Here is a 57,671-nt window from a genome sequence, read left to right on the forward strand (position 1 = left end):
GGAAAAATTAAATATGAATGAAACGGCATTAACGATACTCTGCGAAGAAATGAAGGAAATAAAAATTCAGATTGAACTGATTCAGGATGAACAGGAAAATTTCGGACTCAAGCTTCAAGCCCTTAGAAAAGATGAGTTCGAAGCGAGAGAAACGCTTAAGGACCTGACCAAGAAAGTAGGCGAAACAATTCGCTTGGTTTCCAAAAGTAATATTCCTGGGTTACCAGAAGATTATCAGTACTTATATGAAGATACCAATGAGAGTATTCAAAATGTAAGGCAGCAGCTTCAAGAAAAGCCGCTTAACGTTTCAGCACTAAATCAATATTTAGAAATTGCGGTTTTAACAGTTGATAAATTGTCTAATACGACATTCGAATTGATTGAAAATGTTGTGCTTGCTGAAAAAGCAATTCAATATGGAAACAGATACCGAAGTCAATATCCATCGGTTGCCAAAGGACTAAATGATGCAGAACAGGCATTTAGACAGTTTGAGTACCAGGAAGCCTTAGAGCAGGCAGCAGCCTCCCTTGAATCTATTGACCCAGGGGCATTAAAGAAAATTAAAGCTACAGCAGGCAAGTAATGTATAACGTACAAAACCGATTCATCCAATTATGGTGAATCGGTTTTTTAATAAACACAAACCTTTTTCAATTGAATAAGTTTGTGGTAAGATTTAGTCCTGCAAAGGTGAGGTGTTAAAGTTATGATTTATTTTGATAATAGTGCGACTACAAAGCCATATAAAGAAGTGTTAGATTCTTTTGTAAAGGTTTCAAGTGATTTTTTTGGCAATCCATCTTCCCTTCATGGATTAGGGGTTCAAGCTGAGAAACTTCTTACACAAGCACGTACACAAATTGCAAATCTCCTGGGTGTTAAAACATCTGAAATTTACTTTACCTCTGGTGGTACAGAAAGTAATAACCTGGCAATTAAAGGGAGTGCAATTTTAAATAAAAATAGAGGCAGACACTTGATTTTGTCTAGTGTTGAGCACCCCTCAGTCCGAGGTGCAATGGAACAGCTGGGAAAGTTGGGTTTTGACATTACCTATTTGCCGGCTGACCAGCATGGAAGAGTGAATGTAGAGGATGTAAAGGCGTCTATTCAAAAAAATACAATATTGGTTTCGGTTATGCACGTTAATAACGAGGTCGGAACCATACAGCCGATTTCAGAGATTGGCGGCCTATTGAGTCAATATCCAAACATATTATTTCATGTAGATGCTGTACAAGCTGTTGGTAAAGTTCCCCTAAACCTATTGGAAAATCATGTGGATTTATGTTCATTTTCAGCACATAAGTTTCATGGGTTGAAGGGCACTGGTGCACTCTTTATTAGAGAGGGTGTTAGACTGGATCCTCTTCTTTCGGGCGGAAACCAGGAATGGAAAGTTAGAAGTGGTACGGAAAATGTAGCAGGTGCAGTAGCAATGGCGAAGGCTTTAAGGATGACCACAGAAAACAGCTTATCGGGATTAGAAAGAATGAAAGGTGTTCAATCACTTTTGAGAAAAGGTCTAAGCAAAATCGACGGACTTACCATTAATACGCCGCTTGAACATGCTGCACCCCATATTTTAAACTTTTCAATCAAGGGGGTTAAAGCGGAAGTTTTAATCCATACGTTAGAGCAAAAGGGAATTTATTTATCGACAACAAGTGCCTGTTCTTCTAAGAAACAATTGCCAAGTCAAACACTCTTAGCAATGGGAGTTCCAGACGATTTGGCCGACAGTGCGTTTAGAATCAGCTTGTCCTATGATAATACGGTGGATGAGGCAAATAAGGTCATTGTGGCAATTGAAGAAGCTGCAAAACAACTAAGAAAGGTTATGAGTTAATATGAATTATGATCGTATACTGATTCGCTATGGTGAAATTTCCACCAAAGGCAGAAATCGGAAGAAATTTGTAGACAAGTTAAGAAAGAGTGTCCGAATTGCCTTGGCTCCCTTTCCGAATATAAAAATCCGGGCTGAGCGTGACAGGATGTATGTCCTTGTCAATGGTGAAAATGTTCAACAAATAATCGAATCATTAAAAAATATCTTTGGTATTCAATCCCTTAGTCCGGCTGTAAGGGCGGAAAAAGACCTTGAACAGATGAAAGACGCAGCACTTTCCTTAGTAAAAAGCCTGTACAAGGAAGGACAAACCTTTAAAATTTCTCCTAAACGATCTGATAAATCGTTTGAGCTCGACACAGCCGGTATCAATCATACATTTGGCGGGCATATTCTTCAAAATATACCGGGTATAAAGGTTGATGTGAAAAATCCCGATATTAATTTGAAAATTGAAGTACTTGCTGAGGCTGTCTACATGTCTTGTGAGACTATATTAGGCGCCGGCGGACTCCCAGTTGGCTCCAGCGGCAAAGCAATGTTGATGCTGTCAGGAGGAATTGATAGTCCAGTTGCAGGTTATTTGACCATGAAACGAGGGGTAGAAATTGAGGCTGTCCATTTTTTCAGTCCCCCGTATACAAGTGAAAGATCCAAGGAGAAAGTGGTCGATCTTGCAAAAAAACTAGCTGAAATATTTGGGTCAATGAAACTTCATATTGTCCCTTTCACTTCTATTCAACAAACCATAAAAGAACAAATTCCTGAAAATTACTCGATGACCACAACAAGAAGGTTCATGCTGAGGATTACGGATGAAATTAGAAAAAAACAGGAAGGTCTAGCGATCATTACTGGAGATAACCTTGGTCAGGTTGCCAGTCAAACATTGGAAAGCATGTATGCCATTAACGAGGTAACAAATACCCCAATTCTAAGGCCGCTGTTGACCATGGATAAAAATGATATTATAAAAATTGCCAAAGATATTGATACCTATGATATCTCAATTAGACCCTTTGAGGATTGCTGTACAATATTCGTCCCGTCCTCGCCAAAAACAAAACCAAAAAGAGAAAAAGTCATGCACTACGAAAGCTTCTATGACTACGACACCCTAATCCAAGAAGCCGTACAAAAAACAGAAACACTAACCATCAAACCAGACAGCAAGCAACAAGTATCAGAATTTGAGGATTTATTTTAAATAAATTATGATACAGAAAATTTAATATTAGCACGTTGATTGGAACGGAAGGCACGAAGACTCCTCGAAAATGCTAACGCATTTCCTTCGTGCGTGGGCGGATTCGAGGAGGTAATTCAAAGTCCTGCAGGAGTACGGAGCAGGTGAGACCCCACAGGCGCTTTAGCACCGAGGAGGCTCGCCGCAACGCCTGCGGAAAGCGAAGTGCCTGGAGTTCCAATCAACACCCTATGAACAGCTTCATGAAAAATGTGAAATATTTGTGAACAATTACCAATTAAAAAAAAGAATACAGCCATGTGATTCTACACATTCTATACTCACAAGGAGGTGATATCACATGGCTAGTAACAACAACTCAAATCAATTACTTGTACCTGGTGTAGAGCAAGCTCTTCAACAAATGAAATACGAAATTGCTTCTGAATTTGGCGTAAATCTTGGTGCAGACACTACTTCACGTGCTAACGGTTCTGTTGGTGGTGAAATCACTAAGCGTTTAGTCGCTATGGCTGAGTCTCAATTAGGCGGCGGATTTTCACGATAACAAATAAATAAGATGGCTACAGAGAGTGGGATTCTTCCCACTCTCTTTTTTGTATATCGTAAATTAGAATAACAATTTAAAATTTTAAAATAATTTTGTATAATAGAAATGGTGATGAAGCTTTTATTATAGGTGAGGGGGAGAAGCATGAACCGCGAAGAATTAATTGCTCCAGAAAAGTATAATCTTGTGTCGGAAGTTGAACGATTTGCCAAGGACCCAAAAAGGTTAGCGTTAAAGTGGGAAAATGAATTAGGGGAAACGAAACAGGTTACATATGAAGAGTTATTGAAAAGAGTAAATCAAGCGGGAAATGTTTTCACACAAAATGGTCTAAAAAAAGGGGATGTTGTGTTAGTTATAATCCCTAGACTTATCGAAGCCTATATTGTTTATTTGGCAGCTTTGAAGGCTGGACTGGTTGTCATTCCAAGTTCAGAGATGCTCCGTGAAAAAGACCTTCAATATCGGGTTACACATGGCGATGTAAAAGCAGTTATTAGCTATTATCCGTATGTCGATCAATTTAAAAACATCTCAAGTGCACAGCACCTAGTAAAGTTTTCGGTTGGTGAAAAAGAAGAGGGCTGGATTTATTTAGAGGAAGAAATGAATTCAGCATCACAAGATTTTGAATTTGCTGATACACTTCGTGACGACATGGCCTTCCTATCGTATACATCAGGAACAACGGGTAACCCAAAAGGGGTCGTTCATACCCATGGATGGGCATATGCGCATCTAAAAACGGCTGCGCCAAAATGGCTTTGTATTGAAGAAGGTGATACAGTTTGGGCAACCGCTGCGCCAGGCTGGCAAAAGTGGATTTGGAGTCCATTTTTATCCGTTCTAGGTTCAGGTGGGACAGGGCTTGTATATAACGGTAAGTTTGAACCGCAGAAATATTTAAGCCTTTTAGAGAAATATTCCGTTAATGTCCTATGCTGTACTCCTACGGAATATCGAATCATGGCTAAGGTCGAGAATCTGGGTGATTTCAAATTACCAAATCTGCACAGTGCTGTTTCTGCGGGTGAACCGCTTAATCGCGAGGTTATTGAAACGTTTAGAAGGCACTTTAATGTGGATGTCCGTGATGGGTATGGCCAAACAGAAAATACCCTATTAGTCGGTGTAACAAAAGGAATGGAGTTGAGATCCGGATCAATGGGGAAACCAACTCCAGGCAACAGGGTAGAAATTATTAATGAAGAAGGCGAAATTTGCCAAGTTGGCGAAGTTGGAGATATTGCTGTCCATATCGATACACCAGCTTTATTTAAAAACTATTATAAAGATCCTGAGAGAACGGCCATGCAATTCCGTGGTGACTATTATATTACGGGTGATAAGGCAAAGAAAGACGAGGACGGTTACTTTTGGTTTGAAGGACGCGGAGACGATATTATTATTAGCTCCGGCTACACCATTGGACCTTTTGAAGTAGAGGATGCGCTTGTAAAACATCCATTCGTAAAAGAATGTGCTGTCGTTGCAAGCCCAGATGAGATTCGCGGCTTTATTGTAAAGGCGTTTGTTGTGTTAAAAGATGATGTTGATGCCAATGACCCTGAGTTGACAAAAAATCTTCAGGAGCATGTTAAAACACTCACGGCACCTTATAAATATCCAAGAAAAATAGAGTACCTGTCGGAATTGCCAAAAACAACTTCAGGTAAGATTCGCCGAATTGAACTAAGGCAGCAAGAAATGCAATCGATTAAACAATGAGAACGAAAAAGAGGGCTGTCGAATTTTCCGACAGCCCTTTTACTATTCAATGTCGATTTTTGTGCACGGTTTGAGAATTAATAGGCGGAGAATTTCCGGCTAATGTTTGTAGAGGATGCTTAATATGCAGGTATAAGCGGAGATATTCCGGCTATCTGCTCTAAATAAGGCAAAATTCAAGGTTTTGGATAGAATAAGTGGAAAACCTCCGCTTATTTTTAACGAAATATGGGTATTTACCAGAATAAACGGAAAACCTCCGTCTATTTGCTAAATAAAACATATAACCTCCGCCTACACAGTGAAATCAGCATTCAGCTTTAACGAAATCTTATAAAAAAGTCCTTTTAACTTTTTCCCAGAAGGAATTGTTTTTTAACTTAAGTGTTTTAATCTTTTTATCACTAAGTCTAATTTGAATTTTATCTACATGGCGAATGCTTAATGCCTCGTTATCTAAGCCCATGGTAGGATGCTCATTGCCTTCGGAGATGATTTTCAGTGTTAGAGCTCGATTTCCCCCTATAACAAAAGGAGAGCCAAGGGTACGATACTTATTATTATTGATAGACGCTACCTCACTCACTTGCATGCATGGAATTAACGGATCCACTACTGCGCCATTAACGGATTTATTGTAAGCTGTACTTCCTGTTGGTGTTGCAACAATTAAACCATCTCCACGAAAGGTTTCAAAATGGAGTTCATCAATAAAAACATCTAATTCCAGTGTTTTAATGATGGAGGAGCGAATACTAAATTCATTGAGACATGGAAATATTCCTTGACCATCGACCATCACTTCGATAATTGGATAGCGTCGTACCTTTAAATCCTCATTGGATATCGTTTCAAGCTGAGAAACAGCCTCCACCATTTTTGAGGATTCATTAATTTTGAAATCACAATACATACTCAAACTATCCTTGGTTGTGATCCCGCAATAAAGTACATCATCACGAAACCCAGTTTTCCTTACAGCCTGTAAGAAAGTACCGTCATCACCAATGCTTGCAATAATATTCGCATCGCGGTGGTCACTTACAATCGTTAAATCAAACTGCTTTGCGGATTCATTTAAATTACCGACTTGTTCTAACATTGAATGATCTAAATGATGATAAAAGTAAATATTACGTCTATGTCCCATAGTATCCTCCATATTTTGGTTGTTAATTTGTAAAAATAGCCCATTAAACTTTTTATTTTTGTTAAACTAAGATAGTCTAAATTTATTTTAGCATTATCTTGAAACAATATTAAATTATGTAAGAAAAATATTTTATACGAGGAGGAATTCTGAACATGAATGGGAAACGTTGGGCAGCACTGGGAATTGCCGCTGCGTTATTTTTCGTATCAGTCATGATTAATTTTTTATCTGCATTTGCTTTTAAAGGTGTTGAAACAGATATAGGCGAGTTGTTAGCTGCAAGTGAACTTCCTTTTACGGAGGAAATAATTCAAGAAGGAAATGAGATGAAAAAGATAGCAGTTCTTGACGTAGATGGCGTCATTCAAGACACAAATGATGCTGAGTCCTTATTTCAAGCTGCAGGCTATAATCATCAAGGATTTATGAAAAAACTAGATTACATAAAAGATGATGGTAGTGTTAAAGGAATTATTTTAAAGGTTAACTCTCCAGGCGGCGGAGTCGTTGAAAGTGCTGAAATTCACGATAAATTAGTTGAAATTCAAAAAGAAACGAAGAAACCGGTGTATGTCTCAATGGGTTCAATGGCGGCTTCAGGCGGTTATTATATTGCGGCTCCTGCAAAAAAGATTTATGCAAGTGAAGAGACGCTTACCGGGTCTCTAGGGGTAATCATGCAAGGAATCAATTATGCAGGTTTAGCTGAAAAGTATGGCGTTGATTTTGTGACCATTAAAAGCGGCCAATTCAAAGATATTATGAGTCCTACTAGAGAAATGACAGAGGAAGAACGCCAAATTCTCCAGAATATGATTAACAATTCCTATGAGGGCTTTGTAAAGGTCATTTCAGAAGGAAGAAATATGTCCCCTGATCAAGTGAAGAAGATTGCAGATGGAAGAATTTATGATGGCAGACAGGCGAAGGAACTGAACTTAATTGATGGTTTTGGATACTTAGATGATGTAATTGAGCAAATGATGGAACAAGAGAAGCTAAAGGATGCAAAGGTTGTCCGCTATACGGATGCAATGGGCTTTGGTTCGTTGTTAAATTTTAAGGTTCAAAAATTTATTGGTGCTGATAGTGAGATGGATGGACTTATGGATATTTTATCAAGACCCAATTCTCCACGCCTAATGTATTTGTATGCAGAATAGGGGGGAACTGTAATGGAAAATGATATTCAAGAAAGCATAACTCAATCAGAACAAGATGAAAATCAAAATGTACCTATGGAGACTGCTCACAAACCTGAGCTTCTCTCTTATCGTTTTGCTGGGTTTTGGATGCGATTCTGGGCTTACCTGCTAGATTTGATTGTTGTAGGAAGTATAGAGCGCTTAATACTTAATCCGCTATTTCGAGCCCTAGAGATTCCATTAACTGAATTTAATTTGTTTGCCCCAATCTCAATCGCTTCAGCAGTCATATTTTATTTGTACTTCGTATTAATGACAAAGTATTTCAATCAGACTCTTGGAAAGATGGTATTTGGAATTAAAGTAATTGATTTAAAGAATGATCATTTATCATGGGGAACCATTCTTTTCCGCGAATGGATTGGCCGGTTTATCTCAGCAACGGTGGTAATAGGATATATCATTGTTGCATTCTTGCCTAAAAAACAAGGACTTCATGACCTCTTTACAGACACCTCGGTGATACATGTAGAACGATAATTTTTTGAGCCCGCTAACAACTGTTAGCGGGTTTATTTTTCCATCTTCAGGTGATACTAAAGGGCTGAAGGGAGTGAAAAAAATTGTTCTGGCTGTATATAGCTCTCACCGCTATTATTTTATTATTTCTATTAATTATTTTTTCAAAGCTGACTATTCATCTTAATTTTTATCACCATAATGATAATGATGAATTGAGTATAGTGCTTAGACTTTGGTTCGGATTAATCAAATATAAGATAAATGTCCCTCTAATAAAAATTGATGATAACTCACCGAGTATTGTTGTAAAGGGGAATACAAGTATGGGAGATTCAGATGAAAGTGAATCTTCAACTAAGGTACAACAGATTGAAAAGGATGATGTTATGACCAAATTGGCAAATGCAAAAGAAATCATCCAGCAAGTTGTGAACATGCAAGTTATTGTAAGTAAATTCTTGAAGAAAATCACCATTAAGCAGTTTGAATGGCATTCCTTAGTCGGTGTAGGTGATGCTGCACATACCGGCATAATTACGGGCGCACTTTGGACACTCAAAGGAAGTGTTGTGGGCATGCTCAGTAACTTTTTGAGACTGAAGGAAATGCCAGTTTTATCCGTTACCCCCCATTTTCAACTGGCGATTATCCAAACCCGGATTACATGTATTTTTCAGTTTCGTATCGGGTATGCTATTTTAGCAGGATTAAAACTAATTAAATTCTGGAAGGGCGGACGCCCAAATCTCAAAATGAATACAGCATATTCGAAGGAAAAAACTAAAACCGTGTAAAAGAGGAGGAAACAGCCATGTCTGAACATCCAATTCAAGGTTTAATGACAACTGCAATGGAAAGCTTAAAAGAAATGATTGACGTAAATACCATTATTGGTGATCCTGTTGAAACTCCAGACGGAAGTGTTATTCTCACTGTTTCAAAGGTAGGTTTTGGATTTGCTGCAGGAGGCAGTGAATTTAAACTTGATGGCGGCTCACAATCAAAAGGTCAAGATCAAGGTCAAGGTCAAGGGCAGCAAAAGCTTCCATTTGGAGGCGGTAGCGGCGGCGGAGTCTCCATTACTCCCATTGCATTTTTAATTGTCAATTCTCAAGGAGTAAAAATGCTTCACCTTGATGAAAGTACTCATCTTTATGAAAAGATTTTAGAATTAGCCCCTCAAGCAGTGGATAAGATTCAGCAAATGTTCTCAAAGAAAAATGAGCAGCAGGGATCGGGGCAAAATTCAGGACAATCGAAACAAAATGAGGCTCCTAAACAACAATTTGATATATAGGTTAAAAAGTTAATCTTCCCAATCATTTCGGGAGATTAACTTTTTTCGTGAATCAAGGAGCCTAAATCATTGCAAAAAAAATTCTGAAAAGATATATTTACACTGTACATAATTGAAATGAATGTGAAGATTATTTCCATTTGTTCGTACTAAAAGGAGGATGTTTAAATGGCAAACGTAACTTTTAAGGGGAACCCAGTAACATTGCTAGGCAACGAAGTGAAGGTAGGAGACAAAGCTCCTAATTTTAGCGTATTGGCAAATGATTTATCACCTGTGACACTAGAAAATACTAAAGGTCAGGTCCGTTTAATCAGTGCTGTTCCTTCTTTAGATACTGGCGTGTGTGATGCAGAAACCCGTCGTTTTAATGAAGAAGCAAATAGCTTAGGTGATGTTAAAGTCCTAACTGTCAGCGTAGACCTACCATTTGCACAAAAACGCTGGTGTGGAGCAAACGGCATTGAAAATGTTCAAACTCTGTCAGACCACCGTGACCTTTCTTTTGGAGAAGCATATGGGGTTGTAATTCAAGAACTAAGATTATTAGCTCGTGCTGTATTTGTTGTAGATTCTAGTGATACTGTTACCTATGTAGAATATGTTAGTGAGGCAACAAATCACCCGAATTATGAAGCAGCTCTTGAAGCAGCTAGAAACGCAAAGTAATTTTTGATGACAAAAGGCCTCGTCAAAGGATGAGGCCTTTTTATTGATTGCAGGAGGTGTAAAGTATGAAAATTTCTCCAGTGGAAGAGCTTTTTACATTATTCAATGAAACAGCTCTCGTTTTACAGGAAGAACTATCATGTACATATCTAGAAGCATTAGCCGAAACAGGTGAAAATTTATTTCATGGTTCTGTACTTCAGGAAGAAGTAAGTGAAATAACCGTAAAAAGACTTGAGAAACAATACAATGAAATTAATTTAGACAATTTTTCAAAAGAAGAAATCCGAAAAGCCTTTCAGCTCGTGATCTTAAAAGGAATGAAAGAAAATGTTCAGCCTAATCACCAAATGACCCCGGATAGCGTAGGCATGTTAATTAGCTATCTTGTCGATAAGTTTATGAAACAGCCAACCTTCCGATTATTAGACCCTGCAATCGGTACTGGTAATTTAGTATCAACCGTTCTAAATCAATTGCAGAAAAATGTACAATCCATCGGTATTGATATTGATGACTTGTTAATAAAGCTTGCCTATGTTAATGCCAATTTACAAGAACATCCAATTGAACTGTTTAATCAGGATAGTCTAGAACCTTTATTTATTGATCCTGTCGATGCAGTGATAGCGGATTTACCAGTGGGGTATTATCCCAATGATGTCCGTGCTCAAGATTACCAATTAAAAGCACCAGAGGGACACTCCTATGCACATCATTTATTTATCGAGCAAAGTGTAACCCATACTGCGCCATTAGGATATATATTTTTAATTATTCCAAATGGTCTTTTTGAAAGTGAGCAATCGCAGCAGCTTCGCGAATTCTTTAAAAAGGAAGTCATTGTTCAAGGTGTACTTCAACTGCCAGTCAGCATGTTTAATAATAAAAATGCTGCAAAAAGTATTCTAGTTCTTCAAAAGAAGGGCGAAGGAATTGTCGCACCCAAACAGGCTTTACTCGTCAATTTGCCAAGCTTATCTAATGCAGTGGAAATGGATAAGATATTGAAAAATATTAATAAATGGTTTGAAGAAAATAAACGATAAAGCCGGTTTTTGTCACGGTTTTATCGTTTTTTTAGTTTAAGAACAATTGGAATTATGTGAATACATTTACATTTAGCCGGTAACCGTTTCCATCCAATTTACTCCTTGAAATGTAATATATACAGTGATTAAATGAGGTATTGAGAGCAATAAACAATGTCAGTTTGAGCAAAATAACCTTGTACTAAAAAAAGGACTTTCTAGACCGATGTTGTTTTTATAAAAGGAGCGGTAAATGTAATGTCTAAAATAATTGCAATTAATGCGGGCAGTTCATCTTTAAAGTTTCAATTATTTGAGATGCCTAAAGAAGATGTCATCACCAAAGGAATTATTGAACGTATTGGCTTAAATGATTCTATTTTCACTATTTCTGTTAATGGAGAAAAGGTTACAGAAACAACGGACATTCCAGATCATGAAGTAGCGGTAAAAATGCTTCTAGACAAATTAACCACATTAGGGATTATTCAATCTTTAAATGAAATTGAAGGAATTGGTCACCGTGTGGTTCATGGCGGAGAAGAATTTGGTGATTCTGCCCTTATTACAGAAGAAGTTCTTAATAAGATTGAAGCATTATCAGAATTAGCTCCATTGCACAATCCTGCTAACGCTACAGGAATTAAGGCTTTCCAGGCTGTACTCCCTAACGTACCAGCAGTAGCTGTATTCGACACGGCTTTCCATCAAACAATGCCAGAAAGTTCATACTTATACAGCCTTCCATATGAGTACTATGAAAAATATGGTATTCGTAAATATGGCTTCCATGGTACGAGCCATAAATATGTTTCTCAGCGTGCAGCTGAATTATTAGGCCGTCCAGTTGAACAGCTTCGCTTGCTTTCTTGTCACTTAGGAAATGGGGCAAGTATTGCTGCTATCGAAGGCGGAAAATCCATTGACACATCTATGGGCTTTACGCCGCTTGCGGGTGTTACAATGGGAACTCGTTCAGGGAATATTGACCCTGCGTTAATTCCATTTATCATGGAAAAAACAAATAAAACAGCAGAAGAAGTACTTGACGTTCTAAACAAAGAAAGCGGAATGTTAGGGGTATCAGGTTTCTCAAGTGATCTGCGAGATATTGAAATTGAAGCTCGTAATGGAAATGAACGTGCTCAGCTTGCTTTAGATGTTTTTGCAAATCGTATCCATAAATATATCGGTTCCTATGCATCACGTATGTATGGAGTGGACGCGATTATATTTACAGCTGGTATCGGTGAAAACAGTGATGCAGTCCGTGAAAAGGTATTAAAGGGTCTTGAGTTTATGGGTGTTTATTGGGATCCTGCTTTAAATAAGGTAAGAGGTGAGGAAAGGTTTATTAACTATCCACACTCACCTGTAAAAGTTATCGTTATTCCTACAAATGAAGAAGTAATGATTGCACGCGACGTTGTACGTTTAGCACAATAAACTTTTAACTCTAAAGGCAGACTGTCCAAATATGACGGTTTGCCTTTTGGCGTTTTTTTAGAATATTTCTTTGTGATATACTGGGAGGAAAGGAAATATAAAGAAAGTGGAGAGGGATTGCCTATGCCATTAACCGAACGGGAAATTGAGGTATTGAATGAAATAAGAGCGTGGGAACAGCAATTATTGAATTACGACGCTAATGACCTTCAGCTTACGTATGAAAAATATTTAGAGCGTTCTTTTTCTTTATTACCTGATAATGTTCAACGCCAGTTTTTTTCTGTTATTGATACCTGGTTATTCCATCTGCACGGCATGATTCAAGGCTCTCAGATACAAATGGATGCTAAGGAAAGAATCCTATCTTCCGGCCGTGTGTTTAATAAGGATTTGCATCAAATTGAAGATTTAAGAAGATTGGATATTGATCAGTTAGAGTATATAGCTATGCAGCAAATTGCAAGGCACCGGCTATACTCCTTTGCACAGGGAGGTTTGGCAGGAACGGGAGGACCGCTGCTATTAGGTACAGACATTCCGGCAATGGCCGTTATTAATTTAAGGGTGGTACAGCTTATTGCTATGACCTATGGTTTTGAGGTAAATACACCATATGAGATGATGAGTTCGTTAAAGGTCTTTCATACAGCAACGCTGCCAGCTCGTCTGCAAAAAGAGGGCTGGTCGAGCTTAAGAAGTGAAATGAGCACAAGTGAAGACCATTATTTTTACGAAGGAAGTGAAGAAATCTCAGATGTTACCTGGCTGGAGCAGCCTATTGCACAATTACTAAAAGCAATGGTAATTACAATCTTCCGTAAACGGCTCATTCAGGGAATACCTATCGTAAGTATGGCCATTGGTGCAGGGGCAAATTATCAATTAACAAGAAAAGTTACGGAATTCGCCCATAACTATTACAAACTGAGATATTTAAATCAGAAAGAGGAAATATGAGATGAGTATTGCCGAACACAAACAGATAGCCCCGAAGATTGTAAATTGTAAAGTGATTACAGTAAGTGATACAAGGAATAAGGATACAGATAAAAGTGGCAGGGTTATGATGGAGATGCTCACTGAGGCTGGGCATGCTATTGTTGATTATGTAATTGTGAAGGATGAAGCAGAACCAATAAAAGAGGCCATTGTAAATGGGTGTGAACGGGAAGATATCGATGTTATCCTGACAAATGGCGGTACGGGGATTGCTAAACGTGATGTGACAATTGAAACGGTTCAGGGATTATTAGAAAAAGAAATCGTTGGATTTGGAGAATTGTTTAGGATGTTAAGCTACCAAGAGGACATCGGGTCAGCCGCTATTCTTTCACGTGCGATAGCGGGTGTGGTTAAGGATAAGGCCGTCTTTTCGACCCCAGGCTCTACAGGAGCAGTGAAACTTGCGATGAATAAGTTAATCCTTCCAGAGATTGGCCATGTAGTTCGAGAAATAAAAAAAGATATATAGCTAAAGAGCTCCCGCTATGGGAGCTCTTTAATTGTCCAGGTACAGGTGCATTTCTCTTTTTCTTATTAATTAATTATGCATTTTCTCTGAAACGGTCTGATTGGCTCTGTACCAAAGCCATAAATCATTAATGATGGAAGCAAGCTCAGCTATTTCACTGTTTAATTTACATGATACTTTAAAATCATTTTCGTTAGATAGTTGTGCTTGTTTATAATTAATTATATTTTCAAGTTCAGCGATTCGATCAGGAATGGACCCACGAATTTTTTCCCAATGAAACAGAATAGCTTGTTGTGTTTCATCGCTATAGAGTGCCCATTCCATATCTATATTGGGAACCGAAATGCCAAGCCGATGGTCAAAAGAAAAATATTCTTTCATGTGATAGCCTCCAAGACGAGTTATTCTTCTATTTTACAACACATCCAGAGAGCATTCACGGTTTTATTTTTGCGAACGGACAATGAGGACATCACATGGGGAATAACGGGTAATATGTTCAGACACACTGCCAATCAGGAACCTCTCCACTGCATTCATGCCGGTAGCTCCGCAAACAATTAAGTCAATATTGTGCTTTTTAGCTAATTCTTTTGGGATTTTAACTTTAGGAGAGCCGTATTCAATTTCAAATTGAACATGAGAAATGCCTGAATCGATTGCTTGGGTTTGGTATTTCTCCAGCATGTCTATTGCAAGTTTGTTTGCCCGATCAGCAATTTCTGGATCATATGAATCAATTAACAAAAATGACCTGGTGTCGATAACATGTGCTAATAATAGTTTGGAGTTATTCCTTTTAGCGATTTCAATCGATTTTTCCAGTGCCCACTCTGATTCCTTTGAGCCGTCAATAGCGACCAAAATATGGTCATAAGAATCTCCCATGTAAATCCCCTCCTCACCTAAATTATACAATATTTTCTAGGGATAAATGTTTCAATTTTTCGAAAAATAAAGGAGTAACTATCTAGGGAAAGGAGAATAAATTATCGTGAGACAGGACCCCAATAAATTTACCTTTGAGTTTGATGAAAATGGGACAAATGAGGTAAGCGAGCAAATCATGGACTCCTATAACAGTGGCTTTATTGGTCAGGAATTTGAAGCGAATAATGATAATACAGTACAAAGCACAACGGAATAGGGATTTAAAGCTCGCCAACAGGCGAGTTTTTCTATGTAAACGTCTATTAAATTTCTTTTGGCGGGGCATTTACCCAAGAATCTCATTTTAAACATGCATATTCTTTTAATGTGTATGTAATATAAATGAGGAGGAATACGAACATGCAAGAAATGCCTAATTATATGGGGGCAATTAACCCTAATGACCAAAGGTTTGGATTTGGATTCGGCAGACCAGGATTTGGTTTTGGCGGGTTTGGCCGCCGCAGGTTTGGATTCGGATTTGGATTTGGATTACCGTTCTTAGGCGGATTAGCGCTAGGCGCAGCACTAAGTCCAAGACCTTTTTATTATCCGTACCCGCCATATCCATACCCATATTATGGATATCCGTATTACCCGTGGTATTAAAATATTAATTCATAAAAAGAGCTTTGCTTTCGCAGAGCTCTTATTTTGGTATCATAAAAATATGTATTGAATAAAAGGTTGGGATTTTTAGATTTTTTTGGTAAAATGAAAGTGCTTTCATTTAAAGCTTTACTTATAGTATTGGTTATATTAAAATCGTTATGGTTCTTTTGCTAGCTAGATAATATTATTTGGGGGTAAGTACATGCGGATCGGCGTTCCAAGAGAGATAAAAAATAATGAAAATCGTGTTGCGATGACACCAGCTGGGGTCTTAAACCTTTCGAAATCTGGTCATGAGGTTTATATAGAAAAAGGAGCTGGGCTAGGTTCGGCTTTTACAGATGAGGATTATTTAGCGGCGGGTGCAAAAATAGTAGAAACAGCATCAGAAGCTTGGTCAATGGAAATGGTAATGAAGGTTAAAGAACCACTGCCAAGTGAATATCAATATTTTCGTGAAGGATTAATTCTATTTACATACTTACATTTAGCTCCGGAGCCAGAGCTGACAAAGGCATTAATTGATAATAAAGTAATTGGAATAGCATATGAGACAGTTCAGTTACCAAATAACTCATTGCCTTTATTAACCCCAATGAGTGAAGTAGCCGGAAGAATGGCTGCGCAAATTGGTGCTCAATTCCTTGAAAAAGTTCATGGTGGAAAAGGAATTCTCTTATCTGGCATTCCAGGTGTTCAAAGAGGAACAGTAACGATTATTGGCGGTGGAGTTGCCGGAACGAATGCGGCTAAAATGGCAATTGGGCTTGGAGCGAAGGTTACCATTATCGACCTTAATCCAGACCGTCTTCGTCAACTAGATGATATCTTTGGTTCTGACGTTACAACGCTAATGTCCAATCCATATAATATCGCTGAAGCTGTAAAAGAATCTGACTTAGTGATTGGTGCCGTTCTAATCCCAGGTGCAAAAGCTCCTAAGTTAGTTTCTGAAGCAATGATTCAATCTATGACACCAGGCAGTGTGGTAGTAGATATTGCAATTGATCAGGGTGGTATCTTTGAAACAACTGATCGAATTACAACACATGATAACCCTACCTACATTAAGCATGGAGTTGTCCATTATGCAGTTGCAAATATGCCTGGGGCTGTTCCAAGAACTTCAACTATTGGTTTAACCAACGTTACCGTACCATATGCACTCCAAATTGCAAATAAGGGTTACAGGCAAGCATGCCTTGAAAATGAAGCGCTGCTAAAAGGTATTAATACCCTTGGCGGCTTTGTCACATACGAAGCCGTGGCAGAAGCACATGGTCTTCACTATTCAGATACAAGAACTTTACTAGGACAACTTTAATATTTTAGAAAAGGGAGAGATAAATTCTCTTCCTCAGGCTGTCGAGAAAATCTCGACAGCTTTTAATATCTTTAACAAGTACAAATTCTACTACTGGCTGGACAAACGATTTGTCCTTAAGGCCCCGGATGAAGGACAAATCCTACTGGCTGGCCAAACGATTTGTCCTTAAGGCCCCGGATGAAGGACAAATCCTACTGGCTGGCCAAACTATTTGTCCTCAAGCCCCCGGATGAAGGACAAATCCTACTGGCTGGCCAAACGATTTGTCCTTAAGGCCCCGGATGAAGGACAAATCCTACCGGTTGGCCAAACGATTTGTCCTTAAGGCCCCGGATGAAGGACAAATCCTACTGGCTGTCCAAACGATTTGTCCTTAAGCCCCCGGATGAAGGACAAATCCTACTGGCTGGCCAAACGATTTGTCCTTAAGGCCCCGGATGAAGGACAAATCCTACTGGCTGGCCAAACGATTTGTCCTTAAGGCCCCGGATGAAGGACAAATCCTACCGGCTGGCCAAACGATTTGTCCTCAAGCCCCCGGATGAAGGACAAATCCTACCGGTTGGCCGAACGATTTGTCCTTAAGGCCCCAGATGAAGGACAGATCCTCCTTGGCTGGCCAAACGATTTGTCCTCAAGCCCCCGGATGAAGGACAAATCCCTACCGATTGGACAAACGTCTTGTCCTTAAATGGCATGTACAATATTTAGTTAAGACTCAAAAAAAAATACCCTTCCTCGACAATCTGAGGAAGAGATATATTCCTTTTCTTATGTAAATAAATAAAGCCAGCTTCAGAACGAAGCTGGCCGTTAAATGTAAAATGTAGAGCCGCATTTGCCGTACCTCATATAAGAAAGTTTTAAACCACCACTCCTCAAAGTGGGTGTTCGCAAAAGCCTTCTTTGCTTGTCCTCCATGTCGTATAGACAGAGGCTTGTCATTTCAGCTTTGATAGTAAAACTCCCTTTTACAGCTTAAAGGTTAAAACTTTATTATCACTACGAGCAACGCAGCTTGTATAAGTATATTACTGCAAATTCCCCAATACTTCAATGGTAAAAAAATCTAGAATGGCTACTTTATGATTTGCAATTCTTTAGGGAAGTTGGTTAAGACCTTTGCATGATCGGCGGTGATGAAGATATCATCCTCAATACGTACACCTGCTATGTTAGGTACATAAATACCTGGTTCAATGGTATAAACCATGCCTTCTTCAATTACCAGTGGATTGGTTTCTGTCATGGAAGGATACTCGTGAACACTTATCCCTAATCCATGTCCAAGCCGATGCGGGAAGTACTCCCCATAGCCTGCCTCAGAAATGATTCTTCGTGCAGTTAAGTCAACCTCTGCTGCCGTTGCACCAGGTTTACTTGCCTCTATAGCCGCTAATTGTGCTTTAAGTACCGTATCATAGATATCTTTCTGTTTATCATTAATATCACCATAGGCAACGGTCCTTGTAATATCAGAGCAATAACGGTCTACTACTACACCTAAATCAAACAAGACTAAATCGCCCTTTTGGATTTTTGTTTGACCAGGATTCCCATGAGGGGAGGCCGCATTTGCACCTGTAAGAACCATGGTTGAAAATGACATTTCTGTTACACCTTTTTTCTTAAGTGCATATTCAACCGCGTTTAGGACATCTAATTCTGTTCTGCCTTCTTTGATTTCACTGCAGCCCACTTCAATGGCATAGTCAGCTAAGGCACAAGCCTCTTCGATAATTTTTAATTCTTTGGAATCTTTAATCATGCGCAGCTTTCTTAATTTTTCTTCAGCAGAAACAAACGCTGCCGCAGGGAATAAAGCCGACAAATGTTCATAACGTTCTACATTCATATGCTCCTTTTCAATCCCGACTTTCTTCACAGCACTTAGTCTTTTATTGATTGATTTATGTACTAATTCCCACGGATTATCGATATCACTATAACCGAGAATTTCCTGATTCCAGCCAGAACTCTTTACGTCATTTACTTCCATCCCAGGGCAGACAAGAAATGGCTCTTCTTCTTGAAAGACAGCTAAGGCAAGTAAACGCTCGTGAGGGTTTGAGAAAAATCCGCTTAAATAAAACACATTTTCAGAAGAGGTGATAAAGCTTACTTCAATACCATTTTCCTTCATCCATGCTTGAAGTTTTTGTAATCGTTGATTCATTTTTTCTCCTCCTAAAATAAACATTCCAACAAGAGCGTATCAATTTTAAATCCTTGTGTAAACAATCTATCAATAGGATGTGCTAAAACAATCAGCTTATGGATATAAATGAGGAGGAATTTTAGTTTTTTTATGGAAGTACATACTAGTACAATTTTTTTAAGGAGATGGGTAAATGAAAGTATCATATCATGGGCATTCAGTTGTTCAAATCGAAGTCAATGGAACAAAAATAATCATTGATCCGTTTATAAATGGCAATCAATTAACCGACCTGCAAATAGAGGATGTAAATCCAGATGTGATTCTATTAACACATGGTCACAATGACCATGTTGGAGATACTGTGGAGCTGGCTAAAAAGAATAATGCTCTCGTTATTGCCAATCATGAGCTTTCTACTTTCCTAAGTTTTCAAGGAGTCAAAACTCATGGCATGCATATCGGCGGCGCACGTCAATTTGATTTTGGAAAGGTCAAATTAACACAAGCTTTTCATGGGTCTAGTTATACAACGGAAAATAATGAAATCATTTATTGCGGTATGCCAGCAGGAATACTTTTTATGGCAGAAGGCAAGACCATTTATCATGCAGGAGATACAGCATTATTTTCAGATATGAAGCTGATTGGAGAAAGGCATCCGATTGATTTAGCATTCTTGCCAATCGGTGATAATTTCACAATGGGTCCAGAAGACGCAGCCTATGCAGCAAAATTATTAGGCGCTAAAACAATTGTTCCAATCCATTACAATACGTTTCCGCCAATTAAGCAGGATCCAAAGGGATTTATAGAAATGCTTGAAGGCAAGAATGGAAGAGTGCTTGAGCCTGGAGAATTTATAGAATTATAATACTTTTTTATCCCTTTTGTGCATAAAGTTAAACAAGCAGTATGTTTTCGGAAGGGAGACAAAAGGATTGAAAAAAAACCGATATTTACTTTGCCTTTTGCTTTGTGGTTTCATGCTCTATTTTGCTGTTCCGAGGCTTTCGTTATTTGCAGAAGGGCTTGAAGGGATTTTTACAATTTCTTGGCTTGCCTTTGCTTTAATTGTCATTGCAGGTAATCTGACCGCCATGTTATACAGTCCAGCAAAAGCAGTAAAAAAACGCCAACAGCACCGAATCAGCAAAAAATCACGGTCTTATTATTGATCACCGCCTTGCAAAAAGGGAGCCCATCGTAACGGCTCCCTTTTGCGTTGGTTTATTCTTCGAAATAATGGTATAAATAATATATCGACTAATTTTTTATTAAAGGGTTATAGAAGAGGGTGAAGGTCTTGGCTACAAAGCATGAACAGATTTTACAATATATTGATGAACTTCCAGTAGGGGAAAAAATATCTGTACGACAAATCGCCAAGGCGATGACAGTAAGTGAAGGTACAGCTTATAGAGCGATTAAGGAAGCCGAAAATAAAGGGTATGTTAGTACTATTGAGCGAGTTGGTACGATTAGGATAGAACGAAAGAAAAAAGAGAATATTGAAAAGCTCACCTTTGCTGAAGTTGTCAATATTGTGGAAGGTCAGGTTTTAGGCGGGAAGACTGGATTGCATAAAACACTAAATAAATTTGTGATCGGTGCAATGAAACTAGAGGCGATGATGCGCTATACGGGTCCAGATAACCTATTAATCGTAGGGAACCGCACCCAAGCACAGGAGCTTGCATTAAAGGCTGGTGCAGCTGTATTAATTACCGGCGGATTTGATACCGAGGACCATATCAAAAGATTAGCAGATCATCTTGAAATGCCTATCATATCGACGAGCTATGATACCTTTACAGTGGCAACGATGATCAACCGGGCAATCTATGACCAGTTAATAAAAAAGGAAATTATTCTAGTTGAGGATATCCTAACTCCGCTTTCAGATACTTTTTTCCTGAAGACCTCTGATAAAGTTGCTGTATGGCATAGCTTGAATCATCAAACCACCCACAGCCGCTATCCTGTTGTGGACCAAAACATGAAGATTCAAGGAATGGTTACAGCAAAAGACGTTATGGGGCAGGATGCAGAGACTTCCATTGATAAAATTATGACAAAGCAGCCGATGACTGTTTCCGGAAAGACAAGTGTTGCTTCCACTGCCCATATGATGGTCTGGGAAGGGATAGAAGTCCTTCCTGTTGTGGATGATAGTAATCGTCTTGAAGGAATTATCAGCAGGCAGGATGTATTAAAGGCACTGCAAATGAACCAGCGGCAGCCGCAGGTGGGTGAAACGCTTGATGATATTGTCACCAACCAAATGGTATTAATGCGCGGCAGAGCAAAAGGAGAAGAAGTATACACCAGTGAAGTGACACCGCAAATGACAAACCATCTAGGGACCATTTCCTACGGTGTTTTCACGACAATCGTAACAGAGGCAGCGAATCGTGTACTGCGCAGTTATAAAAAAGGAGATCTTGTTGTTGAAAACATGACCATTTACTTTCTTAAGCCGGTTCAAATGGAGAGTGTAATCGAAATCTATCCGAAAGTACTCGAAGTTGGCCGGAAATTTGGAAAGGTTGATGTTGAGGTCTTTAATGATGGAATACTAGTGGGAAAAGCCATGATGATGTGTCAATTGATTGATAGAACATAAAAAAAAAAGCCGCTGCCAAAGGGGGAGCGGCTCTAATCATTATTGCGCATTATAACTTCTAGCTTCTTCAGCAGCAAACGGCAGGTAATGTTTATATTTCTTAATTCCTACCCAGGTAAACACGGCTCCATATACAATAAAAATGATAGAAACAATTGTGGTAACCGTGGTTTGCGAAATGAAAAAAACATGGTTGAGCCCGAATAGTCCTACAAACAGCCCAAGTGCAATATTAGATTTGGCAGCTAACCATTTCTTCTCAACTGGACGGCTGCTTCTAAAGTATTTTGTTTTATAGAATAAATAGAAAGCAAATAGAACGACAATTAGAAAAACTAGAACAGACATTAAATTACCTCCAAGTCTAAAATTCTCTTGTTTATTGTACATATTATTTTACAAAAATTCTACCCTTGCTTCCCTTAAAAACAATATAGAGGTGATTATATTGAATGAAAAAATCTTAGAAATGATTGAACAATATGAAACCATTATCGTCCATCGCCACGTCCGTCCAGATCCAGATGCTTATGGATCACAATGCGGATTAGTTGAAATTTTAAAAGCTTCTTATCCAAATAAAAAGGTGTTTGCAGTTGGAAAAGAGGAAAGGTCGCTTCACTTTATGCGCCGTCTAGATTCCATTGAAGATGAAGTGTATAGAGGAGCATTGGTGATTGTTTGTGACACGGCTAATGAAGAACGAATTTGTGATAGAAGATATTCATTAGGTGATAAACTAATAAAAATAGATCATCACCCAAATGAGGATCCTTACGGTGATTTATTGTGGGTTGATACCACTGCAAGTTCATGCAGTGAGATGATTTATGAATTCTATCTATATGGTAAAGACCGAGGCTTAAAATTAAATGATGAAGCAGCGAGGCTATTATTTGGAGGGATTGTTGGAGATACAGGAAGATTCTTATTTCCAAGCACGACGGATAAAACCTTTGCTTACGCTGGGGAACTGATTCATTATAATTTTTCTCGTACCGAACTTTTTGACAAAATGTACGAGCGTGACCTAAACATTATTAAACTAAACGGCTACATCCTGCAAAATTTTGAGATGCAGCATAACGGAGTTGCTTCAGTTCTTCTTACAAAAGAACTGCTGGCGGAATATAATGCAGTGCCATCAGAGGCATCTTTACTTGTAGGAACATTAGGAGATGTAAAAGGAATTAAAGCATGGGTCTTTTTCATAGAAGAAGAAGATCAAATCAGAGTCCGCCTGCGTTCAAAGGGGCCGGTAATCAACGGGGTCGCCAGAAAGTTTAAAGGCGGAGGGCATCCGCTGGCCTCAGGTGCCTCGATTTATTCATGGGATGAAGTGGATCAGGTAATGAAAGAACTTAGCGAAGTGTGTGACAACTATCAGCCATAAAAGAAAGAATCGGCCGTTTTCCCAGGCCGATTTCCTTTACTGTTCAAATTCGATTTCAAGCTGAATGGACAAGGTAGTGAAAATAACCATTTCCTTGACTTGAAGCTTATATCTTTTGTCATTTATTTTAACAGGTTTATTATGAATGATTTTTTTTATTAATTCCTTGCTTTTATAGACTGTATCGATGTCTTTTGCAATCATCATACTTATATCATCTTTTACCGAATCTTCAATTTCTGAAACACTCAGCATATCCAGTTTGTACTTTTCCCAATTCGTTATTTTTATATTAATTTTCTGAATGGTTAACTGCTCAATCGTCCGTTTATTCATCTCTTTATACTCTTCCTGCCAGATTTTTTTTTCTTCCTTTAGATCAACGATTTCCTCACTTTGTTTATCAATTAATGCCGTATGCTTCTCCTGCCATACACCATAAATATAAATGAAAATACACCAGCTGATTGCGCCGCCAATGACCATTCCAGAAAAGAAACGCTGCCATGCAGGTTTGCGATAATAGGGAGGAATTCTCACGATATATACTCCTGTGTCAGCCAATTAATAATCAAGGCACCTGTCTGAGCGCCGCCTAATGCAGAAAGGATAATGAGAAGCTGCTTAAAAATATCCCTGGTTTCTGCATTAAATAACCCCCTCTCAAAGGTGTACACAGCATCGAATGTCCCGCCAATCGCAGCAACAATGGCCCAGATTCTTAAGTCTGTAGACAGCCTGTAAACAGCTGTAAGCGGTGGTTGTCCAGTTAGAAAGGCCGCGATTCCCCCAATTAATGAACCGCCTAGAATAACGCCTAAAGCAATAAAATAGCTTTCAATAAAAGTAGGAAAAAAACCGATTTCTTTCATAACTAAAACCGCCCTTATATATAACTTATTACATTTATATGGACAAACAGACTTGATTATGATTATTAAAATAAGAACATATTTTCCTTTTTTTATATTTGGCTCTATAATAAATATAAGAGATTAATTGGAAGAGGTGACAAAAATGTCTTTTATTCACCTTCATGTATATAGTGCTTACAGCTTATTAACAAGCACAGCCTCGGTTCATGAATTGATTGATAACGCAAAGAAAAAAGGATTCCGTGCAATTGCATTAACGGACAGAAATGTTATGTATGGAACCATTGAATTTTATAAGCTTTGTATAAAAAATAATATACAGCCGATTATTGGGCTGACCGTAGATGTAGAAAGTGAGATGGAAGAGGATCAATCGTATCCATTGGTTTTACTTGCTGAAAATGAAAAGGGATTTAAAAATCTATTGAAAATCTCAAGTGCGGTCCAGACGAAAGCAGCAAATGGCATCCCTTTTAAATGGTTGAAGCATTACGCACAAGGACTGATTGCCATTACCCCAGGGTTAGAAGGAGAGATAGAACAAAACCTTTTAAAGAGTCAACAAGAGCAGGCACTAGAAATCATAAAAAAACTCCAGTTCATCTTTGGAAGAGAGTCTTTTTACCTTTCTGTCCAAAATCATCAATTAGAGCAGGAAGTTATGGTAACGGATAAAATTCAAAGGATTGCCGATGAGTGTAATGTCGGATTGGTAGCAACGAATAGAGTTCATTATCTTGAGGAAGAGGATATGTTTGCACATGAATGTTTATTGGCCATAAGAAATGGTGATAAACTTCAGGATGAGCATAGAGAAAGATTAGAGAGTAATCAATTTTACTTAAAAACAGCACAGGAAATGGTCGAAGTATTTTCTGAAATACCGGAGGCTTTAGAAAACAGTATCAGTATTGCCAAAAGGTGTATGATTGATATTGAATTGAACAAAACCTATATACCTGAATTTCCCACAACAGATGGCCAGCCTGCAGAGAAATATTTAGAAATGCTTTGTCAAAAGGGGTTAAAGGAGCGCTTTCCATCACCATCAAAAGAACACTTTGAGCGTTTGTCGTATGAGTTATCGGTCATTAACTCAATGAAATTTAGCAACTACTTTTTAATTGTTTGGGACTTTATGAGATATGCACGGGAGAATGGGATTTTAACAGGTCCAGGCAGGGGATCTGCTGCAGGTTCACTAGTTGCGTATGTTTTGTATATTACTGATGTTGACCCGCTGGCTCATCATTTACTTTTTGAGAGATTCTTAAATCCTGAGCGGATATCGATGCCGGATATTGATATTGACTTTCCTGACCACCGCCGGGATGAGGTAATAGAATATGTTGCAAAGAAATATGGAGAGTTACACGTAGCTCAAATTGTAACCTTTGGAACACTGGCAGCTAAAGCAGCTATAAGAGATGTTGGCAGGTCTTTTGGATTAAATACAAAGGAACTAGAGCAGCTATCCAGACGTATTCCAGGGCGATTGGGAATTACTCTAAGCGAAGCCTATAAAGAATCACAGCATTTAAGAGCTTTTGTTGACGAAAGTTCTGTAAATCGAAAGCTATTCGAAACCGCCCTAAAGCTGGAAGGGCTGCCGCGTCACACCTCTACGCATGCTGCCGGAGTGATTATCAGCCAGAAGCAGCTGATTGAGTTAATTCCTATTCAGCAAGGTCATAACCAGGTTTATTTAACGCAGTATTCTATGGAGCATCTTGAAGAAATAGGCTTACTGAAAATGGACTTTCTGGGCCTAAGGAATTTAACACTGCTCGAATCGATTGTATCTTCTATCCATAAGAAAACGGGAAGAAAAGTAGATATTAAAACCATCCCATTAAATGATGAAAAAACATTCGACTTATTAGCAAGGGGAGAGACAACCGGCATTTTTCAGCTCGAATCGGAGGGAATGAGAAAGGTTTTAATGCGCTTACAACCTTCACGGTTTGAAGATATTGTTGCCGTGAATGCTCTGTATCGACCTGGCCCAATGGAAAATATCCCGCTATTTATTGATCGGAAACATGGAAGACAAAATGTAGAGTACCCACACAAAGATTTGGAGCCTATACTGGAAAATACATATGGAGTCATTGTATACCAGGAACAAATCATGCAAATCGCCTCAACCATGGCTGGTTTTTCTCTTGGGGAAGCAGACCTTCTGCGCAGAGCAGTAGGGAAAAAGCAGAAAGAGGTATTGGACCGGGAGCGTAATCATTTTGTCCAAGGTGCTCTTAAGAAGGGGTATGAACGCACACTTGCAAATGAAATTTATGACTTAATTGTTCGTTTTGCCAATTATGGCTTTAATAGAAGCCATGCAGTTGCTTATAGTATGATTGCTTACCAGCTTGCTTATTTAAAAGCAAATTATCCTCTCTATTTTATGGCTGGGCTGCTCACATCTGCAATTGGGAATGAAACAAAAATAGCCCAATATGTCATGGAAACGAAACAAAAGGATATAGAGATCCTGCCTCCTTCCATTAACTACAGTGGATTTTCCTTTCAAGTTGAGAAGTCTGGTATAAGATACAGCCTTGCTGCCATTAAAAGTGTGGGTGCGCAAGCATTAAGAGAAATCTTTCAAGCGAGGAAAAGTAAAAAGTTTGAGGATCTGTTTGATTTTTGTACAAGGGTTTCACCAAAAGCAATCAATCGAAAAACGCTGGAGGTACTCGTTCATTCTGGGAGCTTTGATGAATTTAAGGAAGACCGTGCTGTTCTGCTAGCAAGTTTGGATGTTGCGCTAGAGCATGCTCAAATATTTAAGGTGGATGAGTCAAGTCAAGTAGAGCTGTTTCTGGAAGAATTTCAACTTAAGCCAAAGTACGTCCAAGTTGATCCTATTAGACTAGAGGATAAGCTTGCTTTCGAAAAAGAAGCACTTGGTTTCTATCTTTCGGACCACCCTGTATCCGTTTTTGAAAAAAGACTAAAACAGGCTGGAGCTTTTGTACTATTTGAATTGTCTCTGGCACATAAACGGGCAGCTGCTGGTGTCTATATTGTTTCAGAAAGAAAAATCCGGACTAAAAAAGGCGATTCAATGGCCTTTTTAAATGTTAGTGATTCCAGCGGTGAAATGGAAGCTGTCGCCTTTCCAATTGTCTATAAAAAATACTCCCATTTGCTGGACCATGGGAAATTTGTAGTAATGGAAGGGAAAGTCGAGGAACGAGATGGGAAGCTTCAATTTATTATTCAGCAAGTTTCTGAAATCGAAACGTGGTTAAGTACCAGGGAAAAGCATGAATCTATTCTTTATCTTAAGATCGTTGAGGGAAAACAGGACGAACAATCATTACATCACTTAAAACAATTATTTAAGGGCAATACAGGTAAAACAAAAGTAGTGTTACACTATGAGACAAGTAAAAAGACGATTAGGCTGGGGAATGAATTTATGGTTGAACCCAGCAGTACCTTATTAAATATATTGTGTGAATTTTTAGGTAATAATAATGTTGTTTTGAAAGAATAATTCTTTACAACTTTTTAAGATATGATATAGTGGTATTGAAATGGGTGTGGTCTGACCACTAAAAAACAGACTAGCATTTATTCTAATTATCGATTTCTTTTTGTACTAATTTAAGGGGTGACATTATCTTGACATTACGGGAAGAAGCATTACACATGCATCGAATTAACAAAGGAAAGCTTGAGTCAAAATCAAAAGTACCTGTTAGAAATGCGAAGGATTTAAGTTTAGCGTATTCACCAGGGGTTGCTGAACCGTGTAAAGACATCTATGACAAACCAGAAAGTGTTTACGAATACACAATGAAGGGCAATATGGTTGCTGTCGTTACAGATGGAACAGCAGTCCTTGGACTTGGAAATATTGGTCCAGAAGCTGCACTTCCAGTAATGGAAGGGAAAGCAGTATTATTCAAAAGCTTTGCTGGCGTGGATGCCTTCCCAATCTGCCTGAACACAACTGATGTCGAAAAAATTATTGAAACGGTTAAACTGCTTGAACCAACATTTGGCGGCGTGAATCTTGAAGATATTGCTGCGCCAAATTGCTTTGTAATTGAAGAAAGATTGAAAAAAGAAGCGAATATTCCTGTTTTCCATGATGATCAACATGGGACAGCAATTGTTACAGCTGCAGGTCTAGTCAATGCATTAAAGCTGATTGGCAAGAAGATAACTGAAATTAAAGTTGTTGCTAATGGAGCTGGAGCGGCTGGAATTGCTATTATAAAATTATTACACAGCTACGGTGTAAGGGATATCATTATGTGTGATACAAAGGGTGCCATTTATGAAGGGCGTCCGACAGGAATGAATGATGTCAAGGCAGAGGTAGCTAAATTCACAAATCGTGAAAATCTTACTGGCAGTCTTGAGGATGTAATAAAAGGCGCCGATGTATTTATCGGTGTTTCCGTTGCAGGTGCTTTAACAAAGGAAATGGTTGCTTCCATGAATAAAGATTCCGTTATCTTTGCCATGGCAAACCCAAATCCAGAAATCATGCCTGAGGAGGCAAAAGAAGCTGGAGCTAGAGTGGTTGGAACTGGCAGATCAGATTTCCCGAATCAAGTAAATAATGTACTAGCTTTCCCAGGAATTTTCCGCGGCGCCCTTGATGTTCGTGCGACCCACATAAACGAGGAAATGAAAGTGGCAGCTGTTGAGGCAATTGCCAGTTTAATAAGTGAATCAGAGCTGTCTGAAGATTATGTCATCCCTGCACCTTTTGACGCGAGAGTTGCACCAGCTGTCGCTGCGGCAGTTGCAAAGGCTGCAATGGAAACGGGTGTTGCCCGGATTAAGGTTGACCCTGAAGATGTAAAAGAAAAAACTATGAGGCTCGCTATTATCGGTAAAAGTGAGTGATAAGTAAGTGACGAATAATAAAGTTTACTTAGAAATTGTTAGACAGCTAAGAGAAATGATCTCGAGCGACAATTTGAAATCTGGAGATAAAATACCATCTGAACGTGAATTGTCTGAGCGCCTGAATGTCGGGCGCTCTTCCGTTCGGGAAGCTTTAAGAGCATTAGAATTGCTTGGGCTAATCGAAACCAGGCGGGGCGAAGGGACGTTCATTAGAGATTTTCGGGGAAACCAGCTGGTACAGCTGCTAGGGACCTTTATTCTCCAAGATGAGAAAGCCAAATTAGATGTGATTGAAACAAAGAACCTTATAGAAATGGATTTTCTTCGATTGGTTCTGAACAGAGCGGATGAAGACAGGTTAGCTGCTCTCAAAAATTTGATTGAAGATGAAAAATTTAATGATGATCGATTCTTTTATGAGCTGATTGAAATGGCTGACAATTATCTATTCTCCAGGATTTGGCTGATACTAAAGGATTATTATAATTCTTTGAATGTAAGAAAAGTGGAGTATAATAGGAACAGTTATTTTACGTTAATAGAAGCTTTGATTGAAAAGGATGAGGAAAAGACATTATCTGCATACCGGCAGTTAAGAAATTTGTCTATCTTAGCCGACAAATACTAACAGAATTTGAAGTATTTTTCCTTTATAGTGATAGACAAGCAATCAAGCCCTATTTGATATGGGCATTTTTAATGTTGAAGTGGTCTGACCAATTTATTAAGGGCAGGTTTGAATTGGCATTATTTAAGGTAAGACTTCTATGTAAGATGATAAAAACTTGCCAATTGGCTTGATTTTTTCCAACGAGGGAGGTTTGGACAAATTGCTTAAAGAACTTTTTACAAAAAATACGAATAAAAAGAAAAAATATGCAACGATTCCTACCGAGGCTGCGAAAAGTGATGTACCTGAAGGGATTATGACAAAATGTCCTTCTTGTAAAACCATTATGTATACGAAAGAGCTGAATAAGAATTTAAAAGTTTGTTTGCATTGTGATTTTCACTTTTCTATGAATGCGAAAGAGCGTATAGTCAGCTTTTTAGATGAAGGCAGCTTTGAGGAAATCAATGAAAACATGGTGTCTGATAACCCATTGAACTTCCCTGATTATCTGGAAAAGGTAGAAAAAGACCGTCTAAAAACAAAGATTAATGAAGCCGTTGTAACTGGCTGTGGAAGCGTTAATGGAAATAAGATTGCCCTGGCCATTATGGATTCTACATTTAGAATGGGAAGCATGGGGTCCGTTGTAGGCGAAAAAATAACCCGTGCAATTGAGAAAGCGGATGAACTATCCATTCCGTTTATTATTTTTACAGCCTCTGGCGGCGCCAGAATGCAAGAAGGAGTCCTTAGCTTAATGCAAATGGCTAAAACAAGCGTTGCATTAAAAAGATTTAGCGATAATGGAGGGTTAATTATTTCGATTATGACTCACCCGACAACGGGTGGTGTTTCAGCAAGCTTCGCTTCTTTAGGTGATTATAACTTTGCAGAACCAGGTGCTTTGATCGGTTTTGCCGGACGAAGAGTAATCGAGCAATCGATTCGTGAGGAACTGCCTGAGGATTTTCAAACAGCTGAGTTTCTATTGAAGCATGGCCAGCTTGACGCTATCATTTCTCGCACTGATTTAGTCGAAAAAATCACAAACTTACTTGAAATTCATCAACCAGGAGGCGAACTCGAATGGTAGGAGAATTAGAATTTGAACGCCCGGTCGTGCAGCTAAGAAATAAAATTGCTGAACTAAAAGAGTTTACAAAAAGCGCAGATGTTGATTTATCTTCCGAGATAGAAAAATTAGAACTGCGCCTTGAAAAACTTGAAAAAGATATATATGACAACATCAAGCCATGGGATCGTGTCCAAATTGCGAGACATCCAAATAGGCCAACGACTTTAGATTATATTTCTCACCTTTTTGACGGATTCTTTGAATGTCATGGAGACAGAGCATTTGGTGACGATGAAGCGATTGTAGGCGGGGTTGCGAAATTTGGAGGACTGCCAGTCACGGTCATTGGCCATCAAAGAGGAAAAGATACAAAAGAAAATATTCGCAGGAACTTTGGAATGCCCCACCCTGAAGGGTATAGAAAAGCTCTTCGCTTAATGAAGCAGGCAGATAAATTCAATCGCCCGATTATTTGCTTTATTGATACAAAAGGTGCGTATCCAGGTAAAGCGGCAGAAGAACGGGGACAAAGTGAGGCCATTGCTCGTAACTTGTTTGAAATGGCGGGTCTTAATGTGCCAGTTATTTGTATTGTTATCGGTGAAGGCGGAAGTGGCGGTGCGCTTGCACTAGGAGTTGGAAACCGTATGTATATGCTTGAAAATTCAACATACTCCGTTATCTCACCAGAAGGTGCTGCTGCGATTTTATGGAAGGATTCTTCTCTTGCCAAAAAGGCGGCAGAGTCCATGAAAATTACAGCACCAGATTTAAAGGAACTTGGCATTATTGATGATATCATTCCAGAAATCAAGGGTGGTGCTCATAAGGATGTCAAGGGGCAGGCAGAAGCAATAGACTTGTTCTTAAAGAAGTCACTTAAGGAACTTTTAGAACTCTCAAAAGAGGAACTTGTTGCTGACCGCTATAATCGATTTAGAACAATCGGTGAATATTCTTTTTTAAAGGATTATATTAGTATCTAAAACGTGCTTTCGGAGCACGTTTTTTTATTGCTGGGTTTTTATACCATTTCACATTTATGTCATAATTTAGCCATTTTGTGTAAATGATGACGTTTCCAATTTGTGGTTAAGCGTTTCCAGTTTACATACTATTCCGTCTATTAAATTTACTAATGTGATTGAGTTGTTATAGGTGTCTCTTTAATGGTATTTTATAAATATTCCCTGCGTTTATGTAAATAATAAATGCAGTACTGCATACTCAAAACTCACATTAATATATACATACGATTTTAGAAAAATCACATGAGGTGGTATAAATGAAAAAAATTGGCGTTCTTACAAGCGGTGGAGACTCACCAGGAATGAATCCCGCAATAAGGGCTGTTGTCCGAAAAGCCATTTTCCATAACGTAGAAGTTTATGGGATTTATGGAGGATATACTGGATTAATTTCTGGTAATATTAAAAAACTTGAGCTTGGATCTGTGGGTGATATTATTCACCGTGGAGGTACGATGCTGCATACTGCACGCTGCCCTGAATTTAAAACACCTGAGGGACAGCAAAAAGGGATTGAACAGTTAAAAGCACATGGGATTGAAGGGCTTGTTGTCATTGGCGGAGATGGTTCTTATCGCGGTGCGAGGGCTCTAACGGAACAAGGTTATCCATGTGTCGGTGTACCAGGTACAATTGATAATGATATCCCTGGAACCGAAGTAACAATTGGTTTTGATACTGCATTAAATACAGTTATTGATGCTCTGGATAAAATCCGCGACACCGCTACATCTCATGAAAGAACTTTTGTCATTGAGGTAATGGGCCGGGATGCAGGTGATATTGCTTTATATGCTGGACTAGCTGGAGGAGCAGAAACCATCCTTATTCCTGAGGAAAAATACGACATGAATGAGATTGCTGACAGGCTCAGAAAAGGTCAGGAACGTGGGAAAAAGCATAGTATCATTATTGTGGCAGAAGGTGTGTGCACTGGTAATGATTTTGCAAAGCAGCTAAAAGAAGCAGCGAACCTGGACACTAGAGTTTCTGTACTAGGACATATTCAACGCGGAGGTTCTCCCACTGCAGCTGATAGAGTGCTTGCAAGCCGTTTAGGAGCTAGAGCAGTAGAATTATTAATTGAAGGCAAAGGCGGGCGTGCTGTAGGCATGGAAAAGAACAGCCTTGTTGATTACGATATCATTGAAGCATTAGAAAGAAAGCACACGCTGGATGTAGACCTGTTCAACCTTTCTAAAGAATTATCAATTTAATCTGTATCTAATATCATAATCTTGCTCTGGGCGCCACCGGCTCGTCATACGTTAGCCGCCGGTGAACGTGCGCCCTGTGCTTTTTAATTTAGGAGGAAACAAAGATGTTGCGTAAAACAAAAATCGTATGTACGATTGGCCCTGCAAGTGAAAGTGTAGAAAAATTAACTCAATTGATAGAAGCAGGAATGAATGTAGCCCGCTTGAATTTTTCCCATGGTGATTTCCAGGAGCACGGACAGAGAATTCAAAATATCCGCGAAGCATCTAAATTAACGGGTAAGACCGTTGCGATTCTTTTGGATACAAAAGGTCCAGAAATCCGTACAAATAATATGGTTAACGGTGCAATTGAACTTAAATCAGGGGATAATATTACCATTTCAATGACAGAAGTAGAAGGTACTACTGAAAAGTTTTCCGTTACATACCCAGGATTAGTAGAAGACGTTCATGTAGGATCAAAAATATTACTAGATGACGGTCTAATTGGATTAGAAGTTCTAAATATTGATAAACAGCAAAACGAAATTCAAACAAAAATTCTTAACAGCGGAACATTAAAGAACAAAAAAGGCGTTAACGTTCCAGGCGTATCAGTAAAGCTTCCGGGTATTACGGAAAAAGATACGAATGATATCATTTTCGGAATTGAGCAGGGTGTTGATTTCATTGCTGCTTCCTTTGTACGCCGTGCGAGCGACGTACTAGAAATCCGTCAGCTGCTAGAAGAAAAACAGGCAACGCACATCCATATTATTCCTAAGATTGAAAATCAAGAAGGCGTCGATAATATTGATGAAATTCTTGAGGTTTCTGATGGTTTAATGGTCGCTCGTGGAGATTTAGGTGTAGAAATCCCAGCGGAGGAAGTACCACTAGTACAAAAAATGCTAATCAAGAAATGTAATACACAAGGGAAACCTGTTATTACGGCTACACAAATGCTTGATTCGATGCAGCGTAATCCGCGTCCGACACGTGCAGAAGCAAGTGATGTAGCGAATGCAATTTTTGATGGCACGGATGCAATTATGCTATCTGGTGAGACGGCAGCGGGTGTATACCCAGTTGAAGCGGTACAAACGATGCACAATATTGCATCAAGAGCCGAACAAGCATTAGATCACAAAGAAATCTTATCTGCCCGCAGTAAAGATTCAGAACACAATCTTACTGATGCTATTGGCCAGTCCGTTGCACATACTGCATTAAATCTTGATGTGAATGCTATTATTACACCAACTGAAAGCGGACATACCGCTAGAATGATTTCAAAATACCGTACAAAGGCTCCAATCGTGGCTGTTACAGCAAACGAGCAGGTTTTCCGTCGTTTAGCACTTGTATGGGGTGTATATCCTCAGTTAGGAAGAATCTGCAGTTCTACTGACGAAATGCTGGATAGCGCTGTTGAAGAAAGTGTGAATAGCGGTATTGTCAAACATGGTGACTTAGTTGTGATTACAGCTGGTGTTCCAGTTGGTGAAGCTGGCACAACCAACCTGATGAAGATACATGTTGTTGGGGATGTTATTACGAGAGCACAGGGAATCGGGCGCAAATCTGCTTTTGGCAAAGTTGTTATTGCCAATAATGCAAAAGAGGCTCTTGAAAAAGTTAAGCCAGGTTCGATTTTAATTACACTGGGTTCAGATCGTGATATGATGCCGGCCATTGAAAAATGTGCTGCTTTGATTACACAGGAAGGCGGGTTAACCAGCCATGCAGCCGTTGTAGGGCTTAACCTTGGAATTCCAGTAATCGTAGGAGTAGAAAATGCATTAGAACTATTTAGAGAGGGTCAAGAAATTACAGTTGACGCTGCTCGAGGTGTAATCTATAACGGGCATGCGAGTGTCCTTTAAAAGATAAAAAATAGCAAGGGTTTCTGCCCTTGCTATTTGCTTTTCTTCGGATTGGGTATCAAACCATTTCCGATTACTCGTATCGACTTTTGCGTAGAATGAGAATTCATAAGCGGAGAATTTCCGTCTAATGTATAAAAGGTAAGCTTAAGTAGTGGAAATAAGCGGAGATATTCCGGTTAACTGCTCTAAATAAGACAAAATTTAGAGATTTTGTTAATATAAGCGGAAAACTTCCCTTTATAATTAAGGAAATATGGGTATTTCACAATTTAGACGGAAATTCTCCGGTTATTTTTTCAAACACAGTGAAATCAACATTCGATTATAGCGGAGCCTAACCAATATTGTTTGCAAACCGTTCCTTTTTCTATATTTCAGCATGTTTTCCTAATTCCGTTGTATAATGTAAACAAGCTGGTTTAAAGGAGTAAAGAAAATGCGCTATTTGGCCCTATTAATTATAGTATTACCCGCAATAGATATTGGAGTTCTGTTGTTATCAGGTAAAACGATTGGTTTTTTTCCAACGATTGCTTTTATAATTTTAACAGGTGTTATCGGAGCTTATTTAGCAAAGAGAGAAGGCCTGCAGACAATCAAAAGAGTTCAGGAGCAGCTATCCTACGGACAAATTCCTGGTGATTCGCTCCTAGACGGCATTTGTATTTTGATTGGCGGCACCCTGTTGTTAACACCAGGGTTTATTACTGATATTTTCGGATTCTTTTTGTTGTTTCCTCCAACTAGGAAGCCCTTTAAATTTTTAATGATCAATGCTTTACGTAAGAGAATTGAAAGAGGAAATATAAAAATTATTAAATAAAAAAAGTCAACTTCACAATCGAAGTTGACTTTTTTATTGCCCCTCTTTTCCTTTAATAAATGCCCATAGGTCGTGAAATACATTTGCCCGGTATAGGGTGCTTAAGATAACCAAGGTAACAGGCCCGACAATCAACCCTAAGAACCCGATCAATTTAAAGCCGACAAACAAAGCGATTAACGTGGCTAGAGGATCTAATCCAATATTGGAGGAAAGAATTTTGGGCTCCATAATTTGTCTTTGAACAATAACAAGCAAATAAAGAACACCTAAACCAATCGCAAGACCCATTTCTCCTGTAATAACCTCATAAATAATCCATGGTACAAAAACAGCCCCGGTACCCAGGTAGGGAATAATATCAACAATACCCGTTATCAAAGCGATGGTAATCGCATAATCAACCCGCAGGACTAAGAGACCGATTAATATAATGACAGTTGTTATGGAGATGAGGGTCAATTGAGCCTTAAGAAAGCCAAATAATGCTTTCTGCAAATCGATAAAAACCGTTTTACCACTTGATTTAGCCTTTTCAGGTAAGACCTTACTGCCAATTCGAGATAATCTCTCCCAATCCTTACTAATAAAGAAGGTTGCTAGGAAGGAAAAGATTAAAACAGTTGCGGCATTTGGGAACCATGATAAAATCATCGGAATGTTGCCAAATAAATTTTGGAGGAAACTTCCAACAGTACTTCCAATGGTCGTTCCTACATTCTCTATATTCGTTATGATTGTATTTTGCTGCCCGTCTTCTAATTGATTAAACATACTAGTTAATTGATTATAAAGTGGTATTATTTGAGCAGTAATAAATTTCTCAATGTAGCTTATTAAGGTATCCAAATGCTCTGGAACCACTCTGGCCAGGTAGTTTGCTCCCGAGACGATTTCAGCTACTAATAGAGTAATCAAGCCGGCACAAAAGGCGAAAATACTGATTAATGCTACAAAAACTGCCAGGCCTCTAGGTATGCGAAGCTTTTTTTCAAAAATGTTAACAATTGGATTAATAAAAAATGCAATTACTAAGGCAATTAGAAATGGATAGGTCACTTTTGACAAATAATAAAATGATATAAATGCGAGGACAACGATGGTGATGACCAATAAGAATCGTAACGTTCGATATAAGTACTTTTTCTCCAATAACATGCCTCCTTTACTGTTATACAGTCAGCTCTAGTTTAACATTTTTTGGACAATGCTGCATGATTTTCCATCTAAAATAGAAAGGATGAGTGTATGTTTAATCAGTCATTATTGTTTTTGTTACTGTTATTGCTTATTGGACTTATTGTAAAAAACAACTCATTGCTGATTGCCATTATTGTATTAATCGTATTAAAATTAGGGGGTCTGGATTCAAAAACCTTTGCCTTTATACAGAGTAAAGGAATTAATTGGGGAGTCACTGTTATTACCATTGCCGTGTTAGCACCAATTGCATCTGGAGAAATAGGTTTTAAAGATTTATCTAGTGCTTTTAAATCACCTCTTGCATGGGTAGCTCTTATTTCTGGTATGATTGTCGCACTGTTAGCAAAAGGTGGAGTTTCTTTGCTGGAGCATGACCCTCATATTACAACAGCATTAGTTTTGGGTACAATTTTATCAGTTTCAATTTTCAAAGGCGTAGCAGTAGGACCTCTGATCGGTGCTGGAATAGCTTATACAGCTATGAAAATAATTGATTTTTTTAGTTAGCTATTTTGTAAAATAATATTTTTTTGAACTTTTCAGCTCCTTTTCGTTCACAAAAATCTGATAATTGTTTATAATAGGACTTGAAAGCGCATCCTTTTTTACATAAGTCACATAAATATGCTAGATTACTTGTAATATAACTTTTTTACAAAAGAAAAGTTACTTTACTTGTTGGACCAATCCCGAGCAAGCGCTCAGGTCTAGTCATTTGTTAAAAAGAGGCGCGCATATTCATTCTTAGATAATGTTTGAAATGAAGAATTTTCTTTCAACATAGCTGTGGCCGATAGCTGGTTTTAGCTGATAAAATACTTCTTTTTACAAATGGGTAATGGGTAGTGGGGAAATTAGAATGAGAAGGAGAGATTTTCTATGACAGTAACACGTGGTCTTGAAGGGGTAGTGGCAACAACGTCTTCTATCAGCTCAATCATTGATGATACGTTAACGTATGTTGGGTATGATATTGATGACTTAGCTGAAAATGCCAGCTTTGAAGAAGTGATTTATTTACTATGGCACCGCAGGCTGCCAACTGCGCCTGAATTAGCAGAATTACAAAAGCAGCTTTCTGAGAATGCTGCACTTCCACAAGAAGTGATTGAGCATTTTAAGATGTATCCTATTGATAAGGTCCATCCAATGGCTGCGCTCCGTTCAGCTGTTTCATTATTAGGGCTTTATGATGAAGATGCAGACTTAATGGATTCTGAGTCAAACTATCAAAAGGCAATTCGACTTCAAGCAAAGATGCCTGCGATTGTAACAACTTTTGCACGCGTTAGAAAAGGTCTTGAACCGATTGCTCCTCGAACCGATTTAAGTTTCGCTGCTAACTTCCTTTATATGCTGACTGGGAGTGAGCCTGACGAGATTGCAGTAAAAGCGTTAGATAAAGCACTTGTTTTACATGCAGATCATGAGCTTAATGCATCTACCTTTACAGCAAGAGTTTGTGTGGCGACTTTATCAGATGTTTATTCTGGTGTAACTGCTGCAATTGGAGCGCTTAAAGGACCTCTGCACGGTGGTGCAAACGAAGCAGTAATGAAAATGCTAAAAGAAATTGGTACAATTGAAAATGTTGAGCCATATGTTCGCGGAAAACTTGAGAAGAAAGAAAAAATCATGGGATTTGGCCACCGCGTTTATCGTCAAGGTGATCCTCGTGCTAAGCATCTAAGAGCAATGTCTAAAAAGTTAACAGAGTTAACAGGTGAACCACATTGGTATGAAATGTCTGAAAAAATCGAAAGCATCGTGACTGGCGAAAAGAAATTACCGCCAAACGTTGATTTCTATTCAGCGTCTATGTACCACAGCTTAGGCATTGACCATGATTTATTTACACCTATCTTTGCAGTAAGCAGAGTTTCCGGATGGCTTGCACACATACTAGAGCAGTATGATAATAACCGTCTAATTCGTCCACGTGCTGAGTATACAGGTCCTGGCATGCAGACATATGTTCCAATTAACCAAAGAGGGTAATATCATTTTACTTTTACCCGAAAAATTGTTCTAATAAGATTGTATGAAAAGGTTAAAGATTGCAAATCTTTAACCTTGGATTCAACTTTATTACCACCACGCAATTGAGAAATACCATCGTACATAATAGGAGGAGAACAACTATGCAAGGCGAAAAAATTACAGTAACAAACGGAGTATTAAACGTACCTAACAATCCAATTATCCCATTCATCGAAGGTGATGGTATTGGACCAGATATCTGGGCAGCTTCTGAGCGAGTATTAAACGCAGCAGTAGAAAAAGCTTATAAAGGCGAGCGCCAATTAGTTTGGAAAGAAGTTTTAGCGGGAGAAAAGGCATTTAACCAAACGGGAGAATGGCTTCCAAAAGAAACTCTTGATTTAATCAACGAATATTTAATCGCAATTAAAGGCCCTCTTACTACTCCTGTTGGCGGCGGAATTCGTTCATTGAACGTTGCACTTCGTCAAGAGTTAGATTTATTTGTTTGCTTGCGTCCAGTAAGATGGTTTGAAGGTGTTCCTTCTCCAGTTAAGCGTCCGCAAGATACAGACATGGTTATTTTCCGTGAAAACACAGAAGATATTTATGCAGGTATTGAATATGAAAAAGGCACGGAAGCAGTTAAGAAGGTAATTGATTTCCTACAAAACGAAATGGGTGTTAACAAAATCAGATTCCCAGAAACTTCAGGTATCGGTATTAAACCTATTTCTGAAGAAGGAACATCTCGTCTAGTACGTGCGGCAATTAATTATGCAATTAAAGAAGGCCGTAAATCTGTAACACTTGTTCACAAAGGAAATATTATGAAATTCACAGAAGGCGCGTTCAAAAACTGGGGTTATGAGCTTGCTGAAAAGGAATTCGGCGATAAAGTATTTACTTGGAACCAATATGACCGCATTAAAGCTGAAGATGGAACTGACGCTGCAAATAAAGCGCAGGCAGATGCAGAAGCAGCAGGAAAGATTATCGTAAAGGATGCAATTGCTGATATCTTCTTACAGCAAATTCTTACTCGTCCACGTGAGTTTGATGTTGTTGCAACAATGAACTTAAATGGAGACTTCATTTCTGATGCACTTGCAGCACAAGTCGGCGGAATTGGTATCGCTCCAGGAGCAAACATCAACTATGAAACAGGACACGCTATTTTTGAAGCAACACATGGTACTGCACCTAAATATGCAGGACTTGATAAAGTAAATCCTTCATCTGTTATCCTTTCAGGGGTATTGCTGCTTGAGCACTTAGGCTGGAATGAAGCAGCTAATATGGTTATTAAATCAGTAGAAAAAACAATTGCTTCTAAAGTAGTAACTTATGACTTCGCGCGTCTTATGGACGGGGCAACAGAAGTTAAAACATCTGAATTTGCAGATGAATTAATTAAGAACATGGAATAATAAAAAAGGCATTACGCACCTAGAGGCTAAAATCTACAAGGATAATCAGGGCTGTTTTTAAAACAGCCCTTTCGACTATCGACAATAATACTTTCAAAGGGGAGAGTTTAATATGTCTTTAAAGCGTAAAAAGGTTTCCGTAATTGGCGGAGGTTTCACTGGTGCTACCACTGCGTTCTTACTGGCGCAAAAAGAATTAGGCGATGTCGTTTTAGTTGATATCCCTCAAATGGAAAACCCTACAAAAGGAAAAGCTTTAGATATGCTTGAAGCAAGTCCTGTTCAGGGGTTTGATGCGAATATCACTGGTACATCTAATTACGAAGACACTCGTGATTCAGATATCGTTGTGATTACGGCAGGTATTGCCCGTAAACCAGGAATGAGCCGTGATGATTTAGTTCAGACAAACCAAAAAGTAATGAAGAGTGTAACAGAGCAAATTGTGAAGTACTCTCCTAATTGTACAATTCTTGTATTAACAAACCCAGTTGACGCCATGACTTATACCGTTTTCAAAACATCTGGATTCCCTAAGAATCGTGTTATTGGCCAGTCTGGTGTACTTGATACAGCTCGTTTCCGTACATTTGTCGCACAGGAATTAAATCTTTCTGTAAAAGACATTACCGGATTTGTTTTAGGCGGCCACGGAGATGATATGGTACCGCTTGTACGGTATTCTTATGCTGGCGGAATTCCATTGGAAACGTTACTTCCTAAAGATCGCATTGAAGCGATTGTCGAGCGTACCAGAAAAGGCGGAGGCGAAATCGTTAACCTTTTAGGAAATGGCAGTGCTTATTATGCACCAGCAGCATCACTTGTTGAAATGTGTGAAGCCATCCTAAAAGACCAGCGCCGTGTTCTTCCTGCTATTGCTTATTTAGAAGGAGAATTCGGTTACGAAGGTATCTATCTTGGAGTTCCAACTATCCTTGGTGCGAACGGAATTGAAAAAATAATCGAACTTGATCTAACTGCTGAAGAAAAGGCTGCGTTAGATAAGTCGGTTGAATCAGTTCAAAATGTTATGAAAGTTTTAGTGTAAACTAGACAAATTCGGGGGAAACTTTTCCCCGAATTTTTTCTCACTATAAATGAAAACGTTTACAAAGGAGCGTACAGCATGCTTTTAGGGAAAAAAAGAAAACTAGGCAGAGAAATGAAAGAAATCTCAGTCGGAGAGAAACTAGCATTAACAGAAACAGTTGAAGATAAAGACATACTTCTTTATTTAGGTTTAACGGATGATGCCAATCCTCTCTATATTCAGCACGATTACGCATCCCAGACACCCCATAAAAAACCGGTTGTTCCAAGCATTATGCTGACTGGAATGATTACCTCGGCTGTTTCTAAGTACTTACCAGGACCAGGCAGTCATATCATCAGCCAGGAAATTCACTTTCCCAAGCCAGTTTATCATTACGGCACAGTCCACTTACTATTAGAAATTGTCGGAGTTAACCAGGATGAACATACAGTGATGATGACGGTAGTTGGAACAAATGAAAAAGACGAAGTCGTCATAAATGGAAAACTTACTGTTTGTCCTCCTTTTCGCTTAGAGGGCATGCATGCAGGAGTCCTCGATAATTTCTAACACAAACAAGGAATGTCATCTACATTCCTCTTTTTTTTGTCTCAAGGTAGATAGTGGGTATTCTTTTTATTTCTATATTATAATGGAGTGAGGTGGGAAAACTAGATAACTTTCGGAGGTATTTATGAAGAATAAGGTACTGGTTGTAGACGATGAACAGTCAATCGTAACATTGCTTCAATATAATTTGGAACAGGCGGGTTATGAGGTTATCACCGCAATGGATGGATTAACGGGCAAACAATTAGCTGAAAGCATGGCACCAGATATTATCGTATTAGATTTGATGCTTCCGAACATGGACGGAATCGAAGTATGCAAAGAGCTCCGTCAGCAGAAGATCATGACTCCTATTCTTATGTTAACAGCAAAGGATGATGAGTTTGATAAAATACTAGGCCTCGAGCTGGGTGCTGATGATTATATGATCAAGCCATTTAGTCCAAGAGAAGTGGTTGCCAGGGTAAAGGCAATTCTTAGAAGAGCTCAAATGCAGCCTAATAGTTTTGAAGTAGAGCAAAGCGATGGCTCGACGATTATTATTGGCAACCTTCAAATCTTCCCTGACAAGTATGAAGCTTATTTTAATAATCAGCAATTAGAACTAACGTTAAAGGAATACGAACTGCTGCATTATTTAGCTCAAAACAAAAATCGGGTATTAACGCGGGATCAATTATTAAGCGCTGTATGGAATTATGAATTTGCTGGCGATACTCGTATTGTAGATGTTCATATATCACATCTGCGTGAAAAAATTGAACAGGATACGAAGAAACCAGTTTACATTAAAACCGTACGAGGTCTAGGCTATAAACTTGAGGAGCCGAAGTTAGAATGAACAAATTCCACACAAAACTTCTAATTGCCCTAATAACGCTAATCATTATTGGCTTAATTGGTCTGGAAATTTTGTTAGGCCAGCTTTTTAAAAGTAACTACCTGGATACATATAATGAACGCTTAAATAAAGAAAGCAATCTCTTAAGTATGTATATTGAAAATAATGGCGGTGTACAGGCAATAGACCAAGAGGAAGTTATGAAAATAAGTAAAATCCTCAATGTCAGACTTGCCATTACAGATACCAAAGGAGTACTCCTTTTTGACAGCGGTCAAACGGCGACATCCAATATTAACGGATTAAAAGAAAATATTAATGAAGTGATAAAAGAAAAACCAACTAATGAAACGAAGCTGGTTGAGCATAAAGATTATGACCTGCATTACTCATGGAAGCCTATTTTACATGCTGGTGAGGAAGAAGGCTACCTGTTCGTCATCACAAAAACGAGTGAGCTTAAAAAAGCTTACAGTCAAATTTGGTGGATTCTATCCATTAGTGTTGTGATTGTGCTGATTGTCTTTATATATATTGGCTATAGGATAACAGCGAGATACATGAAGCCTATAGAAGCAGCAACGAATGTTGCTATTGAGTTGGCCAATAGCAATTATCGCGCAAGGATCGAAAGTAACGAATTAAATGAAACGAGTAAGTTAACCTCTTCCATAAACATATTGGCCCAAAACCTACAAGAAATGAGTAAAGCTCAAGAAATACAGCAAGATCGTTTAAGTGCCTTGATTGAAAATATGGGTGCGGGACTATTATTAATTGATAGCAGGGGTTTTATCAATTTAGTAAATAAGGGATACGTAGAAATCTTTCATGTGAAAACAGAGAATTACCTGAACAAATTATATTATGAAGTCATACAGCAGGATGAAATCTGTTCTGTGATAGCGGAAGTTTTCCGTACAGAACAAAAAGTAAGGAAACATCTCCTTCTTCCATTGAGGATCGAGAGAAGATACTTTGATGTTTATGGAATTCCGATTATCGGGATTAATAATGCTTGGAAAGGTGTTCTTTTGGTTTTCCATGACATTACGGAAATTAAAAAGCTTGAACAAATGAGAAAGGATTTTGTTGCGAATGTTTCTCATGAATTGAAAACACCTGTTACCTCCATTAAGGGCTTTTCGGAAACGTTGATTGATGGTGCGATGCATAATCAAGATACACTTGAAGCATTTTTATCGATTATTAATAAAGAAAGCAATCGAATGCAGTCACTTATCCAGGATCTGCTCGATTTTTCAAAGATTGAGCAGCAGGAATTTAAGCTGAACATACAGGGGTTTGACCTTTATGAGCTCATAAAAGAAGTCATAACCATGCTGAATAAAAGAGCAAAATCAAAAGATATTCGTCTAGAACTTGAGTTTAATAGGGAAGAATTATATATACAAGGAGACCATGACCGCTTAAAGCAGGTATTTATCAATATTATTAGCAATGCAATTCTTTATACTCCGCCAAGAGGCTCTGTGACCGTAACCCTATTTGATTACGAAAAAAAAGTAAAAGTACATATAAAAGATACAGGTGTTGGAATAAAACAAGAGGAAATCCCTCGTATCTTCGAACGGTTTTATCGTGTGGACCGCGCAAGAAGCAGGGATTCTGGCGGGACGGGCCTTGGATTAGCGATTGTTAAACATTTAGTCGAAGCGCATCATGGAAACATCAGCGTGAAAAGCGCTCCAGGAGAAGGCAGTGAGTTTATCATCGAATTACATAAATATATGAATTAACCTGAAAGGGGTAAATGAATGGATAAGAAGAAGTTAGTATTAATAGATGGGAATAGTATTGCTTACCGTGCGTTCTTTGCACTGCCCCTCTTAAATAACGACAAAGGCATACACACCAATGCTGTATATGGATTTACCATGATGCTTAACAAGATTATGGAAGACGAAAAGCCAACCCATATACTTGTAGCTTTTGATGCAGGAAAAACAACATTCAGGCATAAGACTTTTGGTGAATATAAGGGAGGCAGACAAAAAACACCTCCAGAATTATCCGAACAATTCCCATATATTCGTGAGCTGCTGGATGTATACGGGATAAAACGCTATGAGCTTGAAAATTATGAGGCCGATGATATTATAGGTACTCTCTCATTAAATGCGGAAAAAGAAGGCTATGAAGTGAAGGTCATTTCAGGAGATAAGGATTTAACGCAGCTTTCCTCTCCGCATACAACGGTAGGTATTACCCGAAAAGGAATTACGGATATCGAGGAGTACACACCTCAGCACGTGATGGAAAAGTATGGCTTAGTACCTGAGCAAATTATCGATATGAAGGGGTTAATGGGCGACCCTTCCGATAATATCCCAGGAGTGCCAGGTGTCGGGGAAAAGACAGCAATTAAACTGCTCAAGGAATTCTCATCGTTAGAGAAATTATTAGAATCGATTGATCAAGTAACGGGAAATAAGTTGAAAGAAAAGCTTGAAGAATTTAAAGACCAAGCAAAAATGAGCAAAGAGTTGGCCACGATTGAACGCCAGGCCCCTATAGAAGTATCTGTGGAACATGCGTTTTACGAGGGCTTTGAACGAGAAAAGCTTGTAGCTTTATATAAAGATCTTGGCTTTCATTCGCTATTGGAAAAGCTGGGTGGAGATACATCGAGTAATGAACAGCTTGAACTTGAAGATATCGAGTTTGTGACGCCTGATGTAATCACCGATGATATGTTTACTGACGACAATTATTTTTATGTTGAAATGCTCGAAGATAACTATCACTATGCCGATATTATCGGTTTCTCACTTGTTAATGAAAAGGGTAATTATTATTTCCCAACGGAGCTGGCAGTCAAATCCGAGAGTTTAAAAAAATGGGCAGAAGATGAGACAAAAAAGAAAACTGTCTATGATGCAAAGCGGTCAGAGGTTTCTTTAAGAAGATATGATATCCATTTAAAAGGGGTTCACTTTGATACCTTAATGGCTTCATATATTATTAATCCTTCCGAAACTATTGATGACCTCTCAACGATTGCCAAAAAGTATGGGGTTCAACTCCAATCAGATGAGTCTTTTTATGGCAAAGGGGCAAAGCGGAAAATACCTGAAGCAGCACTCACAGCTGAGCACCTAGTTCGAAAAAGCTTGGCTATGTTTGATTTAAAGGAAAAACTAGAAGATGAATTAAAAACAAATGAACAATATGAATTGTTTACAGATCTGGAAATGCCATTATCGCTCATCTTAGCAGATATGGAATCCTGCGGCATAAAGGTGGACAAGGAACGCCTGCAAAGGATGGGCGGCGAAATTTATGACAGGCTAATTGAAATCGAAGGAAAAATCTATGAGTTAGCCGGAGAAAAGTTCAATATTAACTCAACCAAGCAATTGGGTGTGATTTTATTTGAAAAATTAAACCTGCCAGCTTTTAAGAAAACAAAAACAGGATATTCCACATCAGCAGATGTTTTAGAGAAATTAGCAAATGATCATGAAATTATTGACTATATTCTGCATTACAGACAGTTAGGCAAGCTTCAGTCCACCTATATCGAAGGTCTATTAAAGGTGATTAATCCAAAAACGGGCAAAGTTCATACACGCTATCAACAAACTTTAACAGCTACAGGCAGATTAAGCTCGATTGATCCGAACCTGCAGAACATTCCGATTCGATTAGAGGAAGGAAGAAAAATTCGCCAAGCTTTTGTGCCTTCTGAGCCAGGATGGATTATTTTTGCTGCTGATTATTCACAAATCGAGCTTAGGGTTTTGGCTGATATTGCCGGAGATGAAAAACTGATTCAAGCCTTTAAGGATGACCTGGATATTCACACAAAAACAGCGATGGATGTATTCCATGTTAGTGCCGATGAAGTAACCTCTAATATGAGAAGACAGGCAAAGGCGGTTAACTTTGGTATTGTCTATGGAATCAGTGATTATGGTCTTTCACAGAGCCTCGGAATTACCCGAAAAGAAGCAGGTTTGTTTATTGACCGCTATCTTACCAGTTATCCGGGAGTAAAAGAGTATATGGACGATATCATTCATTCTGCTAAACAAAAAGGCTATGTCTCTACCCTTCTGCAAAGACGAAGATATATTCCAGAGATTACACATCGGAATTTTAACATCAGAAGCTTTGCCGAGCGAACAGCAATGAATACACCAATTCAGGGAAGTGCAGCCGACATTATCAAAAAAGCGATGATTGATATGGCCGATGCCTTAAAAGACTATCGCTTAAAAACAAGACTGCTTCTCCAGGTGCACGATGAACTCATTTTTGAAGCACCAGAAGAGGAAATCGAAACGCTGAAGAAATTAGTTCCTTCGGTTATGGAAAATGCACTCGAATTAAAAGTGCCGCTTAAGGTGGACTATTCATATGGTCCAACGTGGTTTGATGCGAAATAGGAAAGCGGATGCGCCCTGTTGTGGGGCAGAAACTGATCCCTAAGGCGCTGCAGCTGGACAACAATAAGGAGGACGGTATGCCGGAGCTTCCAGAAGTCGAAACCGTAAGAAAAACATTAAAGAAACTTGTTTCGAATAAACAAATTGAGAATATAAGTGTTCATTGGCCAAAAATAATTAAGAATCCCGTTGAGGTTGAACAATTTAGTGACGCTCTTAAGGGTGAAACCATAGAGGACGTCGGCAGAAGAGGAAAGTTTCTAATCATTTATACCAATACCTTCGCACTCGTTTCCCATTTAAGGATGGAGGGAAAGTACGGTCTGTATCCAAAGGAAGAGCCGTACGATAAACATACTCATGTAATCTTTCACTTTACCGATGGCAGTGAATTACGGTACCGTGATGTTCGTAAATTTGGAACGATGCACCTTTATAAAAAAGGGGAGGAATTTCAAAGACCCCCGCTGATTGACCTCGGCCCAGAGCCGTTTTCAGAAGAGTTCACAAAGGATTACTTAGCTGAAAAGCTGAAAAAGACAACCAGGAAGCTGAAGCCTGCCCTCTTAGATCAAAAACTCTTTGTCGGACTAGGCAACATCTATGTTGATGAAGCTCTTTTTCGGTCTGGGATTCATCCTGAAAGGCTGGCTAATTCTTTGAGTGACGCTGAATTAACATCTTTGCATCAGGAAATTATTAAGACCTTGGAGGAAGCAGTGAAAAAAGGTGGAAGTACCATTCGCTCCTATGTGAACTCTCAAGGGGAAATTGGGATGTTCCAGCTTGAATTATATGCCTACGGCCGAAAAGGGGAAGAATGTAAAAAATGTGGAACCCCGCTTGAAAAAACAACCGTAGGCGGCCGTGGAACGCATTATTGTCCAAGCTGTCAAAAGCTATAAGCAAAAAGAAGTGAAAGAACAATTTAATAACAAAGGATAGGCTCCGCCCATATACTATCGTAGTGATTGACGGAAGGAGCCCTAGACATCATGTTTCAATTGTTCTCACTTCTCCTGCTGGCTTTTGCTCTCAGTCTTGATAGCTTTAGCGTAGGGTTTACGTATGGACTAAGAAAAATGGTACTGCCGCTTAAATCATTGCTCATTATTGCAACCTGTTCGGCCATTTCGTTAATGATTGCTGTGTCAATCGGTCATGCCCTGGAAAATATCCTCTCCCCTGCTATCACAGCAAGCCTTGGCGGTTTTATATTAATCGCTCTAGGGGCATGGGTATTATATCAATTCTTCAGGCCGGAAAAAGAAAAGGATTCAGATGTGCTCGAACATGAAAAGCTGATCATTAATTTTGAAATCCGCTCGTTAGGGATTGCCATAAATATTTTGAAAAAACCAATGTCAGCAGACTTTGACCGTTCTGGTACGATTACTGGAATCGAAGCATTTATGCTGGGCTTTGCCTTATCCATTGACGCCTTTGGTGCTGGAATTGGAGCAGCGATGCTTGGATTCTCCCCCTTTTATTTAGCACTAAGTGTTGCGGTTATGAGTTCCTTATTCCTGCTGTTAGGAATAAAAAGCGGTGCTTTATTTCACAAAATTAATTTGGTCCAAAAGTTTGCCTTTTTACCAGGGATTTTATTAATTATTATTGGTATTTTGAAATTATGAGCTTGGAAAGGAAAAGAGGATGTCACTAGTAATCGGATTAACAGGCGGAATAGCCAGTGGAAAAAGTACAGTTTCAAATATGTTAAAAGAATTGACCATTCCTGTCATTGATGCAGACGTAGAAGCCCGCCTTGCTGTGGATAAAGGTGAACCCGCTTATCTAAAGATCATTGCCGAATTCGGAGATGAGATTGTCCAGCCTGGCGGAGAGATTGACCGGCAGAAGCTGGGTTCGATTATTTTTCACAACGCTGAAAAACGACAGCTCTTAAATGGCATCGTCCATCCTGAAGTAAGAAGAAGGATGAATCATCAAGTAGAAGCAGCTAAATTAAGAGGGGAACCAGTGATTATCCTCGATATTCCGCTGCTGTTTGAAAGTAAACTCACACACATGGTCGAAAAAACGATCCTTGTCTATGTCGATAGAGACATCCAGCTGAAAAGACTGATGGAACGTAACGATCTATCAGTGGAAGAAGCAGAAGCAAGAATAAAATCACAAATGCCCCTTTCAGATAAAATACCATTAGCCGACGCCGTTATTAACAACAATGGCACGATTGCAGAATCCCAAAATCAGCTAATTGGGATTTTACAGGGGTGGGGGATTACAATTTAATGATACACTTTACGCGGAGAAGGGGTTAGCCCTTCTTTTTTTTGTAATTATTAATAGAAAAAGCGTGATTGTGCCCGATAGAGAAGCAGGAATGGAGTTTCGGTAACAATCAAGCTGTGGGATTGTGCCCGAAGTAGAAGCCAGAGTGGAGTTTCGGTAACAATCGAGCTGGGATTGTGCCCGGAGGAGAAGCAGGAGCAGAGGTTCGGTAACAATCGAGCCGGGATTGTGCCCGAAGGAGAAGCCAGAATGGAGTTTCGGTAACAATCGAGCTGGGATTGTGCCCGAAAGAGAGGCCGGAGTGGAGATTCGGTAACAATCGAGCTGGGATTGTACCCGAAAGAGAGGCCGGAGTGGAGATTCGGTAACAATCGAGCTGGGATTGTGCCCGAAGGAGAAGCCAGAATGGAGTTTCGGTAACAATCAAGCTGGGATTGTGCCCGAAAGAGAAGCTAGAGTGGACTTTCGGTAACAATCAAGCCGGGATTGTGCCCGAAAGAGAAGCCGGAGTGGAGGTTCGGTAACAATCGAGCTGGGATTGTGCCCGAAGGAGAAGCCAGAATGGACTTTCGGTAACAATCAAGCTGGGATTGTGCCCGAAGGAGAAGCCAGAATGGAGGTTCGGTAACAATCGAGCTGGGATTGTGCCCGAAGGAGAAGCCGGAGTGGAGTTTCGGTAACAATCGAGCTGGGATTGTGCCCGAAGGAGAAGCCGGAGTGGAGTTTCGGTAACAATCAAGCCGGGATTGTGCCCGAAGAAGAGGCCGGAGTGGAGTTTCGGTAACAATCGAGCTGGGATTGTGCCCGAGGGAGAAGCCAGAATGGAGTTTCGGTAACAATCAAGCAGGGATTGTGCCCGAAAGAGAGTCGAGAGCGGAGTTTCGGTAACAATCAAGCCGGGATTGTGCCCGAAAGAGAATACAAAAACAAACTTGGGTAACAATCATGAGATTGTTACCGAAGTTACCTTATAACCACCTATTCATAATAGCTTTCTTTAGTCTTTCCAATTGCCTTAAAGTTCTTCTTAAGAATCCTCCTAATAGTTTTAGTTGATGCAATCACCTTACACCAATCATGAACAAGATTAGTCGTTATTCGGATACCAGGAAACAATATCCCCAGCTCCTCAACACTCCGTAGTACCGCTGCTTCCACTCGTTCCTCACAACCGCAACTCTCACAAGTTATTATTGTTCGAGAGACAGAAACCGCAAAAGACCGGCAGGCTCCGCATTTCATTCCCTTCTGCAGCATTTCATAACTATAGGCGGGCAGCCGTACATAAGGATTTTCCGTTTTATGTAGAGTAACCAAAAGGTCAGCTAACTTTTCATGCTTGTCATTAAGTTTGGACACCTTCTTATTTAGTTTTTTAATAAAGGAATTAACTTGTGTAGGTAAGATGATTTGTGGGTTTTGTGTTGGCTGAAATAAGGTAAAGTCGGGGTTAACAAAAACAAGAAACGCATCAATGGGATAATTAAATCCATATTTTTGGAGTAATTGTCGAAGTGAGGAATGGCATCTATTCAACTGAAGCATAGGATCCTTCCTCTCAATACCGGTTATAGTTTTGAAGATGCCGGCGTCATAACAATATTCTCCTTCATAATATTTCACATCAATAAGGTAGACTCTTTCGTTAAAGATAATTAAAGTATCAATCTGGAATAGTGTGTCTCCCATTTCAAGCAGTAAATCATTAATCACCAAGGTATCTAAGTCTTGTATTAATGAGTCAAACATCACTTCGCCTTCATAACCCTTTTCTAAATTTGAAAGCTGCAGTTTTTCTTTATCAGACAAATTTTTTCTGTCGCTCATAATTCGCAAAATAACTAATTCAAGCGGTATAGGCCGAGTCTTTTTAAACATTGTCCACTTCCCTTCTTAGCTTAAATTTTATCCTAATTCCCTGCCAAAAAACATGGATGTTTTATTACAAATGAGCTATATGATAAAACATTTTAAAAAATCCGCACTTTATATATCACATATTAAAATAAATATGTTATACTAATTACATCAAATAAGTTAATAAGTATAACATAATACGGAAGGGGCCGTACAATGAAGGCGAGAATTGCAATTAATGGTTTTGGGAGAATTGGAAGGATGGTTTTTAGAAAGGCGATCCTTGAAAATACGCTTGATATTATTGCTATAAATGCGAGCTATCCAGCAGAAACATTAGCTCATTTAGTGAAATATGATACGGTTCATGGACCATTTCAAGGGGATATCATAGCATTAGACGAAGAGTTAATTGTTAATGGTAAGAGAGTGAAGCTATTAAACAATCGAAATCCAGAGCAGCTTCCATGGAAAGAGTTAAATATTGATGTGGTTATTGAAGCGACCGGAAAATTCAACTCACGTGACAAGGCCAGTCTGCACCTGGATGCCGGAGCAAAAAAGGTCATCATTACTGCGCCTGGTAAGGACGAGGATATTACAGTTGTGATGGGAGTAAACGAAGATAAGCTTGATATCACTCAACATGATGTGATTTCAAACGCATCATGTACAACAAACTGTTTAGCGCCGGTTGCGAAGGTGCTCGATGAAAAGTTTGGAATTGAAAATGGTTTGATGACGACAATTCATTCCTATACAAATGATCAGCGGAACATTGATAACCCGCATAAAGATTTACGGAGAGCTAGAGCATGTGGACAATCCATCATTCCAACTACTACTGGAGCGGCTAAAGCGTTATCGCTTGTATTACCTCAGCTAAAAGGGAAGCTGCATGGAATGTCACTTCGCGTGCCTACACCAAATGTTTCACTAGTAGATTTAGTAGTAGATTTGAAAGAAGATGTTACAGTGGATGATATCAATCAGGCCTTTTTAGAAGCAAAAAATGGACCATTAAAAGGTATCATAGACTTTACGATGGAACCGCTTGTATCGGTTGATTTTAATACAAATCCATACTCGGCCATCATTGATGGATTATCCACAATGGTCATGGGTACAAGAAAAGTGAAAGTGCTGGCTTGGTATGATAACGAATGGGGCTATTCTTCCCGTGTTGTTGATCTTACTTTATATGTCGCACACCTAATGGCAAATTCAAATTCAGTAAAGGTCGGTTAAACATAAAAATGCTGTCAGTTGACAGCATTTTTTTTGTAGCTTTTTCGATTATTCCTGCATATGATAGTTTGAAATTTGGTTTTTTTTTTTGAGGAGATAAGCCCTTTAGACAGAGTTACTAAAAAGTTGTAAAAAAATTTAGATTGATAGGTTGCAAAAAAAATATAAACTTAGTATACTAGTCATCGTGAACTTCTTGAAATTAGGTAGCGATTAATTACTTAAAGGGTTAGGACCTCTCTGGACTAACTTTCCCCCGTGGTAATTACTTGAGTACCGTCAATATAAGGATTTCAAGAATGAAACGAAAATGTTTAGAGGGGGAAAAATGAATATGGAAACAATGGGACGTCACGTGATCTCTGAATTATGGGGATGCGACTTTGAAAAATTGAATGATATGAATTTTATTGAACAAACTTTTGTCGAAGCAGCTCTTAAATCTGGTGCGGAAATTCGTGAGGTAGCATTTCATAAATTTGCACCACAAGGCGTAAGCGGTGTTGTAATTATTTCTGAATCGCACTTAACGATCCACAGCTTCCCTGAGCACGGCTATGCAAGTATCGATGTGTATACATGCGGCGATTTAGATCCAAATGTTGCAGCGGATTATATTGCTCAAAGCTTGAATGCACAAACACGTGAAAATATTGAAATTCCACGTGGTATGGGTCCTGTTCATGTAAAACAGGCAAAAGCTCTTTAATTTTATAAAATATTAACAGTGAGAGGTGTATTTTAGTACACCTCTTTTTATTTTTTCTCTAAAGTAATGTAAACTAAGAGAAAAAGTATATTTTTTGGAGGGTACATATGTCTTTTATTCGCAATTTTTTTATTCGTTTTAGCAAACAAATTGAAACATCTGATCATCAGAAAGATAGCTCACTTAACACTCATTATTATAAAGCCTCTTTTAACCAGATGTTTAATTCAGTTGAAGAGCTATTTAGGCAGGATGCAGATTGCAGGGTCGTGACAGTTTCAAAGGATCATGGTGAAATTGCTGTAGAAATCAATAAACCGATCCCTTGTTTTCTAATCGTAACAGTGGTAACGGTTAGAGGTATGGAAACGGCTGTAGACTTTAATATCTCCTCCGAAAAGTTTTCACCAATTGGCCTGTATCCTATTTTGAGAAAAAGGCTCATTTCTTACTACGAGAAAATGAACAAATTACATACTCTTGTTAGAATTGGAAAAAGCTCATAATACTTCTTGTGTTACCGTTTTCTTTCTAATAAGATAAATAATAGATATTATACTTATGTAGTGAATGATTTGGGAGTTGATCAAATGAAGTGCCCTTCATGTCAAAATTATGGTACACGTGTGCTTGATTCCCGGCCGGTAGATGAGGGTCGCGCAACCCGAAGAAGGCGAGAGTGTGAGGAATGTGGATATCGTTTTACGACCTTTGAGAAAATCGAAGAAATTCCACTTATTGTCGTCAAAAAGGAAGGTACAAGGGAAGAATTCAGCCGTGATAAAATTTTACGCGGCTTGATTAAAGCTTGTGAAAAACGCCCCGTTGCTTTAAAAGAATTAGAGGATATCACTCAAGGGGTAGAAAAGGAACTGCGCAGTCAGGGAATCTCAGAAATTAAGAGTGAATTGATTGGCGAAATGGTGATGGACAGGCTTGCACATGTGGATGAAGTGGCCTATGTGCGCTTTGCATCTGTATACCGTCAATTTAAAGACATAAACGTTTTTATTCAAGAATTAAAGGAATTGATAAACAAGGAGAAATCCTAAGGAGCTAAAGAGGTCTTTGGCTCTTTATTACTTTTTATAAAGGGTGAATGAAATGGCGCAGCATTGGCAGGAATTAATTCCGATTGACCGTTATCTTGTTACGTCAAATGGATTGCTGCATGAATATGATCGCAAAGTGTTGACTTTTTTGTATCAGCCCTTAATCGGTTCAACATGTTTAAGCTTATATATGACACTCTGGGCTGAGCTTGAAGAGAATAGACTGTGGTCAGAATCCTCCACCCATCATTTATTGATGAATTTGTTAAGTGTCAATTTAAAGGATATATACGAAGCAAGGTTGAACCTTGAAGGAATTGGCTTATTAAAAACCTATGTGAAAAGTGATGAAAGTGGACGGTCCTTTATTTATGAACTTCATCCACCGTTAAATCCAGAGCAGTTCTTTCTAGACGGAATGTTAAATATTTATTTATATCGTAAAATTGGGAAAACCCATTTTCTAAGGTTAAAACGGTTTTTTAGTGATCAGCAAAAGCCATTGGATGAGGATTATACGGAGGTAACTAGGGCGTTTCAGGATGTGTTTGCTTCCGCGGCGCCTGGCAGTCTTCAGTATATGCAGGAGCATGCTGAGGATTTGGAGGCGGAGCCTTCTCAAACATTTATTGGCAGGCACGATCAAAAACCGATTCAAATTGATACCAGTTCGTTTGACTTTGATTTGTTAATGGCGGGTCTGAATGAATCCCTGGTCCCTCAGAAGTCACTCACCAAAAAAGTAAAAGAGGTAATTAGTAATCTTGCCTTTCTATATGGGATCAGCCCTATTGAGATGAAAAACTTTATTTTAGGGGCTATTAATGAAAAGGACGAAATTGATATCGAGGACCTAAGAAAAGGCGCACGAGATTGGTATCAATTTGAAAACTATGACCAACTTCCGAGTTTAATTAATAGAACACAGCCTGCTGTTCATCAGGTCCAATTAACAGAACCGAAAACGCAGGAAGAAAGATTAATCCGATATTATGAAACCACACCGCCGATTGTCATTTTTAAAGAACTCTCTGGAGGGGTTGAGCCTTCTGTTTCAAATTTAAAAATATTAGAGGAAGTTATGATAAAATACAAACTTCCGCCTGGTGTTGTGAATGTATTGATCGAGGTAACCTTACGAAAAACAGATATGAAATTTACAAAGAACTTTGTTGAATCGATTGCAAGCCATTGGGCTCGGCTGAAAATTAAGACCGTTAAGGAAGCAATGGAGGCGGCAAGAAAAGAAGAACGAAGCTTCAAAGATAGTAAAAAGACAGGGAAATCTACGAAACAAAAACCGATTCGGACCGAAGTATTACCTGATTGGTTTGACGAAAGCGGAAAAGAAAGTGTGAAAGAGCCGGCAAAAGAAAATAACACAGAACTTGAAGCAAGAAAACGGGCAATAGAAGAAAAGCTAAAAGCCTTTCGTAAATAGGGGGTGAAAGTAATGGAAAAAATTAATCGGACACTAAAGCGTTTAGCCTCAAATGAAAACTTTCAGAAACGCTATGAAGAGCAGCGGAAGCAGGTTCTTAATCACCCGGATATTCATGCCTTTTTAACAGAACACCAAAATGAGCTTAATCAAACAGCCGTTGAAAAAAGCATGAGTAAGCTTTATGAGTATACACAGCAAAGCAAAGAATGTAATCGTTGCGAGAGTTTAGAGGGCTGTATTAACTTCATGAAAGGGTATCATCCAGACTTGGTACTGGTGCGAAATACGATAGATGTCGTATATAAGCGGTGCCCGCGAAAAGTGGTTTTTGATGAACAAAAGAAAAATCAAAAGCTGATTAAAAGTCTATATGTCCCTAGAGACATATTAGAAGCGACGTTTGAGGACTTTGAAGGTGACGAGGGCCGGTTAGATGCAGGAGACAAGGCAGCAACCTTTTTAATGAATTACGAAGCAGGTCTAAAGCCAAAGGGTCTATATCTCTATGGAAAGTTTGGAGTGGGGAAATCCTATTTGTTAGGAGCCATTGCTAACGAGCTTGCTAAAAAGCAAATCTCATCCATGATTGTTTACGTGCCAGAGCTTCTGCGCGAAATGAAAAGTGCCATTGGTGATAATTCCTTAAATGAAAAAATCGAAGCTCTTAAAAAAGAACAAATCCTTATGCTTGATGATATTGGTGCGGAAGCCGTTTCTAGCTGGACACGGGATGAAGTATTAGGACCAATCCTCCAATTCAGAATGCTTGAAAAGCTTCCAACTTTCTTTTCTTCAAATTTTGATTTTCAAGGCCTTGAGCACCATTTAACTTACAGTCAACGTGGTGAAGAGGAAAAGATGAAAGCACGTAGAATCATGGAAAGAATCCGAAGTTTAAGTGAACCGGTACTGGTTGAAGGACCTAATCGGCGCGATTAATGGGAATATATTTAGGATTACCGAGATCAATTCGGTAATCCTTTTATTTTTTTTAACAATATAGGTGTAACTCGGATGTCTTAACTTCTATTTTGGCCAAGTCCCCCATATAAATAGTAAAACAGAGTATGGGTGAGAGGGGGGATTTGGTTGGCTGAAATCATCTTCCGAAGCAGGATGGATGCGAAGAGGTTTTATGAGCACTTGCTGAAGTGCTTACGATTTAATCCAAATGATCAAGATATTCTTCTTTTAGAAGATCGATATATAGTAAAGGTGTCGGAAAGAAAGGTAAATCTAGAAAAGGTTAAACATGCGTTTTACAATTTCATTGTGAAAATTAAGCGTGATGATTGGTTTAGAGCTATTTTACAGGATCAATATTTTTTCGAGGACCCTGAAGAACAGCAGCATATCATGGAGATTATTTATTCTGTTCTAGAAGGCCAGCGTGAAGACCTGTCTGTATTAATTAAGGAAAATGGAGAAGAATCAAACATTAGAGAAGCGGTGGAGGAAATCTTTCAGGAACATGTTTCTTTTTCGTTCGATTCCTTTCTTAAATTTCGATTGCGTCCATATTTAAAAGTATTGGAGAGCTATGTGGAAATATCGATCGATGAATATAAAATGGAACAGGAATATCAGATGTTTATCCAAACATTAAGGGAATTCTTAACCGGACGAGAGCCAAAAATGGACACGCTGCATCTTCTTTTCGATGAGGAAGTTACATTTTATGATGACAAATTTAAAGAGATAAAAAGAGGAGAGCTGATAAGGATGATAGACAGGAAGCTTCTGTTTAATCATCCAGTCTATGTAGATTCTGCTTCGATTGCACCTTTATTATCAATTGCACCTAGAAACATACTGCTCTATACGAAAAATCCAGAGGAGCCTCTTGTCAGGACCATTAAAAACATTTTTGAAGAAAGAGTTACAATCAAGCCATTCAAGGGATTACGGGTTGCAATGGAATGGCTTCAACAGGAAAACAGTGCAAATGAAACCGGTGCTTGAAAAATATCGTGGAAATTGTGTGCTTGGTGTATTGATTTTTCAAAATAGAATCATTATAATAACGTACATAGTTAATATATCAAGTACAAAAGTAATGATAAGGACAACAGTATTTTTTCACGGTTACCAGAGAGGGAGGACGCAGGCTGAAAGCCTCCTAGC

At 38.9% G+C, this 57,671-nt stretch carries 56 protein-coding genes and 1 other RNA gene (1 of these 57 only partly in view); 47 read left to right on the forward strand and 10 right to left on the reverse strand.

The genetic code is table 11. From position 1 onward, the window contains the following. The 5 genes from ezrA to mbcS form a co-directional block, all read left to right on the forward strand. A protein-coding gene (gene ezrA, locus SFC47_RS19925; RefSeq protein WP_411256174.1) for a septation ring formation regulator EzrA crosses the window boundary here: on the forward strand, positions 1 to 589 show its end. Its footprint begins 1,097 nt before the window's first position; only the last 589 of its 1,686 coding nucleotides appear in the window; its start codon lies off the left edge, out of view; the stop codon is at positions 587 to 589. Between the two features lie 123 nt (positions 590 to 712). Next, entirely contained in the window at positions 713 to 1,855 is a 1,143-nt protein-coding gene (locus SFC47_RS19930; RefSeq protein WP_411256175.1) for a cysteine desulfurase family protein, read from the forward strand. Between the two features lies 1 nt (position 1,856). Beyond that, a complete protein-coding gene (gene thiI, locus SFC47_RS19935) occupies positions 1,857 to 3,065 on the forward strand; it encodes a tRNA uracil 4-sulfurtransferase ThiI (protein ID WP_411256176.1) in 1,209 nt (402 codons plus the stop codon). A gap of 340 nt (positions 3,066 to 3,405) precedes the next feature. Then, positions 3,406 to 3,612: an alpha/beta-type small acid-soluble spore protein gene (locus tag SFC47_RS19940; RefSeq protein WP_221824976.1), complete on the forward strand. Its 207-nt coding sequence runs from the start codon at positions 3,406 to 3,408 to the stop codon at positions 3,610 to 3,612. A 147-nt stretch (positions 3,613 to 3,759) separates the two neighbouring features. Then, positions 3,760 to 5,343 (forward strand): acyl-CoA synthetase MbcS, encoded by a 1,584-nt coding sequence (mbcS, locus tag SFC47_RS19945; RefSeq protein ID WP_411256177.1) that lies wholly within the window; start codon positions 3,760 to 3,762, stop codon positions 5,341 to 5,343. Positions 5,344 to 5,674: 331 nt separating this feature from the next. Here mbcS and SFC47_RS19950 read toward each other — a convergent pair whose 3' ends face one another. Then, complete coding sequence (locus SFC47_RS19950) at positions 5,675 to 6,493, reverse strand: NAD kinase (RefSeq protein WP_411256178.1); 819 nt, start codon at positions 6,491 to 6,493, stop codon at positions 5,675 to 5,677. A 155-nt stretch (positions 6,494 to 6,648) separates the two neighbouring features. Between SFC47_RS19950 and sppA the strand changes: the two genes are divergently transcribed. From sppA to SFC47_RS19995, 9 genes are all read left to right on the forward strand, one after another. Further along, complete coding sequence (sppA, locus tag SFC47_RS19955; protein ID WP_411256180.1) at positions 6,649 to 7,659, forward strand: signal peptide peptidase SppA; 1,011 nt, start codon at positions 6,649 to 6,651, stop codon at positions 7,657 to 7,659. Between the two features lie 12 nt (positions 7,660 to 7,671). Further along, the gene (locus tag SFC47_RS19960; protein WP_411256181.1) at positions 7,672 to 8,181 is read left to right on the forward strand and encodes an RDD family protein; all 510 of its coding nucleotides are present in this window, start codon (positions 7,672 to 7,674) and stop codon (positions 8,179 to 8,181) included. Positions 8,182 to 8,486: 305 nt separating this feature from the next. Beyond that, positions 8,487 to 8,957 carry a DUF2953 domain-containing protein gene (locus SFC47_RS19965; RefSeq protein ID WP_411256182.1) on the forward strand — a complete coding sequence of 157 codons (471 nt, stop codon included), beginning with the start codon at positions 8,487 to 8,489 and terminating at the stop codon, positions 8,955 to 8,957. A 17-nt stretch (positions 8,958 to 8,974) separates the two neighbouring features. Next, the gene (gene ytfJ / locus SFC47_RS19970; RefSeq protein WP_411256184.1) at positions 8,975 to 9,460 is read left to right on the forward strand and encodes a GerW family sporulation protein; all 486 of its coding nucleotides are present in this window, start codon (positions 8,975 to 8,977) and stop codon (positions 9,458 to 9,460) included. Between the two features lie 168 nt (positions 9,461 to 9,628). Beyond that, on the forward strand, positions 9,629 to 10,129 hold the full coding sequence (gene tpx / locus SFC47_RS19975) for a thiol peroxidase (protein WP_411256186.1): 501 nt from the start codon (positions 9,629 to 9,631) through the stop codon (positions 10,127 to 10,129). Between the two features lie 65 nt (positions 10,130 to 10,194). Next, the gene (locus SFC47_RS19980; RefSeq protein ID WP_411256188.1) at positions 10,195 to 11,178 is read left to right on the forward strand and encodes a class I SAM-dependent methyltransferase; all 984 of its coding nucleotides are present in this window, start codon (positions 10,195 to 10,197) and stop codon (positions 11,176 to 11,178) included. A gap of 240 nt (positions 11,179 to 11,418) precedes the next feature. Continuing rightward, a complete protein-coding gene (locus SFC47_RS19985; RefSeq protein WP_411256189.1) occupies positions 11,419 to 12,606 on the forward strand; it encodes an acetate kinase in 1,188 nt (395 codons plus the stop codon). Positions 12,607 to 12,729: 123 nt separating this feature from the next. Further along, entirely contained in the window at positions 12,730 to 13,566 is an 837-nt protein-coding gene (locus SFC47_RS19990) for an EcsC family protein (RefSeq protein ID WP_411256191.1), read from the forward strand. A 1-nt stretch (position 13,567) separates the two neighbouring features. Further along, positions 13,568 to 14,080, forward strand: a complete 513-nt coding sequence (locus SFC47_RS19995) for a MogA/MoaB family molybdenum cofactor biosynthesis protein (protein ID WP_411256193.1) — start codon at positions 13,568 to 13,570, stop codon at positions 14,078 to 14,080. A gap of 69 nt (positions 14,081 to 14,149) precedes the next feature. On the opposite strand, the gene SFC47_RS20000 is transcribed toward SFC47_RS19995, so the two are convergent. Both SFC47_RS20000 and SFC47_RS20005 read right to left on the reverse strand, forming a co-directional pair. Continuing rightward, positions 14,150 to 14,464 carry a hypothetical protein gene (locus SFC47_RS20000; protein ID WP_411256195.1) on the reverse strand — a complete coding sequence of 105 codons (315 nt, stop codon included), beginning with the start codon at positions 14,462 to 14,464 and terminating at the stop codon, positions 14,150 to 14,152. 63 nt (positions 14,465 to 14,527) lie between these two features. Next, positions 14,528 to 14,971, reverse strand: coding sequence for a universal stress protein (locus SFC47_RS20005; RefSeq protein WP_411256197.1), 444 nt, complete (start codon positions 14,969 to 14,971; stop codon positions 14,528 to 14,530). A 106-nt stretch (positions 14,972 to 15,077) separates the two neighbouring features. Here SFC47_RS20005 and SFC47_RS20010 point away from each other — a divergent pair, with 106 nt between their 5' ends. The 3 genes from SFC47_RS20010 (at position 15,078) to ald (ending at position 16,949) form a co-directional block, all read left to right on the forward strand. Continuing rightward, a complete protein-coding gene (locus tag SFC47_RS20010) occupies positions 15,078 to 15,230 on the forward strand; it encodes a hypothetical protein (RefSeq protein ID WP_411256199.1) in 153 nt (50 codons plus the stop codon). A 143-nt stretch (positions 15,231 to 15,373) separates the two neighbouring features. Then, a complete protein-coding gene (locus SFC47_RS20015) occupies positions 15,374 to 15,622 on the forward strand; it encodes a spore coat protein (RefSeq protein WP_411256201.1) in 249 nt (82 codons plus the stop codon). A 205-nt stretch (positions 15,623 to 15,827) separates the two neighbouring features. After that, entirely contained in the window at positions 15,828 to 16,949 is a 1,122-nt protein-coding gene (ald, locus tag SFC47_RS20020) for an alanine dehydrogenase (RefSeq protein WP_411256203.1), read from the forward strand. A gap of 828 nt (positions 16,950 to 17,777) precedes the next feature. On the opposite strand, the gene ssrS is transcribed toward ald, so the two are convergent. Further along, positions 17,778 to 17,975: non-coding RNA, 6S RNA (gene ssrS, locus SFC47_RS20025), on the reverse strand. 55 nt (positions 17,976 to 18,030) lie between these two features. Next, the gene (locus SFC47_RS20030; protein WP_411256205.1) at positions 18,031 to 19,128 is read right to left on the reverse strand and encodes a M24 family metallopeptidase; all 1,098 of its coding nucleotides are present in this window, start codon (positions 19,126 to 19,128) and stop codon (positions 18,031 to 18,033) included. Between the two features lie 175 nt (positions 19,129 to 19,303). Between SFC47_RS20030 and SFC47_RS20035 the strand changes: the two genes are divergently transcribed. The 3 genes from SFC47_RS20035 (at position 19,304) to SFC47_RS20045 (ending at position 21,736) form a co-directional block, all read left to right on the forward strand. After that, on the forward strand, positions 19,304 to 19,984 hold the full coding sequence (locus SFC47_RS20035; protein WP_411256206.1) for a metal-dependent hydrolase: 681 nt from the start codon (positions 19,304 to 19,306) through the stop codon (positions 19,982 to 19,984). A gap of 67 nt (positions 19,985 to 20,051) precedes the next feature. Further along, on the forward strand, positions 20,052 to 20,288 hold the full coding sequence (locus SFC47_RS20040) for a hypothetical protein (RefSeq protein WP_411256207.1): 237 nt from the start codon (positions 20,052 to 20,054) through the stop codon (positions 20,286 to 20,288). Between the two features lie 128 nt (positions 20,289 to 20,416). After that, a complete protein-coding gene (locus tag SFC47_RS20045) occupies positions 20,417 to 21,736 on the forward strand; it encodes a DRTGG domain-containing protein (RefSeq protein WP_411256208.1) in 1,320 nt (439 codons plus the stop codon). Positions 21,737 to 21,775: 39 nt separating this feature from the next. On the opposite strand, the gene SFC47_RS20050 is transcribed toward SFC47_RS20045, so the two are convergent. After that, entirely contained in the window at positions 21,776 to 22,084 is a 309-nt protein-coding gene (locus SFC47_RS20050) for a YtpI family protein (protein WP_411256209.1), read from the reverse strand. Positions 22,085 to 22,184: 100 nt separating this feature from the next. Between SFC47_RS20050 and SFC47_RS20055 the strand changes: the two genes are divergently transcribed. Continuing rightward, complete coding sequence (locus SFC47_RS20055; RefSeq protein WP_411256211.1) at positions 22,185 to 23,129, forward strand: DHH family phosphoesterase; 945 nt, start codon at positions 22,185 to 22,187, stop codon at positions 23,127 to 23,129. Positions 23,130 to 23,165: 36 nt separating this feature from the next. On the opposite strand, the gene ytrI is transcribed toward SFC47_RS20055, so the two are convergent. Both ytrI and ytrH read right to left on the reverse strand, forming a co-directional pair. Further along, positions 23,166 to 23,669, reverse strand: coding sequence for a sporulation membrane protein YtrI (ytrI, locus tag SFC47_RS20060; protein ID WP_411256213.1), 504 nt, complete (start codon positions 23,667 to 23,669; stop codon positions 23,166 to 23,168). Continuing rightward, entirely contained in the window at positions 23,666 to 24,001 is a 336-nt protein-coding gene (ytrH, locus tag SFC47_RS20065; RefSeq protein ID WP_045524254.1) for a sporulation membrane protein YtrH, read from the reverse strand. Before ytrH ends, ytrI begins: the two co-directional genes overlap by 4 nt. Positions 24,002 to 24,146: 145 nt before the next feature. On the opposite strand from ytrH, the gene dnaE reads away from it, so the two are divergent. The 8 genes from dnaE (at position 24,147) to SFC47_RS20105 (ending at position 35,506) form a co-directional block, all read left to right on the forward strand. Beyond that, the gene (gene dnaE / locus SFC47_RS20070; protein ID WP_411256215.1) at positions 24,147 to 27,509 is read left to right on the forward strand and encodes a DNA polymerase III subunit alpha; all 3,363 of its coding nucleotides are present in this window, start codon (positions 24,147 to 24,149) and stop codon (positions 27,507 to 27,509) included. Positions 27,510 to 27,637: 128 nt separating this feature from the next. After that, complete coding sequence (gene ystJ, locus SFC47_RS20075) at positions 27,638 to 28,876, forward strand: NADP-dependent malic enzyme (RefSeq protein WP_411256216.1); 1,239 nt, start codon at positions 27,638 to 27,640, stop codon at positions 28,874 to 28,876. 55 nt (positions 28,877 to 28,931) lie between these two features. After that, positions 28,932 to 29,507: a FadR/GntR family transcriptional regulator gene (locus tag SFC47_RS20080; protein WP_411256280.1), complete on the forward strand. Its 576-nt coding sequence runs from the start codon at positions 28,932 to 28,934 to the stop codon at positions 29,505 to 29,507. Positions 29,508 to 29,709: 202 nt separating this feature from the next. Next, positions 29,710 to 30,585: an acetyl-CoA carboxylase, carboxyltransferase subunit beta gene (gene accD, locus SFC47_RS20085; protein WP_411256218.1), complete on the forward strand. Its 876-nt coding sequence runs from the start codon at positions 29,710 to 29,712 to the stop codon at positions 30,583 to 30,585. Then, positions 30,579 to 31,553, forward strand: coding sequence for an acetyl-CoA carboxylase carboxyl transferase subunit alpha (accA, locus tag SFC47_RS20090; protein WP_411256219.1), 975 nt, complete (start codon positions 30,579 to 30,581; stop codon positions 31,551 to 31,553). The genes accD and accA overlap by 7 nt, the downstream gene beginning before the upstream one ends. 299 nt (positions 31,554 to 31,852) lie before the next feature. Continuing rightward, positions 31,853 to 32,812 (forward strand): 6-phosphofructokinase, encoded by a 960-nt coding sequence (pfkA, locus tag SFC47_RS20095; RefSeq protein WP_411256220.1) that lies wholly within the window; start codon positions 31,853 to 31,855, stop codon positions 32,810 to 32,812. Positions 32,813 to 32,919: 107 nt separating this feature from the next. Then, positions 32,920 to 34,680, forward strand: a complete 1,761-nt coding sequence (pyk, locus tag SFC47_RS20100) for a pyruvate kinase (protein ID WP_411256282.1) — start codon at positions 32,920 to 32,922, stop codon at positions 34,678 to 34,680. Between the two features lie 439 nt (positions 34,681 to 35,119). Beyond that, complete coding sequence (locus tag SFC47_RS20105; protein ID WP_411256221.1) at positions 35,120 to 35,506, forward strand: FxsA family protein; 387 nt, start codon at positions 35,120 to 35,122, stop codon at positions 35,504 to 35,506. Positions 35,507 to 35,539: 33 nt separating this feature from the next. Here the strand turns inward: SFC47_RS20105 and ytvI are convergent, their stop codons facing one another. Continuing rightward, positions 35,540 to 36,658 (reverse strand): sporulation integral membrane protein YtvI, encoded by a 1,119-nt coding sequence (ytvI, locus tag SFC47_RS20110; protein ID WP_411256222.1) that lies wholly within the window; start codon positions 36,656 to 36,658, stop codon positions 35,540 to 35,542. A gap of 96 nt (positions 36,659 to 36,754) precedes the next feature. Between ytvI and SFC47_RS20115 the strand changes: the two genes are divergently transcribed. From SFC47_RS20115 to coaE, 11 genes are all read left to right on the forward strand, one after another. Next, a complete protein-coding gene (locus SFC47_RS20115) occupies positions 36,755 to 37,216 on the forward strand; it encodes a DUF441 domain-containing protein (RefSeq protein ID WP_411256223.1) in 462 nt (153 codons plus the stop codon). A gap of 372 nt (positions 37,217 to 37,588) precedes the next feature. After that, positions 37,589 to 38,707 carry a citrate synthase gene (citZ, locus tag SFC47_RS20120; protein WP_411256224.1) on the forward strand — a complete coding sequence of 373 codons (1,119 nt, stop codon included), beginning with the start codon at positions 37,589 to 37,591 and terminating at the stop codon, positions 38,705 to 38,707. A 143-nt stretch (positions 38,708 to 38,850) separates the two neighbouring features. Beyond that, positions 38,851 to 40,119 (forward strand): NADP-dependent isocitrate dehydrogenase, encoded by a 1,269-nt coding sequence (gene icd / locus SFC47_RS20125; protein WP_411256226.1) that lies wholly within the window; start codon positions 38,851 to 38,853, stop codon positions 40,117 to 40,119. Between the two features lie 112 nt (positions 40,120 to 40,231). Continuing rightward, entirely contained in the window at positions 40,232 to 41,170 is a 939-nt protein-coding gene (gene mdh / locus SFC47_RS20130) for a malate dehydrogenase (RefSeq protein WP_411256227.1), read from the forward strand. Positions 41,171 to 41,248: 78 nt separating this feature from the next. After that, entirely contained in the window at positions 41,249 to 41,725 is a 477-nt protein-coding gene (locus SFC47_RS20135) for a MaoC/PaaZ C-terminal domain-containing protein (protein ID WP_411256228.1), read from the forward strand. A 124-nt stretch (positions 41,726 to 41,849) separates the two neighbouring features. After that, on the forward strand, positions 41,850 to 42,566 hold the full coding sequence (locus SFC47_RS20140; protein ID WP_411256230.1) for a response regulator transcription factor: 717 nt from the start codon (positions 41,850 to 41,852) through the stop codon (positions 42,564 to 42,566). Beyond that, positions 42,563 to 44,326, forward strand: a complete 1,764-nt coding sequence (gene pnpS / locus SFC47_RS20145) for a two-component system histidine kinase PnpS (RefSeq protein ID WP_411256231.1) — start codon at positions 42,563 to 42,565, stop codon at positions 44,324 to 44,326. Before SFC47_RS20140 ends, pnpS begins: the two co-directional genes overlap by 4 nt. An 18-nt stretch (positions 44,327 to 44,344) precedes the next feature. Then, positions 44,345 to 46,978 carry a DNA polymerase I gene (gene polA / locus SFC47_RS20150; RefSeq protein ID WP_411256232.1) on the forward strand — a complete coding sequence of 878 codons (2,634 nt, stop codon included), beginning with the start codon at positions 44,345 to 44,347 and terminating at the stop codon, positions 46,976 to 46,978. 77 nt (positions 46,979 to 47,055) lie between these two features. Continuing rightward, on the forward strand, positions 47,056 to 47,883 hold the full coding sequence (gene mutM / locus SFC47_RS20155; RefSeq protein WP_411256284.1) for a DNA-formamidopyrimidine glycosylase: 828 nt from the start codon (positions 47,056 to 47,058) through the stop codon (positions 47,881 to 47,883). Positions 47,884 to 47,973: 90 nt separating this feature from the next. Next, positions 47,974 to 48,615 carry a sporulation membrane protein YtaF gene (gene ytaF / locus SFC47_RS20160; RefSeq protein ID WP_411256233.1) on the forward strand — a complete coding sequence of 214 codons (642 nt, stop codon included), beginning with the start codon at positions 47,974 to 47,976 and terminating at the stop codon, positions 48,613 to 48,615. A gap of 19 nt (positions 48,616 to 48,634) precedes the next feature. After that, the gene (coaE, locus tag SFC47_RS20165) at positions 48,635 to 49,237 is read left to right on the forward strand and encodes a dephospho-CoA kinase (protein ID WP_411256234.1); all 603 of its coding nucleotides are present in this window, start codon (positions 48,635 to 48,637) and stop codon (positions 49,235 to 49,237) included. Positions 49,238 to 50,215: 978 nt separating this feature from the next. On the opposite strand, the gene SFC47_RS20170 is transcribed toward coaE, so the two are convergent. Beyond that, entirely contained in the window at positions 50,216 to 51,115 is a 900-nt protein-coding gene (locus SFC47_RS20170; RefSeq protein ID WP_411256236.1) for a nuclease-related domain-containing protein, read from the reverse strand. A 195-nt stretch (positions 51,116 to 51,310) separates the two neighbouring features. Here SFC47_RS20170 and SFC47_RS20175 point away from each other — a divergent pair, with 195 nt between their 5' ends. From SFC47_RS20175 to ytxC, 7 genes are all read left to right on the forward strand, one after another. Beyond that, on the forward strand, positions 51,311 to 52,342 hold the full coding sequence (locus tag SFC47_RS20175) for a glyceraldehyde-3-phosphate dehydrogenase (RefSeq protein ID WP_411256237.1): 1,032 nt from the start codon (positions 51,311 to 51,313) through the stop codon (positions 52,340 to 52,342). Positions 52,343 to 52,676: 334 nt separating this feature from the next. After that, positions 52,677 to 53,051: an adenosylmethionine decarboxylase gene (gene speD / locus SFC47_RS20180; RefSeq protein ID WP_411256286.1), complete on the forward strand. Its 375-nt coding sequence runs from the start codon at positions 52,677 to 52,679 to the stop codon at positions 53,049 to 53,051. A gap of 107 nt (positions 53,052 to 53,158) precedes the next feature. After that, positions 53,159 to 53,557, forward strand: coding sequence for a hypothetical protein (locus SFC47_RS20185; protein WP_411256238.1), 399 nt, complete (start codon positions 53,159 to 53,161; stop codon positions 53,555 to 53,557). 84 nt (positions 53,558 to 53,641) lie between these two features. Continuing rightward, a complete protein-coding gene (gene nrdR, locus SFC47_RS20190; protein WP_045523558.1) occupies positions 53,642 to 54,103 on the forward strand; it encodes a transcriptional regulator NrdR in 462 nt (153 codons plus the stop codon). A gap of 52 nt (positions 54,104 to 54,155) precedes the next feature. Next, positions 54,156 to 55,544, forward strand: a complete 1,389-nt coding sequence (locus SFC47_RS20195) for a replication initiation and membrane attachment family protein (RefSeq protein WP_411256239.1) — start codon at positions 54,156 to 54,158, stop codon at positions 55,542 to 55,544. 12 nt (positions 55,545 to 55,556) lie between these two features. Next, positions 55,557 to 56,486 (forward strand): primosomal protein DnaI, encoded by a 930-nt coding sequence (gene dnaI, locus SFC47_RS20200; protein ID WP_411256240.1) that lies wholly within the window; start codon positions 55,557 to 55,559, stop codon positions 56,484 to 56,486. Between the two features lie 150 nt (positions 56,487 to 56,636). Beyond that, the gene (ytxC, locus tag SFC47_RS20205) at positions 56,637 to 57,509 is read left to right on the forward strand and encodes a putative sporulation protein YtxC (protein ID WP_411256241.1); all 873 of its coding nucleotides are present in this window, start codon (positions 56,637 to 56,639) and stop codon (positions 57,507 to 57,509) included. The last annotated feature ends 162 nt before the right edge of the window (positions 57,510 to 57,671 follow it).

This window comes from Neobacillus niacini (genome assembly GCF_046591715.1).
GTDB classification, from domain to species: Bacteria; Bacillota; Bacilli; order Bacillales; family Cytobacillaceae; genus Neobacillus; species Neobacillus niacini_L.

Coding starts and splice junctions, on each gene's coding strand:
- SFC47_RS19965 (WP_411256182.1), top strand. CDS start 8,487: ATGGGAGATTCAGATGAAAGTGAATCTTCAACTAAGGTACAACAGATT.
- SFC47_RS20185 (WP_411256238.1), top strand. CDS start 53,159: ATGTCTTTTATTCGCAATTTTTTTATTCGTTTTAGCAAACAAATTGAA.
- SFC47_RS20080 (WP_411256280.1), top strand. CDS start 28,932: ATGATCTCGAGCGACAATTTGAAATCTGGAGATAAAATACCATCTGAA.
- mdh (WP_411256227.1), top strand. CDS start 40,232: ATGTCTTTAAAGCGTAAAAAGGTTTCCGTAATTGGCGGAGGTTTCACT.
- SFC47_RS20000 (WP_411256195.1), bottom strand. CDS start 14,464: ATGAAAGAATATTTTTCTTTTGACCATCGGCTTGGCATTTCGGTTCCC.
- SFC47_RS20175 (WP_411256237.1), top strand. CDS start 51,311: ATGAAGGCGAGAATTGCAATTAATGGTTTTGGGAGAATTGGAAGGATG.
- mbcS (WP_411256177.1), top strand. CDS start 3,760: ATGAACCGCGAAGAATTAATTGCTCCAGAAAAGTATAATCTTGTGTCG.
- ytrH (WP_045524254.1), bottom strand. CDS start 24,001: ATGAAAGAAATCGGTTTTTTTCCTACTTTTATTGAAAGCTATTTTATT.
- SFC47_RS20170 (WP_411256236.1), bottom strand. CDS start 51,115: ATGTTTAAAAAGACTCGGCCTATACCGCTTGAATTAGTTATTTTGCGA.
- SFC47_RS19930 (WP_411256175.1), top strand. CDS start 713: ATGATTTATTTTGATAATAGTGCGACTACAAAGCCATATAAAGAAGTG.
- coaE (WP_411256234.1), top strand. CDS start 48,635: ATGTCACTAGTAATCGGATTAACAGGCGGAATAGCCAGTGGAAAAAGT.
- accA (WP_411256219.1), top strand. CDS start 30,579: ATGGTAGGAGAATTAGAATTTGAACGCCCGGTCGTGCAGCTAAGAAAT.
- citZ (WP_411256224.1), top strand. CDS start 37,589: ATGACAGTAACACGTGGTCTTGAAGGGGTAGTGGCAACAACGTCTTCT.
- SFC47_RS19960 (WP_411256181.1), top strand. CDS start 7,672: ATGGAAAATGATATTCAAGAAAGCATAACTCAATCAGAACAAGATGAA.
- dnaE (WP_411256215.1), top strand. CDS start 24,147: ATGTCTTTTATTCACCTTCATGTATATAGTGCTTACAGCTTATTAACA.
- polA (WP_411256232.1), top strand. CDS start 44,345: ATGGATAAGAAGAAGTTAGTATTAATAGATGGGAATAGTATTGCTTAC.
- thiI (WP_411256176.1), top strand. CDS start 1,857: ATGAATTATGATCGTATACTGATTCGCTATGGTGAAATTTCCACCAAA.
- pnpS (WP_411256231.1), top strand. CDS start 42,563: ATGAACAAATTCCACACAAAACTTCTAATTGCCCTAATAACGCTAATC.
- nrdR (WP_045523558.1), top strand. CDS start 53,642: ATGAAGTGCCCTTCATGTCAAAATTATGGTACACGTGTGCTTGATTCC.
- SFC47_RS20015 (WP_411256201.1), top strand. CDS start 15,374: ATGCAAGAAATGCCTAATTATATGGGGGCAATTAACCCTAATGACCAA.
- SFC47_RS19995 (WP_411256193.1), top strand. CDS start 13,568: ATGAGTATTGCCGAACACAAACAGATAGCCCCGAAGATTGTAAATTGT.
- SFC47_RS20035 (WP_411256206.1), top strand. CDS start 19,304: ATGAAAGTATCATATCATGGGCATTCAGTTGTTCAAATCGAAGTCAAT.
- ytfJ (WP_411256184.1), top strand. CDS start 8,975: ATGTCTGAACATCCAATTCAAGGTTTAATGACAACTGCAATGGAAAGC.
- SFC47_RS19980 (WP_411256188.1), top strand. CDS start 10,195: ATGAAAATTTCTCCAGTGGAAGAGCTTTTTACATTATTCAATGAAACA.
- SFC47_RS20050 (WP_411256209.1), bottom strand. CDS start 22,084: ATGTCTGTTCTAGTTTTTCTAATTGTCGTTCTATTTGCTTTCTATTTA.
- ytaF (WP_411256233.1), top strand. CDS start 47,974: ATGTTTCAATTGTTCTCACTTCTCCTGCTGGCTTTTGCTCTCAGTCTT.
- SFC47_RS20030 (WP_411256205.1), bottom strand. CDS start 19,128: ATGAATCAACGATTACAAAAACTTCAAGCATGGATGAAGGAAAATGGT.
- SFC47_RS20005 (WP_411256197.1), bottom strand. CDS start 14,971: ATGGGAGATTCTTATGACCATATTTTGGTCGCTATTGACGGCTCAAAG.
- SFC47_RS20195 (WP_411256239.1), top strand. CDS start 54,156: ATGGCGCAGCATTGGCAGGAATTAATTCCGATTGACCGTTATCTTGTT.
- pfkA (WP_411256220.1), top strand. CDS start 31,853: ATGAAAAAAATTGGCGTTCTTACAAGCGGTGGAGACTCACCAGGAATG.
- sppA (WP_411256180.1), top strand. CDS start 6,649: ATGAATGGGAAACGTTGGGCAGCACTGGGAATTGCCGCTGCGTTATTT.
- dnaI (WP_411256240.1), top strand. CDS start 55,557: ATGGAAAAAATTAATCGGACACTAAAGCGTTTAGCCTCAAATGAAAAC.
- SFC47_RS19990 (WP_411256191.1), top strand. CDS start 12,730: ATGCCATTAACCGAACGGGAAATTGAGGTATTGAATGAAATAAGAGCG.
- speD (WP_411256286.1), top strand. CDS start 52,677: ATGGAAACAATGGGACGTCACGTGATCTCTGAATTATGGGGATGCGAC.
- SFC47_RS20140 (WP_411256230.1), top strand. CDS start 41,850: ATGAAGAATAAGGTACTGGTTGTAGACGATGAACAGTCAATCGTAACA.
- ald (WP_411256203.1), top strand. CDS start 15,828: ATGCGGATCGGCGTTCCAAGAGAGATAAAAAATAATGAAAATCGTGTT.
- mutM (WP_411256284.1), top strand. CDS start 47,056: ATGCCGGAGCTTCCAGAAGTCGAAACCGTAAGAAAAACATTAAAGAAA.
- SFC47_RS20115 (WP_411256223.1), top strand. CDS start 36,755: ATGTTTAATCAGTCATTATTGTTTTTGTTACTGTTATTGCTTATTGGA.
- SFC47_RS20135 (WP_411256228.1), top strand. CDS start 41,249: ATGCTTTTAGGGAAAAAAAGAAAACTAGGCAGAGAAATGAAAGAAATC.
- tpx (WP_411256186.1), top strand. CDS start 9,629: ATGGCAAACGTAACTTTTAAGGGGAACCCAGTAACATTGCTAGGCAAC.
- SFC47_RS19940 (WP_221824976.1), top strand. CDS start 3,406: ATGGCTAGTAACAACAACTCAAATCAATTACTTGTACCTGGTGTAGAG.
- SFC47_RS19985 (WP_411256189.1), top strand. CDS start 11,419: ATGTCTAAAATAATTGCAATTAATGCGGGCAGTTCATCTTTAAAGTTT.
- icd (WP_411256226.1), top strand. CDS start 38,851: ATGCAAGGCGAAAAAATTACAGTAACAAACGGAGTATTAAACGTACCT.
- SFC47_RS19950 (WP_411256178.1), bottom strand. CDS start 6,493: ATGGGACATAGACGTAATATTTACTTTTATCATCATTTAGATCATTCA.
- SFC47_RS20105 (WP_411256221.1), top strand. CDS start 35,120: ATGCGCTATTTGGCCCTATTAATTATAGTATTACCCGCAATAGATATT.